Raw genomic sequence first — 52091 nt, forward strand, 5'->3', positions numbered from 1 at the left:
CCGAACGACTATCAGGTCGGCCAGACCGGCAAGATCGTGGCGCCGATGGTCTATGTCGCGGTCGGCATTTCGGGCGCGATCCAGCACCTCGCCGGCATGAAGGACTCGAAGACGATCGTCGCGATCAACAAGGACGAGGATGCCCCCATCTTCCAGGTGGCGGATATCGGCCTGGTCGGCGACCTGTTCACGCTGGTGCCGGAGCTGACCGAAAAGCTCTGATTGGGGTAGGGCATCATGGAAACCGTTCTCCTCCATCGCGAAGGGCCCGTCGCGCGGCTTACGCTCAACCGCCCCGAGGTCGGCAACGCGATCGATCCCGCGCTCGCTGCAGCGCTCGCCAAGGCTGCGCGTATCGTGGCAGCGGACCCGACCGTCCGATGTGTCGTGCTGACGGGCGCCGGGCGGCTCTTTTGCGCGGGCGGCGACCTTGCCGGTATCGCGGCGGCAGGCGACGGCGCCTCGCGCTTCCTGCACGATCTGGCGGACATGCTGCATGATGCGGTGTTTACGCTGGCCACCATGGCGAAGCCCCTTCTCGTCGTCGCGAATGGCCCGGCGGCGGGTGCCGGGCTCAGTCTGGTCCTGCTCGGCGATGTGGCGCTTGCCGCCCGAACGGCGCATTTCACCGCCGCCTATGCAGGCGTTGGGCTGACGCCGGACGGCGGCATGAGCTGGTTGCTGCCGCGTCTGGTCGGGCTGCGGCAGGCCCAGGCCATGCTGCTCACCAACCGTCGCGTTGATGCCGAGGCGGCCGAACGGCTGGGCATTGTTACCCAGACGGTCGACGAGGATGCACTGGACGCCGAGGCACATCGCCTCGCGGCGCGACTGGTGCGGTCGCCATCGGGTGCAATTGGCGCGGCGCGTGGTCTGTTGCTGGAAGGCGCAGTGTCGTCGCTCCGCTCGCATCTCGATCGCGAAGCCGCCACCATCGCAGCGGCGGCCGGAACGGCAGAGGGGCGGGAAGGCATTGCTGCCTTCCTCGACCGACGCACGCCGGACTTCTTGCCGGGCTGAACGCCGCGCAGGTCTGTGCGGCTCAGCCGAGCAGCAATCGTGCGCCGAGCGCCGCGATCAGCGCCGGCACCATCGTTACCGCACCGACCTTCAGGAAGCGCCAGAAGCCGACATCCTCGCCCTCGCGCCGGATCGCCTGCAGCCACAGGATCGTCGCCAGGCTGCCGGTGATCGACAGGTTGGGCCCCAGGTCCACGCCGATCAGCAGCGCATCGACGATCAGCCGCGGCGGATGTGCCTGCGCCACTGCTTCGCTGGCGATCAGGCCCGCAGGCAGGTTGTTCATCAGGTTCGAGGCGACGGCAAGAACGGTCCCGGCCGCCGCCGCGCCCCGCGCCGGGTCGCTCCCGGCGCTGCGCAGCGCCTGCGCGACCATCGCGATCACGCCGGTGCGGTCGAGCGCCTCGACCAGTACGAACAGCCCGGCCACCAGCGGTAGTACGCTCCAGGAGACCGACCGCGCCAGTGCAAGAGGAGAGCGCCGTGCCAGCGCGCAGACGAGCAGCGTGGTCACCAGTCCCGCGAAGCAGGTCGGCAGGCCCAGCGGCTGGTCGAGCGCGGACATGGCGAGCAGCAGCGCAGCCGTCGCCGCGATGCCGGCGAGCGCTGCCTTGCCGCCGCTGGGCAGGGGCTCGCGTGCGACATCGGTAGCGCAGCTGCCCGCCAGCCGGGCACGCTCGGCCCAGCGCAGCATCGCGAAGGTGACCCCAATCGCCGCGAGGGAGGGCAGGGCGAAGGAGCCGAACCATTGCCCGAGCGGCGGCATCTTGCCCCCGTACAGCACGAGATTGGCCGGGTTGGAGATCGGCAGCACGAAGCTCGCCGCATTGGCGATCAGCGCGCAGGCGAACAGCATCGGCAGCGGGTCGGCCTTGGCCTTGCGCGCGGCGGCATAGACGGCGGGGGTCAGCACCACCGCGGTCGCATCGTTCGAGAGGAAGGTCGTGGTGACGATGCCGGTCGCATAGACCAGCCCGAACAGGCGCAGCGTCGAGCCGCGGGCGTGGGCGGCAGCCGCCGCGGCGACCCAGTCGAACAGGCCCTGTTCGCGCGCGGTCTCGCTGAGCAGCATCATGCCGATCAGGAACAGATAGACGTCCAGCCCCTTGGCCACCGCCGTCAGGGCGGCACCGGGCGGCATCAGGCCGAGGAGCAGCAACAGCGCCGCGCCCAGCATCGCCCAGACCGCCTCCGGCCAGCGCAGCGGGCGCGCAATCACCCCCGCGGTAGCGGCGGCGCAGATGCCCCAGGTGGCAAGGATAGCAGGCGTCATGCGTCCCGCGCGGTGCGGGCGCCGGCGCAGGCCGGGCGCAGGATGGCGGCAAAGCCGATCCACAACGCCAGGCTGACCAGCGCGAAGCTGCCGAGGATGTAGAAGGCGGCGCGATAGCCTATCATCTGAGCGAGCCAGCCGCCGATCGCCGGGCTGAGCGAAGCCCCGACACCCTGCACCGTCATCACTGCACCTTGCCCCACATTCACGCGGCCCGTGCCATCGAGCATGCAGGCGACGAGCCCCGGCACCGCGACACTCTGCAGCCCCGCGCCGATGCCGTCCAGCGCCTGCACCGGCCAGACGCCCCAATGCTCGATGAAGCTGCCGGCCAGCAGCCCGCGCAACGGCAGCGCCGCGAAGGAGACCAGCAGCACCAGCCAATAGCCGCGCCCCGCCGCCATCCGCATCGCGAGCAGCGAGGCGAGGATCATCACCGCCTGTGCGACGACCACGGTGGTGGCGGTGAACAGCGCCGCATCGCCCTTGCCCGCGCCGACCACCGCCAGACCATAAAGCGGCAGCATCGCGCCGTTGCCGAGATGGAAGCAGGCGAGCGCGGCGGCGAGGATCAGCAGCGGCTTGGTCTGGAGCAGGGCGGCAAACCCCTCGGCGTGGCTCTCTTCCTTTGCATCCTCCCTGGCCTCCAGCCCGCGCGCGGCGGCGTGGTCGATCGCGCGCTCCGGGATCATCAGCACACAGGTGATCGCCAGCACGCCGAACGCGGCCGCGAGGTAGAAGATCGCCGGCATGCCGAATTTCCAGCCGAGCCAGCCGGAGAGCCCTGCGCCGACCATGTTGCCCGCGTGATTCCACGCCTGGTTGCGCCCGTTCTGCGCATTGAAGCCGGCCTGACGCACCACCCCCAGCGTCATGCCCGCCACCGCCGGGCCGATCGCGGCGCCGGCGATGGCGGTGGCGACCTGGCTCACGGTCACCACCCAGCCGGCCTGCGACAGGAGGATCAGGAACGAGGCGAGCACCGTGCAGATGCCGGTGACGATCACCACCAGCCGTTTCTTCTCGGTATGGTCGATGAACGCGCCCGCCGGCACGGTCATCACCATGCCCGCGACGCCGCCGGCGGTCATCACCGTGCCGATCGGCCCCGCGGTCCAGCCGCGTTGCTGGAGGAACACGCCGAGGAAGGGGCCGATGCCTGCCTGCATGTCCGCCATGAAGAAGTTGAGCGCCTGGAGCGCGCGGGTGGCGCGCCTGCGGTCGCTATCGGGCTGCGCGGTGAAACCTGGAGCCGTTGCCGTTGCCATCCGCGCTGCCTCCCAAAGATCGTGTCGGCCCAACTGCGCAAAGGTTTGAAATATCCGTGACCCCTCTAATTTAGGTTAGCGCTTCCCATCTGCCCGGAGTATTAGCGCGGGCAACGGGTGGGGCATTCGCTGGATTTCCCGCCCGGACCGTCGGCATTGGGGTCCCGGGGAGGTTGCGCCGCGCGGCTCCAGCGCCTACGTCCCGCCACGACTGTTACCGCTACCTTCACGACTGAATCGGAGAGATCTCGCCATGGCGCTGACCGGAGAATTGTTCATCGCATCGAAGCGCGTCGCCCGCGACGGCGGCTTCCGCGCCGTTGCCGCTGCGACCGGCAGCGAGATCGAGCCCAGCTTCAGCACCGCGACGCTGGAAGACGTCGACGCCGCCTGCGCCGCCGCCGAGGCTGCGTTCCTGCCCTATTCGAGCCTGTCGCGCGAGGAGCGCGCCAAGTTCCTCGAAGCCATTGCCGAGGAAATCGAGGCGCTGGGCGACGAGCTGATCGAGCGCGCGATGCAGGAAAGCGGCCTGCCCCAGGCCCGCCTGCAGGGCGAGCGCGGCCGCACCGCCGGCCAGCTGCGCCTGTTCGCCAAGGAACTGCGCCTGGGCGATTATCTCCGCGTCCGCATCGACCATGCGATCCCCGATCGCGCGCCGCTGCCCAAGCCGGACCTGCGCCTGCGCATGGTGCCGCTGGGCCCGGTCGCGGTGTTCGGTGCGTCGAACTTCCCGCTCGCCTTCTCGACCGCGGGCGGCGACACCGCCTCCGCACTCGCCGCCGGTTGCCCGGTGGTGGTGAAGGGCCATCCGGCGCATCCGGGTACGGCCGAGCTGGTGGCGACCGCGATCACCCGCGCGGCGGAGAAGACCGGCATGCCGGAAGGCGTGTTCTCGATGGTCGCCGGTACCGCCAACGAGCTGGGCAGCGCGCTGGTCAGCGATCCGCGCATCAAGGCGGTGGGTTTCACCGGCTCGCGCGGCGGTGGCCTGGCGCTGGTCCGCATCGCGCAGAGCCGCCCGGTGCCGATCCCCGTCTATGCCGAGATGAGCAGCATCAACCCCGTCTTCCTGCTACCGGCGGCGCTGGAAGCCCGCGCCGAGGCGCTGGGCAAGGGCTATGTCGCCTCGGTGACGATGGGCGCGGGCCAGTTCTGCACCAACCCGGGTCTCGTGCTGGCGCTGGAAGGCCCGGCGCTGGAGCGTTTCCTGTCGGCGGCCAGCGAAGCGATGCTCGGCGCGCCGGCGCAGGTGATGCTCACCCCGAACATCCACAAGGCCTATGAGAGCGGCGTGGCCAAGCTGTCGTCGGTCCCGACCGTCGAGCAGATCGCCCAGGGCGTCGAGCCGCAGGGCCCGACCTGTGCGCGCGGCGCGCTGTTCACGATGAAGGGCGCGGACTTCATCGCCGATCCGAGCCATGCCGAGGAAATCTTCGGCGCGACCTCGCTGCTGGTGCGCTGCGCCAGCGTCGACGAGCTGAAGAAGGTCGTCTCGCTGCTCGAAGGGCAGCTGACGACCACGCTGCACATGGACGAGGGCGACGTCGCCGTCGCGCAGGAGCTGCTGCCGTCGCTGGAGCGCCTCGCCGGCCGCATCCTCGCCAATGGCTGGCCGACCGGCGTCGAAGTGACCGACGCAATGGTCCATGGCGGCCCGTTCCCCTCGACCTCGGACGGCCGCAGCACCTCGGTGGGCACGCTGGCGATCGACCGCTATCTGCGCCCGGTGTCGTACCAGGACCTGCCGGAAGCGCTGCTCCCGGCCGATGTGCGGGACGGTGCGGGTGTGCCCGCGCGGGTGGACGGCAAGCCGACCGTCTGAGGATAGCGAGCTGATATTCCCTCACCCTTGCACTGCGGATGCGGCGCCAGGGTGAGGGAAACTGGCCGTATAACCATCGATTGTCAGGCGATGAGATGCGCGCCTATTTTTGAATATGCGCCTACCGATTCTCTGGCCAGTTTTGGTGACAGCGATCCTGCCTACGGCAGCTGTCGCTACTTCTCCCACATTCGTTTCCGTGCCCTTTGTGGGTTGTCGATCCGACGGGCAAATGGGGCCGCAACCTGCACCGATGCGCCATGCCACGCCGCGCGTATCGACCCGCGTCGCGTCGCAACTTGCCTATTATGAGGCGGCGGACGGGATCGGCGTGCTGGCGCCGCGTCGGTGGCATTGCTTTGGAACTTATGGATCAAATGGGTCGGGCCTATTCGTTTCTCCCGCGCGTTTTGATCCGCGCAAATTCTTCTCCGGGCACCCGTTCGGTTCGCGTGCCAGCGCTGTAGAAATAGAGACCAGATACGGTGGTACGTCCGGCCGCTGGGGGGTCGCAGATGCCATCGCGCGCTATTTCCCTGCCTATCGAGGCTTCCTGACCAGCGCGTTCGAAGGCCTTGATCGCGGTCCGCTGCCGTCCGGGCCGTATCCGCGCGATCGGCTGGGCCGGCATGGCGCGAACTTCGTTCGCTACACCACACCGCCGCATGTGAAGGGCGAGGGTACCGCATGGACGTTCGCGCCGTCGGCGGATCCTGTGGAAGGGCTGGCCATGCTTAGCGGTCCTATCTCCGAGCCGGACCTGTTGAACGTTCGCGTCCGTCTGCCCGCGCGCGAACGCGATCTGGCTGCTGTAATTTTCGCTACGGCCGAGGCAGACCAACGGCGGCCGCGATAGTCCGCGGAAGCGTCACCAAAAGCATCCGAATGTCTGCCAAACCGCCATTTCCCTATCAGATCCACACCAACCGCGAACTCGGCCTGATGCTCGCGGGAAAGAAGCCGCTGGCCATGTTTGTCGATGGCGCAGCACGGTTTCCGGAGTGCGTGCTGCGGTATCTGCGCATGTTCGACCGGCATGTAGCGCTGGGGCGCTTTGTTCGCCGCGACCACTTATCCGATGCGTTCGGCGTCTATGCTTCCCACCGCATTCTCTTCGCGTTGCCGCAGGAAGCATGGCGAATCGACGAGATGATCGCATTGAAGGAAAGCGAGCAGTGGACCCGCGAGCACGAACGTCGCGAAGGCGAACTGCTCGGCTACGACGACTGGATGAACGACTATTGGCTCAGCAGCTACTTTGCGCCGCGTTGAATGCAATCAGCAGGGTTTCCGCCTGGGGTGCCGGTGCGAGGTGCAACAGCACTGTTTCTCGCAGTTCGACATCAGGGTGCCGGGCGCAATGACCAGCGAACCATAGCACTTCCGATAACGGTTCCCTGTCGTGCCACGTCGTCAGGATGAAACGCTCGTCCGGAATATCGCCGAAGTTGAAAGCCTCAAGATTCGCCCAGTCGACACTATCGTGCCACGCCTCGGAATCTGTTCCCCATGCGATGAAGTACAGGCATCCGCTTGCCGCCAGCCACGTAGCGATGCCGTTCCTCCATTCGGGAGCGACGCCTTGGTCCGCTACCAGCACGGCTCGGAACGGAACCGCCGGCAGAACTGGCAGCGCGTGTTCGGGTGAGAGGTGGTGATAGGTCACGGGCATCAGAATTCCGGCCAATCTTTCACCTTTGCCCGACGCGCGGCAAATTCGGCTTCCACAGCCTTATTGCTCACCCCTTCGCCGCGCCGAATGGACTGGCGCGCCAGCTCGACCTTCCGTGTCAGGAAGGTCAAATAGCCGTCCCGGGCACCCTCAGAACTTCGCCTCACCATACACCCGCGTGATATCCCCCTTCCAGTCGCCATGGTAGCGATCGAGCAGCACCTGCGCCGGCACCTTGCCGGTCCGCACGATTTCGCGCAGCGGGTCTAGGAAGCCGGACTCGTTGTCGCCCGAGCCGTTCAGCCGGTTCCGCGCCTTGAGCCCCGCGCCGGCGATGTCCAGCACTTCGCCGGCGATGTCCGCCAGCTTGCCGCCGCCGGGTAGCGGCGCATCCAGCGCCAGCTTCGGCACTGCGCTGCGCAGCGCCTCGCGGCCTTCCATCGACCAGCCCTTCACCAGATCCCAGGCGGCATCGAGCGCGCCCGAATCGTAGAGCAGGCCCACCCACAAGGCCGGCAGCGCGCAGATGCGGCCCCAGCGGCCGCCATCGGCGCCGCGCATCTCGAGGAACTGCTTCATCCGCACTTCGGGGAAGGCGGTGGAGAGATGGTCGGCCCAGTCGTCCATCGTCGGCAGCTCGCCCGGCAGGACCGACAGCTCGCCCTTCAGGAAGTCGCGGAAGCTGAGGCCCGCCGCGTCGATATATTTGCCGTCGCGGTAGACGAAGTACATCGGCACATCGAGCGCATAGTCGGCATAGCGCTCGTAGCCGAAGCCGTCCTCGAACACGAAGGGCAGCATGCCGGTGCGCGCCGGATCGGTGTCCGACCAGATATGGCTGCGATAGGAGAGATAGTCGTTGGGCTTGCCCTCGGTGAAGGGCGAGTTGGCGAACAGCGCGGTCGCCAGTGGCTGCAGCGCCAGGCCGACCCGGAACTTCTTCGCCATGTCGGCTTCGCTGGCATAGTCCAGGTTCACCTGGATGGTGCAGGTGCGCAGCATCATGTCGAGCCCGAGGCTCCCCACGCGCGGCATGTGGCGCAGCATGATTTCGTAGCGGCCCTTGGGCATGATCGGCAGCTCGGCGCGGCTCTTGTCCGGCCACATGCCCATGCCGAGGAAGCCGATGCCCAGCCGGTCGCCCACCGCCTTGACCTGCTTGAGGTGGCGGCCGGTTTCGGCGCAGGTGTCGTGCAGGTTCTCCAGCGGCGCGCCCGAGAGCTCGAACTGGCCGGCGGGTTCCAGGCTGATTGCGCCGTCGGGGCCCGATAGCGCGATGATGTTCTCGCCCTCATAGACCGGCTTCCAGCCGAATTCGGTGAGGCCGATCAGCAGCGCATGGATGCCGCCGCGCTCTTCGTAGCTGGGCGCGCGGTGGCTGCCGTCCATCCAGTAGACGAACTTCTCGTGCTCGGTGCCGATGCGCCAGCGCTCCGCCGGCTTCTCGCCCTTGGCGAAATATTCCACCAGCTGGGCGCGATCCTCGATGACCGCCGCGGTCTTGGTCGAAACGGTCTTGGTGCTCATTTTCGCGCCTCTAGCGGTGCCGGCGAAACCACGCCAGCGGATTTTTGTACCGTTCGGTTACCAGTCGCCTGCGGCCCCCATCCACAGGCTCACCGCCGCCGCCGCCGCGGTTTCCGCCCGCAGAATGCGGGGGCCGAGCGCGATGCCGATGGCTTGCGGAACGGCGCGGATCGATTCGCGTTCCTCGGCGTCGAATCCGCCTTCGGGCCCGACCAGGATCGCGGCGGGCCTGGGATGCGCGCGCATCGCTTCCAGCGCGGGCACGCCGCCGGTCTCGTCGGCGAAGAACAGGGCGCGTGTCGAGGGCCAGTCGCGGAGCAGCGCGGGGAGCTTCACCGGCTCGACCAGCTCGGGCAGCGCAGTGCGGCCGCATTGCTCGGCAGCCTCGATCATGTGGGCGCGCAGGCGATCCAGGTTCAGCCGGTCGATCACCGTGCGGCGGGTGAGGACCGGCACGAGGCGCGCGACGCCGAGTTCACAGGCTTTCTCGGCCACCCAGTCGATGCGCCCCTTCTTGATCGGCGCGGCGCAGAGCCACAGATCCGGCACATTCTCGTGCGGGCGGAGCTGCTCGGTGATCTCCAGCGTGAGGTCGCGCTTGCCGACATCGCGGGCGATGCCGAGCCATTCGCCGCTCGTGCCGTCGAACAGCTTCACCGCTTCGCCCGGCTTCAGCCGCATCACCGATCCCAGATAATGCGCCTGGGGGCCATCGATTCGACGAAGCCCGGGTTCGAGCGGGCCTTCGACGAACAGGCGGGGGGCGGATTGCGGCGGCCAGGCGGGGGTTGCGGGCATGGGCGTTGCTGTAGCCGGGCCGTGCCCCTCTCGTCCATCCGGGCGCAGGGTCACTGGCCCTGGTAGCGGATCTTCCAGAGCTTGTAGGGGGAGCCGTCGGGCAGCGCCACGGGCTCCAGCCAGTCTGGCACCTGCCCCTTGGCGAGCTGGGCGTAGAAGCCGACGGGGTTGCGGGCGCGGTAGACGGTCGTTTCGGCCATGTTCGGGCAGAGCAGCAGATAGGCGGCCTGGTGGCGCGCAGCGATCGGGCGGAAGCCGTCGGCGGTGCCGGTAAAGGCGTGGTGGACGTCGAGGATCGCCTGGCCGTTGCGGTGATAGGGGCCGGCCACCGCATTATGGTGCGTCACCACGATCAGCCGCGGGCCGAGATCGACCTGGGTGAACATCGTCGCGGCGGGGATCGCGTTCAGCGTGCGTAGCTGCGAGGTGCGGGTGCAGGCGATGTTCGCCTGGCGCACCTTGTCGCTGCCGGGCTTGGATGCGCTCTTGTTCGCCCAGGGCATCTTCACGCCGCTCGCCGCTACGCCGACGCCGACAAAGGCGAGCACAGCCACGCCGATCCGCAGCCAGAGCGGGCCGCGCTGGACGGCGAGCGGGACTAGGATCCAGATCAGCGCGGTGATGCCCGGTACCGCGAGCAGCTGTGCACCCGGCGCCGCGCGCATCTGCCACAGCAGCATGGCGGCGGCGAAGGCGGTGAACAGCGCGATCGCGACCCAGCCGATCAGCCGCGGGCTGCGCCGCGCGTGCCACACCGCGAGCAGCGCACCGAGCAGGCCCAGCCCGGCGACGATCGCGACCGGCACCGCGGTGTCGGCGGGGTGGCGGTAGATCGGCCGCGCCTCGCGGACGTTCGACAGCCAGACATTGTACAGCTCGTCGGAGACCTGCTCGGGCCGCCCGAGGCATTGCGGAAAGAAATGGACGAAGCCCGCGACGATCAGCCCGCCGGCGACCAGCGCCAGTGCCAGCCGCACCCAGCGCGACGCCGGGTTGGCCAGCGTCAGCGCCACCAGCAGCGCGCCGGCGGCCACCAGCACGCTCAGCCAGACCGGGGTCAGCGCGTCGCACCGCATCGCCTGGTTGGCGTAGGAGGCAAAGGCCGCGAACCCGATCGCCGAGCCGCCACCCAGGGTGAGGCCATAGACCATCAGCCTGGGCCGCTCGGTCGCATCCCATACCCAGCGCAGCGCGAGGATCGCCCCGGCCATCGCGCAGAAGGGCAGCAGCTCCAGCCCGATCGACAGCGAGAAGGCGCTCGCCAGTCCGACCACGGCGCCGCCGCGCGCGCCCTTGGGATCGGCGAGGCCGGCGACGGTCATCGCCAGCGCGGCGAGCTGCCAGCCATGATGGTCGATCCGCAGCGGCGCGTACATCGGCAGCGTCGTCGAGCAGGCGGCGATCAGCAGGATCAGCGCGATCGGCCAGGCCAGTGGCGCGACCAGGCGCCGGACGGTCAGCGCCAGCCCGGTCATGGTGATCGACAGCGGCAGCAGCGGCGCGAGCCCACATGCCCATTTCTCCGCCGTGGCCATGCCGACAAAGGGCTTGAGCAGCAGGATGAGCCCGGCGATCGGGAGGTCGACGATCCGCGACCAGTGGATGTCGAACCCGGCCAGCGCCGGATCCATCCGATACTGGCGCAGATCGTACCAGCCCTGGCCCGCGAGCAGTGCGCGGACCTGCATCAGCCGCATGTTATCGTCGGTGTCGCCGAGGGTCAGCCAGTAGATATTGCCCTGGCGCTGCTGAAGGAACCACACCGCCACGCAGACCCACGCAAACAGGGTCCAGACCAGCCAGTGCCGGTCCAGTTCGTCTCGAAGGCGGACCAGCCGCGTGCTGATGGGCGTCAAAATCGCTTTCCTCGGATGCTGCCGCGCATTAGGGCGAGCCCCGGTCGGAGGGCAAGCGAGATGACGGCAGTATTGCAACGCGTTGAGGCATTGCGCGCCAGTGGCGTGCTGGGCCAGCTGATCCGCTTCGTGATCGTCGGCGGACTGTCGACGGTGGTCTATGCCGGGGTGTACTGGCCGCTGGCCACCTATGTCATCCATCCGGTGGCAGCGTCGGTCGCGGGTTTCTTCGTCGCGGTGATCTTCGGCTATTTTATGCACAGCCGCTGGAGCTTCCAGGGGCACGGGGCCGAGGAGAATGCGGCGCTGAAGATGAAATTCTTCGTCGTGCAGGCCACCGGCATGCTGCTCAACGCGGGCTTCACCTGGCTGCTGACCGGCCCCTGGGTCCATGGACCCACCTGGTGGCCGCTGGTGCCGGCGGTGCTCGTCACGCCCTTCGCGACCTTCGCACTCAACCGTTTGTGGGTTTTCGGCTGAAATGGACCGTATCGTTTACGACCGCATGGCGGCGCATGATTCCACGCACTGGTGGTACCGCGCGCGTCGCGACATCCTCGCCGACTATCTCGCCCGCTATGGCGCGGTGCCGAAGGATGCGAAGATCCTCGAAATCGGCTGCGGCACTGGGCACAATCTGCCGATGCTCGGCGCGTTCGGCGAGGTCGATGCGATCGAGATCGATCCGGCGGCGCGCGAGATCGCCAGCGCACGGCTGGGCAAGCCGGTCGGTTCGTCGCCGCTGCCGGACCTGACGGGGGTGGAGCCCGGCAGCTACGATCTGGTCGCGGTGCTCGACGTGGTCGAGCATATCGAAGACGATGTTGGCGCCCTGCAGGCGATGGCGCGGGTGCTCAAGCCCGGCGGCAAGATCCTGATCACGGTTCCTGCGCACCAGTGGATGTGGAGCGCGCACGACGTGGTGAACCACCACAAGCGCCGCTATTCGAAGCGCACGCTGCTCGCGTCGCTGGAGAAGGCGGGGCTGACGTGGCGCAAGCTGCGCTGGTTCAACTCGCTGCTGTTTCCGGTAGCGGTCGCGGCGCGCTTCGCCGGCAAGCTGATGGGCAAGGACGATAGCGACGATTCGCCGCCGCCCGCGGTGCTCAACAAGGCGTTCGAGACGATCTTCGGGCTGGAGCGGCATTTGCTCGGCCGGCTGCCGATGCCGCCGGGGCTGTCGATCATCGTGCTGGCCGAGCTGAAGGGGTGAGATAGCGCTGCGCCCTTTTCACCCCTCCCGCTTGCGGGAGGGGCAGGGGGAGGGTGTGTAAGGGAAGCAGAGCGCGCGCTTGAAGAAGCGCGGCTGCACCGGTTCCTTCTACCTCAGCGTTCCGCCTGCTCGCCTGACTCACCCTCCCCTAACCCCTCCCGCAAGCGGGAGGGGGATTTGAAGGGCGGGTGGTTGCCCGACTTACTCCGCCGCGTCGTTGTGCCGGGCCTGCGGGGACACGCTGATCGTCCCCGAATCCTGCTGGCGATAGCCGAGCGAGGCATGCGCCTGCACCGGACCCGCGACATCGGCGATCAGGTACAGCGGCCGCCGCTTCGATTCGACATACAGCCGGCCGAGATACTCGCCGATCATCCCCAGCACGAACATCTGCACCGCACCCAGGATCACGACGACCAGCATCGTCGAGGTCCAGCCCTGGATCGCATGGCCCATCGCCCAGGCGATCAGGATGTAGAGGATCAGCAGTACCGAAGCGCCGGTGAGCAGCAGCCCGACATGGCTGGCGAAGCGCAAGGGGGCGGTCGAGAAGCCGGTGATCGCGTCGAGCGCGAAGCGGATCATCTTGCCGAGCGGGTATTTGGTCTCGCCCGCATGGCGCTCGTGCCGATCATAGACGAAGGGCACCTGGCGGAAGCCGATCCACGCGACCATGCCGCGGATGAAGCGCGCCTGCTCGGGCAGCGAGAGCAGCGCATCGAGCGCACGCCGGCTCATCAGCCGGAAGTCGCCGGTGTCGAGCGGGATTGGCGTGTCGGTGATGCGATCGAGCATGCGGTAGAACACCGCCGCCGTCGCCTTCTTGAACAGGCTTTCGCCCTCGCGCTTGCGGCGTACGGCATAGACCACGTCGGCGCCCTGCGCGGCCATGGTTTCGCGCATCTCGGTGAGCAACTCGGGCGGGTCCTGGAGATCGGCGTCGATGATCAGGATCTGCTCGCCGGCGCACAGGTCGAGGCCGGCGGTGAGCGCGAGCTGGTGGCCGTGGTTGCGCGACAGGTTGATCGCGACGAGATGGGGGTCCGCGGCGGACAGGCGCTGCATCACTTCCCAGCTACGGTCGCGCGAGCCATCGTTGACGAAGACGATCTCGTACGACTCGCCCACTGCCGCACGCGCGGCGGCGCTGACGCGGCCGTGGAGCATGTCGAGGCATGCTTCTTCGTTGTAGCAGGGAACGACGACAGAAAGCAGGGGACGTTTCATCACGCGCGCTCTGTAGCGCTGCCGGAACGGCTCGTCGAGCGGGTGCGCATCAGGCGAACAGGCTCTTGACCAGCCAGACATTGGCGCCGGTGATGCCCGCGAACAGCAGCCAGCCGATCGCCTGCAGCCAGATCGGGCTAGCGAAGCGACCCATCAGCGTGCGGTCGGCAGTGAGCAGCAGCAGCGGCGCCATCGCGAAGGGCAGCCCGGCGGAGAGCACCACCTGGGTCAGCACCAGCAGCCGGCCGACCGCGCCATCGCCGAGAACCAGCACGCCGACCAGCGCCGGGATCAGCGCCAGCCCGCGCGTGATCAGCCGGCGGACCCAGCAGGGGATCTTGAGGTCGAGAAAGCCCTCCAGGATCACCTGCCCCGCAATGGTGCCGGTGAAGGTCGCGCTCTGGCCCGAGGCGAGCAGCGCGATACCGAACAGCGGCGCGGCGATGGCGGCGCCGGTGGCGGGGGCGAGCAGCCGATACGCATCCTCGATCTCGCGCACGCCGGTATTGCCATTGGCGTGGAAGGCGGAGGCGGCGACGATCAGGATCGCTGCGTTGACGAAAGTGGCGGCGAGCAGCGCGGCGATGATGTCGAATTGGGCGTAGCGCACCGCCTCCCGCTTGGCCGGTTCGTCGGTGCCGGAGACGCGGGTCTGCACCACCGAGCTGTGCAAATAGAGATTGTGCGGCATCACCGTCGCGCCGAGGATCCCGATGGCGAGGTACAGCGCGTGCGGGTCGGCCAGCCGCGTCGGATCGGGCACCATGCCGGCGAGCACCGCCGCGCCGTCGGGCGGCGAGAGGAACAGCTGGACCACGAAACAGGCCGCGACGGTGCCGACCAGCCCGAGCATGATCGCCTCCAGCTCGCGAAAGCCCTGGCCCTTGAGGCTGAGCACGATCACCACGTCGAGCGCGGTGATCAGCACGCCGATCCACAAGGGGATGCCGAGCAGCAACTGGAAGGCGAGCGCGCTGCCCAGCACTTCGGCGACGTCCGTCGCGATGATCGCCAGTTCGGCGAACACCCACAGGAATCTGGCGACGCCCGGCGAGTAGCGGTCGCGCACCAGCCGGGCGAGGTCGCGGCTCGTCGCGATGCCCAGCCGGGCGCACAGCGACTGGAGCAGCATCGCCGCGGCGCTGGAGGCAAGGATCACGAACAGCAGGCCATAGCCGTAGCGCGAGCCTGCCTCGATGTCGGTCGCCCAGTTGCCGGGATCGATATAGCCGACCGAGACCAGCAGGCCGGGGCCCATGTAGCGCAACAGCTTGGCGAGCGGGGGCAGGGTAGCGGGCACGCTCACCGTGCCGCGTACCTCCGAGGGGCAGAACGGTGCGGTGGCGGCGCGGGGCAGCTGGAACATGGCAAGCTCGCGGACACGGGAAGGGCAACCGCCCTTGTGGCGGCGAGTTCCTGCCGGGGCAACCTGTGGAATGGGAGGCGGTCGCCTATGATGTGTAAGCGAGGCGGCGCCTCGAAGACCACCGTCATCCCCGCGCAGGCGGGGATCCATTGGCGCTGCTGCCGCGGTTCCTGCCCCCAGCGCACAGGCGAATGGATTCCCGCTTTCGCGGGAATGACGACGGTGTTTGCGGCGCGGGACCCTATCGTACCCGCCCGTCCACCGCCTTACACCCGTTCGGCCGAACTCACCGCGTCCGCGGCGCGCAATGCCGCGAGCAGCTTCATCAGGTGCGCGGCGTTGCGTACTTCGAGGTCGATGGTGTTGGTGTGGAAGGTCGTGTCGCGGTTATCGAGCCGCAGCCCGAGAATGTTCGCCTTGTGCTGGCCGATCAGCGTCGCGACCGTGCCCAGCGCGCCGGGTTCGTTCTTCAGCGTCACCGCGATCTCGGCGACGCCGCCATCGGCCTTGTCGCCCCAGGTCAGGTCCACCCAGTCGGCTTCCTCGATATCGGCGAGGCTCGGGCAATCGATGCGGTGGACGACGATCGGCTGGTCCGGCCGGCGCACACCGAGGATGCGGTCGCCGGGTACCGGGCAGCAATCGTCGGCGAAGGTGAACGCCACGCCGGGCGTAAGGCCCTTGATGTCGATCGCATGGTGCTGCGGCGGCAACTGGTCATCCTCACCGCTGGCAGAGCCCGGCATGATCGCTTCCATCACCTGGCCGTCGGTCAGCGTGCGGCGGGCGATCGCTTCCATCAGCGCCTCCGGCTCGGCGAGCTTCAGCCGCTTCAGCGCCGCCGCCAGCGCGCCTTCGCCCGGCGGGGCGGGCAGCCGCGCGACGATGTCCTCATAGAGCTTGCGGCCCAGCCGGATCGTCTCGTCGCGCTCCTTGTGGCGCAGGTGGCGGCGGATCGCCGCGCGCGCCTTGCCGGTGATCGCGAAGTTGATCCAGTTGGGCTGCGGCTCCTGCGCCTTGGAGCGGAGGATCTGCACCTGGTCGCCCTGCTCGATCTCGGTCCGCAGCGGCACCACCTTGCCGTTCACCTTGGCGCCCACTGCCTGGTCGCCGAGATCGGTATGCACCGCATAGGCGAAGTCGATCGGCGTCGCGCCCTTGGGCAGCTGGATCAGCTCGCCCTTGGGGGTGAAGGCGAAGATGCGATCCTGGTACATCGCCATCCGGGTATGCTCGAGCAGCTCTTCCGGACTCTCGGCATGTTCGAGGATCTCGATCAGGTCGCGGATCCAGCTGACCTGGGTGTCGGGGCGCACCGCGCTCTGCTTGTAGGCCCAGTGGGCGGCGAGGCCGAACTCGGCCTGGGCGTGCATGTCGCGGGTGCGGATCTGCACTTCGACGCGCGTGTCGCCGGCATGCATGATCGTCGTGTGGAGCGAACGATAGCCGTTGCGCTTCGGCGTCGAGATATAGTCCTTGAACCGGCCCGGCACCATCGGCCAGCGGCGGTGGATCACGCCCAGCGCGCGGTAGCACTCCTCCTCGGTATCGACGATCGCGCGGAAGGCCATGATGTCCGACAGCTGTTCGAGGCTGACATGGCGCTCGGACATTTTCTTCCAGATCGAATAGGGATGCTTTTCGCGGCCCGTGACCTCGGCATTGATGCCGCCGCGGCCGAGCAGCAGCTTGAGGCCCGAGGCGATCTTGAGCACCCGGTCCTCGCCCTCGACGCGGAAGCTGTCGAGCCGCTTGGTGATCGATTCATAGGCTTCGGGTTCGAGCTGGCGGAAGGCGAGCGTCTGCATCTCCTTCATGAACTCGTACATGCCGATCCGCTCGGCGAGCGGGGCATAGATGTCCATCGTCTCGCGGGCGATGCGGCGGCGCTTCTCCTCCTTCTTGATGAAGTGGAGCGTGCGCATGTTGTGGAGGCGATCGGCGAGCTTCACCAGCAGCACGCGGATGTCGTCGGACATGGCGAGCAGGAACTTGCGGAGGTTCTCGGCGGCGCGCTCGCTTTCAGTCTGCGCCTCGATCTTGGAGAGCTTGGTCACGCCGTCGACCATGCGGGCGACGTTGGGGCCGAACAGCCGCTGAATTTCCTCCGGCGTCGCCACCGTGTCCTCGATCGTGTCGTGGAGGATCGCGGTCGCGATCGTCTCGTCGTCGAGATGCAGGTCGGTGAGGATGCCGGCCACCTCGATCGGGTGACTGAAATAGGGGTCGCCCGAGGCGCGCTTTTGCGAGCCATGGGCATTGACCGAGAAGACATAGGCCCGGTTGAGCAATGCCTCATCGGCTTCGGGGTCGTAGGACAGGACCCGGTCTACAAGTTCATACTGACGCAGCACGCCTGCTAGATGGCGTGAGGGGGCAGGGTTTTGCAACCGAATTGACGGAAGACAAGGCCTTCTCCGGCGCCCTGTGGCAGAAGCGCGACTCCACGCGCGGTTTTACACCCCCCGATTTTGCGATAGGGTGCGGCCATGGGTGAAGCCGTTCGAGCAACGTTGCGGGCGATGGCGCGGGAATGCAGCCTGCCGGCGGCGCTGGAGGCGGTGGGGGAGCGCTGGTCGTTCCTGATCCTGCGCGGCGCGTTCAACGGCATCCACCATTTCGAGGAATTCCAGAGTGAGCTGGGCATCGCCCGCAACATCCTCGCCAACCGGCTGGCGCGGCTGGTCGAGCATGGGATACTGGCCCGCGTCCCTTGCGCCGACGATCGCCGCAAGGTGGAGTATCGCCTCACCGACAAGGGCCATGCGCTGCTGCCGACGATGGTCGCGCTGCGCCAATGGGGCGAGCGGTGGGAAACCGGCGTGCCGGCCTCGCCGATCCTCGTCGACGCCCGCGATCGCAAGCCGATCGCGCCGGTGACGGTGCAGGCGCAGGACGGGCGGGTGCTCGGCAAGGGCGACCTGCTCTGGGCGCTGGCCGAGGACGTGGCGGACGCGCAGGCCGCCGAGTAAGTCTTCGGGCGACGCCCTCCGAAAGCGTAAATGCTTCTATAATGCCGTGGTGCATCAGGGAGATTTGCGCATGGCGTTCGGCATTTCGGCGTTGGCGATTGGCGGTGTGAAGGGCGTCGCGGCGACCAGCGCGATCCACGGTGCTTCCGGTGTCGCCGACGACGGGACCGAGGCCTTTCTCCGCGAGGCGCACAAGACGCCCGCCGAGCGCACCAAGGACGCCGTGCTCAAGCGCCACAACCTGACGCAGGATCAGTTCGACGCGCTGTCACCCGAGGCGCAGGCGGGGATCCGGCAGGAAATCGAGGACGAGATGCGCCGCAAGCTGGGCCGCGCCCAGGGCGGCGCCTTCGCCGACGTGGTGGTCTAGCCGCCGATCGCGAGCAGCGCGGCGCGCACCACGTCCGGGATCGGTTTCGGGCGGCGCGTCTCCAGATCGAGATGGACGCTCACCAACTCCACCTCGGCGTGGAGGTCGCCGGTTTCGGCATGGCAGAGATCGGCGCGCATCGTCATGCTGGTATTGCCGAGCCGCTCGACGCGGACGAACACCTCGACAAGGTCGTCGAAGCGGAACGGGCGCTTATACTCGACCTGCGCACGGACGACGTTGAACTCCGCCTCGATCCACTCCGGGCCCAGCTTGGCGAGATCCGCCCAGCGCCAGAATTCGGTGAGGCCGACATCGGCATATTCGAGATAGCGCGAGTTGAAGACGATCTTCTGCCCGTCGATTTCGGAATAGCGGACGCGGAAGCGGGTGGAAAAGGGGAAACCGGGTCGGGACATGGCCGCGGGCTTTGCCCCGAGCGGGGCAAGGTTCGCAAGTGCGGGGTGCGCATGCGGGCGTGCCGTTTCTGGAGACTTGGCCCTTCCGCACCTTCTTCGTCATCCCCGCGAAGGCGGGGATCCATTCGCCAGTGCGTTCACAGCTGGAGCCGCACCGTCAGCCCCAATGGATTCCCGCGTTCGCGGGAATGACGACGGGTGTTTCGGGGAGGGCGGGGGTGAAGAACCCCCGCCGCCATCACCCAGCGTTCGCCGCCGGGGTGTTGACCCCCATCGACTGGAGATACTTCTTCACGTTGCGCGCGGCCTGGCGGAGGCGCTGCTCGTTTTCCACCATCGCGATGCGGACGAAGCCCTCGCCATTCTCGCCATAACCGACGCCCGGCGCCACCGCGACCTTGGCATGGGTGAGCAGCTGCTTCGAGAACTCCAGGCTGCCGAGATGCGCCAGCGCCGGCGGCAGCGGCGCCCAGGCGAACATCGAGGCGCGCGGGGAGGGGATTTCCCAGCCGGCGCGCGCGAAGCTTTCCACCATCACGTCGCGGCGCTTGTGGTAGAGCTGGCGGTTCTTCTCGACGATGTCCTGCGGGCCGTTGAGCGCCGCGCAGGCGGCCGCCTGGATCGGCGTGAAGGCGCCGTAATCCAGGTAGGATTTCACCCGCGTCATCGCCGCGATCAGCTGCTTGTTGCCCACCGCGAAGCCCATCCGCCAGCCGGCCATCGAATAGGTCTTGCTGAGCGAGGTGAACTCGATCGCCACGTCCTTGGCGCCCTTCACCTGCAGGATCGACGGCGTCGGCTGGCCGTCGAAATACAGCTCCGAATAGGCGAGGTCGGAGAGGATCCACACCTTGTTCTCCCGCGCCCAGGCGACCAGCCGCTCGTAGAAGGCGAGGTCCACCGTCTCCGCGGTCGGGTTGGACGGATAGTTGACGACCAGGATCGACGGGCGCGGCACGGTGAAGTTCATCGCGCGCTCGAGGCTCTCGAAATAGGCGTCGTCGGGCGTGGTCGGCACCGCGCGGATCGTGGCGCCGGCGATGATGAAGCCGAAGGTGTGGATCGGGTAGCTGGGGTTGGGCGCCAGCACCACGTCGCCCGGCGCGGTGATCGCAGTGGCGAGGCTGGCCAGACCCTCCTTCGAGCCCATCGTCACCACCACCTCGGTCTCGGGATCGAGATCGACGCCGAATCGGCGGGCATAATAATTTGCCTGGGCACGGCGCAGGCCCGGGATGCCCTTGGACTGGGAATAGCCGTGCGCGTCGGGCTTGCGCGCCACTTCGCACAATTTGTCGATCACATGGTCGGGCGGCGGCAGGTCGGGGTTGCCCATGCCGAGGTCGATGATGTCCTCTCCGCCCGCGCGCGCCGCCGCCCGCATCGCGTTCACTTCGGCGATGACATAGGGTGGTAAGCGCTTGATGCGGTAGAATTCTTCGGACATTTCCTCGACTTTCAAGGGTTTTGGCATGCGACACAAAATGATGTCGTGGCGGCGTTCTACGCCATAATGACGAAGTCGGGAATGACGCATTGCAGTGCCTGCGCTAAGGCGAGGCAAAGGAGAGGACCGAATGGCCGATACGCTCACGCCCACCCTGCCCCGCCTGGAAGACCTGCAGCACTGGACCTGGGTGCTCGGCCGGGCGCAGCAGATGATGCTGGAGCATGGGCTTGACCTGATGGAGCACGCGCCCGCCGCCCCTCCATTTGGCAGGTTGCTGGATCCCACACCGGCGATGCGGGCGAGCGCCGATTTCTGGGCCGACACGATGCAGCTCTGGCAGCGCTTCCTCGACCCCGCCAATGCCGAGCCGTTTGTCGAGACGCCCGAACAGGCGCGCGACCGGCGCTTTAAGGCGCCGCAATGGCGCGAGGAGCCGGTGTTCGATTTCCTGCGGCAAAGCTATTTCGTCATCGCCGACCATCTGCTCAAGAGCGTCGAGGCGCTCGAGCATGTCGACGACCGGCAGAAGGACCAGATCCGCTTTGCCACCAAGGGGTTCATCGACGCGATCAGCCCGACCAATTTCCCGGCGACCAACCCGCAGGTGATCGAGAAGATCGTCGAGACCAAGGGCGAGAGCCTGCTCAAGGGCCTGCAGAACATGCTGCAGGATATCGCCAAGGGCCAGATGACCCAGACCGCCGCCGGCGCGTTCGAGGTCGGCCGCAATCTGGCGATGACGCCGGGCAAGGTGATCAAGCGCACGCCGCTCTATGAGCTGATCCAATATTCGCCGACCACGGACACGGTGCTGGAAACACCGCTGATCATCTTCCCGCCCTGGATCAACCGCTTCTACATCCTCGATCTTACGCCCGAGAAAAGTTTCATCCGCTGGGCGGTGGAGCAGGGCATCACCGTCTTCGTCGTCTCGTGGCGTTCGGCCGACGCGACGATGAAGGACGTGGTCTGGGACGATTATGTCGAGCGCGGCCAGATCGACGCGATCGACACGGTGCGCGACCTGCTCGGCGTCGAGCGCGTCCACACCATCGGCTATTGCGTGGCCGGCACCACGCTGGCGGCGACGCTGGCGGTGCTTGCTGCGCGGGGGCAGGCGGACAAGGTCGCGAGCGCGACCTTCTTCACCGCACAGGTCGATTTTGCCGAGGCGGGCGACCTGCGGGTGTTCGTCGACGACGACCAGCTGGCGATGATCCGCAGCCTGAGCGCCGACGGGTTCCTCGATGGGCGATACATGGCCGCGACCTTCAACCTGCTGCGCGGCCGCGACCTGATCTGGAACTATGTCACCAACAATTATCTGATGGGCCAGGACTATGCCCCGTTCGACCTGCTCCACTGGAACTCGGACGTCACCAATCTCCCGGCGAGCTGGCACCTCAGCTACCTGACCGATCTTTACCGCGACAACAAGCTGATCTCGCCGGGCGCGCTGCACATCGGCGGCACGCCCGTCGACCTTTCGAAGGTAGCGACCCCCGCCTATATCCAGGCGGGGCGCGAGGATCATATCGCGCCAGCGCAAAGCGTGTGGAAGATCACCGAGCATTTCCGCGGCCCCCACAAGTTCGTGCTTGCCGGATCCGGTCATATCGCGGGGGTCATAAACCCACCATCGGCCAACAAATACCAATACTGGACCAATGCAATTCCTGCCGATTCGCTCGAGTCTTTCGTCAAAACCGCAACGGAACATGCCGGCAGCTGGTGGCCGGACTGGCTCGACTGGCTTACTGCGCTGAACGGTGCAAAAGTTGCGGCGAGCGGCGCGCGCCTGCCGGGGCATGGAAACCTTTGTGCGCTTGCGGAAGCCCCTGGGGAATATGTGCGGTCGCGGTGACAAAAACCTCGATTTAAAAGGCTTTTGTAACTTTTTGTGCACTGCACAATGAAGCCTTGCAAATGTAACGCCAACCCGTTATATGCTGCGGTGCAGCAATAGGCAGGGAAGCTAGTCACATGGCCAGCAAGGGACCCAAGACGACGGCCAAGCCGGCCGCCAAATCGGCGGCTCGTGGCGCACCAGCGCCGGCGATCATGGCCGAAGCTGCTGCGGCTACGCCTGAGCCCGCACCCATCACCGTGCCCGAGACGATCGTCCCGGCCGCGGCGCTGGTGCCGGCCCCGGCGGACGCCGTTGCATCGCAGGAAGAGAAGACCAACGTCGAAGAAACGCTCGCTAGCCCGGTCGAAACGGCAACTGCCGTCGCCGAGGCTGCGATCGAAGCCACCGAGACCGTCGCGCCGGCGGTCACCACCAGCACCGCGAAGGAACCGAGCATCATGGCTACCACGTACGAGAACGCGACGACCCAGGCCCACACCGCTTTCGCCGATTTCAACGAGCGCACCAAGGCTGCCGTCGAGAAGTCGACCAAGCTGGTCGAAGAAGCCAACGAGTTCGCCAAGGGCAACATCGAAGCGCTGGTCGAATCGGGCCGCATCGCCGCCAAGGGCTTCGAGAGCCTGGGCCAGGAAGCGGCCGACTATAGCCGCCGTTCGTTCGAGAGCGCGACGGCTGCGCTGAAGAACCTTTCCGCCGTCAAGTCGCCGACCGAGTTCTTCAAGCTGCAGAGCGACTATCTCCGCGGCGCGTTCGACTCGTACGTCGCCGAAACCTCGAAGCACACCGAAGCGTTCATCAAGCTGGCCGGCGACGCCGCGCAGCCGATCTCGAACCGCTTCGCGGTCGCCGTCGAGAAGGTGAAGACCAACGCCTGATCGGCATCGCCGACGTGCGTGCAGAAACGGGGGCGGCCGCACTGCGGCTGCCCCTTTTTCATTTTTGGGCCGGACAAAATGCGCCGAGTCGGCTGCGACGCCTTGCCCTTGGGGGCGGTGCGACATATTTTGCGCGGCCTATGGCCGAGCTTCGTACAATGCAGATTCGAATGGCCGAGGATGGCGACCAGGACGATCGTGGGAACGACAACGCGGTCGGCATCGCCACCCGCACGCGCACCCGCACCAAGAAGCCGACGCCATACCGCGTGCTGATGCTCAACGACGATTACACGCCGATGGAATTCGTCGTGCTGGTGTTGCAGCGCTTCTTCCGGATGAATATCGAGGAAGCGACCCAGGTCATGCTGCACGTCCACCAGCGTGGGGTCGGCGTGTGCGGGGTGTTCAGCTACGAAGTCGCCGAGACCAAGGTGTCGCAGGTGATCGATTTCGCCCGGCAGAACCAGCATCCGCTGCAGTGCACGCTGGAGAAGGCGTAGGCGTTGTGGCCGCGCCGTCGTACTCGGCGGTGTACAATGCCCAAAGCACAACCCCCGTCATCCCCGCGAAGGCGGGGATCCATTCGCGCTGAATCTTCGGTTCTTTCCTCGCCCGTCCTGGCAAATGGATTCCCGCCTTCGCGGGAATGACGACGGATCGGGGGCGGGACGGTCGCACCCGCGCTCCGCACCCGCTCACCGTGCCGGCGGCAGCCAGCGCAGGTCGAGGCCCTCGTAGCGATTGACGTAATTGGCCGCGCCGGCCAGCGCGCTGCGATCGAGCAGCGTCACTCGGCCGCCCTCGCGCGCGATCATGCCTTCCTCTTCCAGCTGCCGCAGCATGCGGTTGACATGCACCGCGGTCAGGCCGGTCGCGTCGCCGATCTCCTCCTGGGTCAGCCCCAGCGGAAAGGCGCGGTCGATCGACTTGTCGGTGGCGCGCAGCCGGTTGCGCAGGTCGAGCAGCAGGGCGGCGACGCGCGCCTTGGCGCTGGTCCGCCCGAGCGCCGCCAGCCGGTCGGTCAGCGCCACTCGTTCGATCTGGCTGTAGACCAGGATCATCGCCGAAAGGCGGGGATGCTGCTGCATGATGTCCGACAGCGCGGCGCGATCGAACGGGCACACCACGGTATCGGAAAGCGCACACAGCGTCTCGGGCGCCTCTTGATAGATGGCGGACGAGATGCCCAGCATGTCACCGGGGAACAGAAAGCGCAGGATCTGCCGGCTGCCATCGTCGAGCAGCACATAGCTCATCATCAATCCCTTGCGGAGAATGAACAATTCTCCGCAAGGCTCGTTCTCACGCTGCAGGATCGCGCCGCGCCGGATATGGCGCTGGCGCAGCTCGAGCGCATCCAGCGCCTCGCGCTCGCTTGGCGTGAGGGTGATCAACTCGCTCAAAACATCGGCAAAACAACTGGCTGACACGCTTTACACTTTCCCCCGGTTCCCCCTGCAAAGCAGCGCAATGAAATCAGTGCATTAAAATCGATCAAGCCGGACCTGCAGCCCACCGCTTGCGCGCGCGCGCAGAGCGGCTAGAAGCTCGCCATGGACCGTATCCTCATCCGCGGCGGCAACCGCCTCGCCGGCAAGATCACGATTTCGGGCGCAAAGAACGCCGCCCTGACGCTGATGCCGTGTGCCCTCCTCACCGATGAGCCGCTCACGCTCAGAAACCTGCCACGCCTCGCGGACGTCGACAGCTTCGGACATCTACTGAATGAACTCGGCGCGTCGACCTCGGTAGAGGGCACGCGCCCCAACGAGTTCGGCCGGGTGCTGTCGGTACGCGCCAGCCGCCTGACCTCGACGGTCGCACCTTATGACATCGTCCGCAAGATGCGTGCCTCGATCCTGGTGCTGGGGCCGCTGCTCGCCCGTGAGGGCGAGGCGACGGTGTCGCTGCCCGGCGGCTGCGCGATCGGCAACCGTCCTATCGACCTGCACCTCAAGGCGCTCGAGGCGATGGGCGCGGAGATCGAGCTCAGTGCGGGCTATGTGAAGGCAACCGCGCCCGGCGGCCGGATCGCCGGCGGGCGCTTCCGCTTCCCGGTCGTCTCGGTCGGTGCGACGGAGAACGCGCTGATGGCCGCCTCTACCGCGCGCGGCACCACCGTGCTCGAGAATGCGGCGCGCGAGCCCGAGATCGTCGACCTGTGCAACCTGCTGGTCGCGATGGGCGCCGTGATCCGCGGCATCGGCACCGAGACGCTGGAGATCGATGGCCGCGATCGGCTGCACGGCGCCACCTATGCGGTGATGCCCGATCGTATCGAGGCGGGCAGCTATGCCTGCGCGGCGGCGATCACCGGCGGCGATGTCGAGCTGGTCGGCGCGGCCGCCGGCGACATGCGCGCGACGCTCGATGCGCTGGTCGAGGCCGGCATCACCGTGGAAGAGACGGCCGACGGCGTGCGCGTCGCCGCCGAGAACGGCATTCACCCGCTGACGCTCAACACCGCGCCCTTCCCGGGCTTCGCGACGGACATGCAGGCGCAGTTCATGGCGATGCTGTGCAGGGCGGAGGGAGCCAGCACGCTCACCGAGACGATCTTCGAGAACCGCTACATGCACGTGCCCGAGCTGGCCCGCATGGGCGCGGACATCGAGGTGCATGGCCGCACCGCGATCGTGCGCGGGGTGAAGAAGCTCACCGGCGCGCCGGTGATGGCGACCGACCTGCGTGCCTCGATGAGCCTGATCCTCGCCGGCCTGGCCGCCGAGGGCGAGACGCAGGTCAACCGGGTGTACCATCTCGACCGCGGCTATGAGCGGCTGGAAGAGAAGCTGCAGGCGGTCGGCGCGGATATCGAGCGCGTCGGCGACGGGTGAGCTTTAACCGCTCTCCCCATCGGCGAGAGGGGAGCTCCCGGCCCACCTGACCTCCGTCATTCCCGCGAAGGCGGGAATCCATTGCCCTCGGCGCTGGGGGAAAGAACCGCGAGTTCAGCGCCAATGGATCCCCGCCTTCGCGGGGATGACGAACGTGGTGGTCCAATGGTGCCGCTTTCCTTGTGCGCGAGGATCAGCGGGCCGACATCGAGTACGGCCGCGCCGCCACCGGCACCACTGCCCGGTTGGGCGACGCCTGCATCGCAAAGCGCAGCTCGCCGCCGCGCATCACTTCGTCATGGGTGATGTACGCGCGGTCCAGCTTGCGCCCGTTCAGCGTCACGCTGCCGACATAGCGGTTCGCCTCCGACAGCCCCGGCGCGTTGACCGTGAAGCGCTTGCCATTGGGCAGCGCCAGTGTCGCCCGCTCCAGGAATGGCCGGCCGAGCACATATTGGTTCGAGCCCGGCGCGACGGGGTAGAAGCCCAGCATCGTGAACACCAGCCACGCCGACATCTGGCCGAGATCGTCATTGCCCGCGAGACCGTCCGGCGTCGGCTTGTACTGGCTGTCGACGATCTGCTTGAGCCGTTCCTGCGTCCGCCAGGGCTGGCCAGCGTAGCTATAGAGATAGGCGACATGGTGGCTCGGCTCGTTGCCATGGATATACTGGCCGATCAGCCCGGCAATGTCCTCGGCATGGCTGTAGTCGATCTTCGAATTGTCGAAATCGAACATTGCGTCGAGCTTGCGCACCACCGCGGCGTCGCCGCCCATCCGGCGGAACAGTCCGGCCTGGTCCTGGGGAACGAACCACGAATATTGCCAGGCATTGCCCTCGGTATAGTCCGAGCCATAGTTGATCGCGGTGGGGTCGAAGGGCGTGCGGTACGCGCCGTCGCTTTTGCGGGCGCGCAGGAAGCCGGTCTTTTCATCGAAACTGTTGCGCCAGTTGCCCGCCCGCTTCTCGAACGTTGCCGCGAGATCGTCGCGGCCGAGCGCGCGCGCCATGCGGGCAATGGTCCAGTCGTCATAGGCATATTCGACGGTCTTGGAGGCGGCTTCGGGCTCCTTGTCGATCGGCACGTAGCCAAGCTTCTGGTACCAGTCGAGCCCGCCATAGGGACCGTAGGTGGCGCTGGCGACCATCGCGTCGAGCGCCGCCTTGCCGTCGAAGCCGCGCAGGCCCTTGAGGTACGCGTCGGCGATCACCGGCACCGCGTGATAGCCGATCATCGTCCAGGTCTCGCGGCCCTGGAACTGCCAGACCGGCAGGATGCCGAAGGGGCTCGCCTGCTGGCTGGCGATCAGCGAGCGGATGATGTCGCGATTGCGCGCCTCGGGCTGGACGAGCAGCAGCAGCGGATGCTCGGCGCGGAAGGTATCCCAGAGCGAGAAGGTCGAGTGGAAGGTGAAGCCGTCGGCCTGATGCACCTGGTCGTCGGGCCCGCGATAGCGGCCATCGGCGTCGGAGAAGACACTGGGCGCCATCAGCGTGTGGTACAAGGCCGAGTAGAAGTTGCGCAGCGCCGTGACGCTGCCCTGCGCCTCGATCGCGCCGAGCGCCTGCTTCCAGGCGGCGGTGGTGCGCGCATGGACCGCGTCGAAGTCGCCGGCCTCGGTGGCGAGATTGGCGAGCGCGGCATCCTCGTCGACGCTCGACAGCGCCACCCGCAGCTCCAGCGGCCGATCGAGGACTCCGAAGTCGAGCCGGGCGACGATCGCGCGGCCTTGCAGCTGCGCAACACCCGGATCGCCACGGCCGGGGCCCTGAAAGCCGCGATACGGCACCTTGCCCTCGGTATCGACGAAGGCGTGCGCCTTGAGTGGCGCTGAGGGGCGGATGGCGAAGAACAGCTTGCGTGCCGGCGCCCAGCCGCGCGTCTCGCGCGCGCCGGTGATCGTGCCGTCGGGCCGTACCCGGACCGAGGACCAGAGGATTTTGCCGGGATAGTTGTACAGCGAACTGCGCAGGTCGAGCACGAGGTGTGCCGCCTTGCCGGTGGGGAAGGTATAGCGCTCGACCGCGACGCGCGTGCCGGCGGTCATCTCGGCGCGGACGCCCTGGTCCCGCAGGGTGACCGCATAATAGCCTGGCCGGGCGACTTCGTCGGCATGGGCGAAGCGCGAGCGATAGCCTGAGCCCGGCGTCTTCGGATCGCCGGGGTCCAGCGGCACCGCATCGCCTGCGACCGGAGCGATCAGGAAGTCGCCCAGATCGGAATGGCCGGCACCCGAGAAGTGCGTCAGCGAGAAGCCCTGGATGGTCGGGTCGTCATAGCGATAGCCGGCGGCATGGCCGTAGCATTGGCGGATCTCGCAGCCGGTATCGGTATCGGGGCTGAGCTGCACCATGCCGAAGGGCGCGACCGCGCCCGGGAAGGTATGGCCCTCGCCGCCGGTGCCGACCAGCGGATCCGCGTGGTCATAGCCGGTCTGGGCAGCCAGCGGCGCCGAAAGCGTCGCGGTGGCGGCGAGTGCGAGCGCGGCGCGCTGGAAGATCCCCTGCATTCCCGCAGTTTACGTGCGGCCGTCGCGAAGCGGAAGGGGCGCTTTCGCTACTCCGCCGCCAGCGGCAGCATCGGCGCTTCGCGGCCGGGGGCGGCAACCACGCGATTGCGGCCGGCCTGCTTCGCCTGGTAGAGCGCCGCATCCGCGACGCCGAGCAGATCGGCGACCGATCGCGTGCTTTCCGGAATCGCCGCCACGCCGAACGACGCCGATATCTTGGCGTCGTGCGTGGCCGACAGCGCCTCGATCCGCTCGCGGAGCACCTCGGCCTTGGCGCTCGCTTCGGTGATCCCGCATTCCGGCAGGATCACCAGCAGCTCCTCGCCGCCATAGCGACAGGCGACGTCCGAGGTGCGCAGCGCGCTCATGATGGCGGCGGCGGCTTCGCGCAGCACTGAATCGCCGACCGCATGGCCGAACTCGTCGTTGAGCTTCTTGAAGTGATCGAGGTCGATCATGATCACCGAGAGGTGCGTGCCGGTGCGTTCGGTAAGGCTGGCATAGCGGCTCAGCGCGTCTTCCATGTAGCGGCGGTTGTAGAGGCCGGTCAGCGGATCGCGCAGCGCCTGGGTGCGCAGCTTCTCGCGCAGCGCGATGTTGGATACCGCCAGGGACATGGCGTCGGCGATCACCGCCGCCAGCGGCTGGATTCGCTTGAGCTCGGCCACCGCCTCCGGACGGTCGGTAGCGATCTTCAACAGGCCCTGGATCTCGCCATGGGCGGTCATCGGCAGTTCGAGCACCGAGATGCCGGAAAGATGGTGTTCGCAGCGCAGCGCGCCGCGCGTATCGGTGTTCAGGTGCCATTTCCCGCGTTTCAGCGCCCAGCATTGCGCCGGCGTCAGCATCGGGCGCAGGGCGTCGTCCGCCGGCCACTGCCACGCGCCCGAAAGCTCGAGCCGGTCGCGCGAATTGTTGAAGACGTACAGCGCCGCGCCGAAGCCGTCGAGCAGCGAGGCGATCGTCGCTTCCAGGACGGCGTTGGCGTCGGGATAGCCGCTGGCGCTCTGCAGCATCTCGGTCATGCGGAACAGATGGTTGATCTGCTTGCGCTCGGCATGGGCGCGATCCGCCTCCTCGCGTCGTAACCGCAGCGCTGCCTGGACGCGCGGCGCACCGGTGCTCAAAATCACCAGCGCCAGGATACAGCCGCCGATCCCGACGACGCGCAGGACCAATCGGACATCCCCTGCGGGCAGCAAGGCATGCAGCAGATTCGCGAGCAGGATGGGGAGTAGCGCGGCGATGACCAGCCGCGAACGCCGCAGCATCTGCTGTTCCAAAAGGTCAGGGGTCCCGGAAGGGAGGAAAATCTTCACGCGTTATCATCCGAATGCAACCGCCCCGCCGGGCGGTCCTGCCTCATTATAGATGCGTAACGGTGAAGGCGGCCTTCCGCCCGGGCCGCGGGCCTAGCTGTGCATCGACCCCATATCGATGAAGCGCTGGTGCCAGGCGAACGCTTCGCCCGGCAGCATCGGCGTCTGCTTGCCGTAGCTGCCGGCGAGCGCGCGCTCGTAATAGTCGCGCAGCATCGGCTTGTAGCTGGGATGGGCGCAGCGCTCGATCACCTGCTCCGCGCGTTTGCGGGGCGCGAGCCCGCGCAGATCGGCTAGCCCCTGCTCGGTCACCACGATCTGCACGTCTTGGGCGATGTGATCGACATGGGAGACGTGCGGCACGATCGACGAGATCGCCCCGCCCTTGGCGGTCGAAGGCGACATGAAGATCGAGATATAGGCGTTGCGCGCGAAATCGCCCGACCCGCCGATGCCGTTCTGGATGCGCGAACCCATGATGTGGGTGGAATTGACGTTGCCGTACAGATCGGCCTCGATCATCCCGTTCATCGCCAGGCAGCCGAGGCGGCGGACAACTTCGGGGTGGTTGCTGATCTCCTGCGAGCGCAGCAGGATGCGGTCGCGGAACTGGTCGAGATCGTTGTTGAGCCGCTCGGCGGCGCCGGGGCTCAGCGAGAAGGCGGTGCAGCTCGCCATGCGCAGCTTGCCCGCCGCCAGCAGGTCGAGCATCCCGTCCTGCAGCACCTCGGTATAGGCGGTGAGGTTCTCGAATGGCGCGGTCAGCAGCCCGGCGAGCACCGCATTGGCGATGTTGCCCACGCCCGATTGCAGCGGCAGCAGCGACGGGGGCAGCCGGCCCTTGCCGACTTCGTGGCGGAAGAACTCGATCAGGTGCTGCGCGATCGCGAGCGCGCTGGCATCGGGCGCGGCGAAGGGCAGGTTGCGATCGGGCGCGTTGGTCTCGACCACCGCGATCACCTTGTGCGGATCGCAGCGCAGGGTCGGCTGGCCGATGCGCTGGTCGGGCGCGGTGAGCGGAATGGGCACGCGGTTTGGCGGCAGCGCGGTGCCGTAATAGATGTCGTGCATCCCCTCCAGCGCCGGGTTCTGCCAGCTGTTGACCTCGAGGATCACGCGCTTGGCGACGTCGAGCCAGGTCTTGTTGTTGCCGACCGAGGAGGAAGGGATCAGCGATCCGTCCTCGCGGATGCCGGCAACCTCGATCACCGCGACGTCGAGCTGCCCGAGAAACCCCTCCCAGGCGAGCGGCGCGACCTGGCTGAGATGGAGGTCGACATAGTCCATCTCGCCGGCGTTGATCTTCTCGCGGGCGATCGGGTCCGAATTATAGGGCAGCCGGGCGGAAATGCCGTCGACACGGGCGAGTGCGCCGTCGAGCTCGGGCCCGGTAGAGGCCCCCGTCCAGACCTTGAGCCGCATCGGCTTGCCGGCGGCGTGCTCTGCCTCGATCTGCGCGGCGAGCGCGGTCGGCACCGCCTTGGGATAGCCGGAGCCGGTGAAGCCGCTCATCCCCACCGTCATGCCATCGGCGATGAACGAGGCGGCGTGTTCGGCGGTAGTGATCTTGGCGGCTAGTCCCGGGTGGGCGATTCGGCTCATGAATCCTCTCGTGGCTGCATCGTTGGCGGCGATGCAGCCGTAACGAGTGGGATGCAATTGTTGCAATTACCTACTTGGGCTGGGCAGTTGCACCCGGCGCACGCGGGGCGGCGGGGGCAGGTCCGTCGCTCGCCCTGCTGGCCGAACATGACCAATCGAAGACTGCCAAGTGGTTGATCTGGTTGAATCGATCGGAACTCCCCCCTTTTGCCGGGGGTTTAGGCGGCCAAGCAGGAGAGACTTTTCCCATGGCTACCCTCGCGCGCGATTTCGCGCCACGCATGCGCTCGCAGTTTCTGACCGACAGCTTCCAACGCGGCCTCGCCCATTGGAACCGGGAGCGGCTCGAGCCCGGCTTCCCGTCCGACGACTGGCAGCGGCGCTTCGAGCGCGACGTCCGCATGGAACGGCTCCAGGGCGCGTTCCTCGAGGAACTGCGCGCCGAAGTGGTCGACGAGGCGGCCGCGGCGCCGACCGATGTCGAGGGCTTCATCGCCTGGTTCGAAGGGCTGAAGGCCAGCGGCCCGGGACAGGGCGATCCGCTGTTCCCCTGGCTCGCTGAGCAGGCCGACCGCGACCAGCTCCGATGGTTCTTCGAGCAGGAAGCCGCCGGCGAGGCGGGGTTCGACGACCTCGTCGCGATGACGCAGGTCAAGCTGCCGACACGGCCCAAGCTCGAGCTTGCCCGCAATTACTGGGACGAGATGGGGCATGGCACCGAAAAGGGCATGCACGGCCCGATGCTCGACGCGCTGGTCGAGACGCTGGCGGTGACCCCGGTGATCGAGAACACCGTGTGGGAAAGCCTGTGCCTTGCCAATGCGATGACCGCGATGGCGAGCAGCCGCCGCTATGCCTGGCATTCGGTGGGCGCGCTGGGCGTGATCGAGCTGACTGCACCGGGCCGCTCGGCGATGACGGCCGAGGGACTGAAGCGGGTCGGGCTCAGTCCCAAGGAAGCGCGCTATTTCACGCTGCACGCGGTGCTCGACATCAAGCACAGCGAGGACTGGAACCGCGAGGCGATTCGTCCGGCGGTGGAGGAAGACCCGCGCCGCGCGACCGCAATGGCCGAAGGCGCGCTGATCCGGCTGCGCTGCGGCGCGCGCTGCTTCGAGGCCTATCGCGAGCGGCTCTGGGGCTGACGCGCGTCTGGCGGGTTGCTAGGCAGGCACCATGCTTCGCCTAGCCCTTGTCGCCGCGCTGATGCTCGCGCCCTCCGAAACCCCCGTCCCGCTGCATGCCGGCGGGCGTGTCACCGCCGATGGCCGCTTCGGCTGGCCGGGCGTCTATTTCGAGGGGCGGTTCGAGGGCACTGAGGTCACGGTCTCGGTCGAGGCCGAGACTGATCACCTCGCCATCCTGATCGACGGCGTGGAGCGCGCGGTGCTCAAGAAGCCGGGCCGCGTCGAGCGCCACTTCGCTGGCCTGGCGAAGGGCGCGCATGTCCTCCGCGTCGAGAAGCTGACCGAGACGCAGACCGGCTACAGCCGCATGATCGGCATCACGACGAACGGCACGCCGCTCGAACCGCGTCCGCGCCCGCGCGCGGTGGAGTTCATCGGCGATTCGCACAGCGTCGGCTATGGCGACACCGCGGCGGTGCGCACCTGCACGCCCGAGGCGGTGCACGACACGACCAACACCCAGCTCGCCTTCGGCCCGCTGCTCGCGAAGAAATGGGATGCCGAGTACCGCGTGATCGCCTTTTCGGGGCGCGGCGTGGTGCGCAACTATGCCGGCGGCAATCCCGGCGAGACGCTGCCGGTGCTCTACCCGCGCGCGATCCCCGGCGAGGCGGCACCCGCCGCCGCGGATGGCTGGAAGCCCCAGCTGATCGTCATCAATCTCGGCACCAACGACTTCTCGACTCCTGTCCATGCCGGCGAGGCATGGAAGGACGCGGCGGCGCTGCAGGCAGACTATCGCGCGACCTATATCGCCTTCGTGCGCAAGCTGCAGGCGGCGAACCCCGGTGCGCGCTTCCTGCTGATGGGCGCAGCCAATTTCATCGCCGATGTGCGCGCGGTGGCCGAAGCGACCCACGTCCAGGCGGTGGAAGTGCCGACGCTGGAACTGACCGCGTGCAATTTCCACCCGTCGCTGAAGGACCAACGGCGGATGGCGGAGGTGGTCGAAGGCGCGGTGGGTACGCTGAAGTAGGAAGCGTTCCCCTCCCGCTTGCGGGAGGGGTTAGGGGAGGGGCTGGAACCTGACCGCGCTTCTTCCACGTCAGTCCCTCCCCCGACCCCTCCCGCAAGCGGGAGGGGAGCGAGAAGTCACACCGCCTTCAGCGCGTTCTCGAAGTCGGCGATCAGATCGTCCGCATCCTCGACGCCGATCGAGATCCGCACCAGATTGTCGGTAATCGCCAGTGCCTGCTTGCGGGCTTCGGGCACCGACAGGTGCGTCATCCCGGCAGGATGCGAGGCGAGCGTCTCGGTGCCGCCCAGGCTCACCGCCAGCTTGGCGATCTTGAGCGCGTCGAGAAAGGCGAACGCCTCCTTCTCGCCGCCCTTCAGGTAGAGCGAGAAGGTCGAACCCGCGCCGGTGCAGTGGCGGCGATAGATATCGGCCTGGCGTTTGTCCTCGCCGCGTTCGAGAAAGCCGAGATAGCCGACCTTCTCCACCTTGGGGTGGCTCGCCAGGAATTCGCACACCTTGGCGGCATTCTCGCCCGCGCGGCTCATCCGCAACTCGAGCGTTTCCAGCGAGCGGAGCAGCATCCAGGCGGTGTTCGGATCGCAGATCGTGCCGATCGTGTTGCGCATCAGCCGGATGGTGTTGATGTGCGCCTTGGATCCCAGCACGCCGCCCGCGACCAGATCCGAATGGCCGCCGGCATATTTGGTCAGCGAGTAGACGACGATGTCCGCCCCCTGCTTCAGCGGCTGCGCCCAGAGCGGGCCGAGGAAGGTGTTGTCGATCGCGATCGGCGGCTTGGTGTCCCCCTTGAAGATCGCGTCGCGGCTGGCGGCGACGGCTTCCACATCGACCAGCGCGTTGGTCGGGTTGGCCGGGCTTTCCAGATAGATCAGCGCGACATTGCCGGTCGCCGCCTTGCTCAGCACCGCGTCGATTTCCTCACGCGTCGCGCCCGCCGGGAAGTCGAGCCAATGGATGCCGAAGCGGCCGAGGATGCGCGCGATCAGCGTTTCGGTCGCCGCATAGAGCGGGCCCGAATGGACGATCGTGTCCCCGGGCTTGACCATCGACAGGAACAAGGTGGCGATCGCCGACATGCCCGAGGAGAAGGCGAGCGCGTCCTCGGCCTCTTCCCAGATCGCCAGCCGGTCTTCGAGGATTTCCTGGTTGGGCCCGTTGAAGCGCGAATAGACCAGGCCCTCGGCCCCGCCCGGGCGCTTGCCGGTCACGCCCTCGAAATGGCGCTTGCCCGCCGCGGCATTGGGGAAGACGAAGGTGGAGGTGAGGAAGATCGGCGGCTTGAGCGAGCCTTCGGAGAGCATCGGATCATAGCCGTGCCCCATCATCATCGTCGCCGGCTTCAGCTTGCGGCCGCCGATCGTCTCGACATCGCCCTCCGCGCGGGGACGGGGCGTGCCGCCGGTCAGGTCGGCTTCGGTGGCGTCGGTCATACAGGCTCTCCGGTATCTATTCTGATGGTTGCACTTGTAACCATATCAGGCGGGCAATCTACCCGCTGGTGTAATCATCCTGTGCGACATCCGTTTCGTCGGCGTGACTGCGGGGGGTGCCCTATCCATTCGCATAAGCTGACACGAGCGGAAAGATCGATCAGTGTTGGCGGACTAATCCATTTCATCGATCGGTCTGGCCGTGCGAGGCTTTGCGCAGACCACAGCCCGAACCCGAAGGAGATGCCCGAATGAACGCCGAATCGCAGTGCCCGATGCATGGTGGCAAGATGGAGGGTAACGCCGTCCTGTTCGACATGACGAACCGGACCTGGTGGCCCAACCAGCTCGACCTGACCGTGCTCCACCAGAACCCGCCCGCCGGCGACCCGATGGGCGCGGACTTCGACTATGCCGCGGAATTCCAGAAGCTCGATCTCGCCGCCGTGAAGGCCGATATCGTTGCGCTGATGACCGATTCGCAGGACTGGTGGCCGGCCGACTTCGGCCATTACGGCCCGCTGTTCATCCGCATGGCCTGGCACAGCGCCGGCACCTACCGGGTAGGGGACGGCCGCGGCGGCGCAGGCTCGGGCACGCAGCGCTTCGCGCCGCTCAATTCCTGGCCGGACAACGCCAATCTCGACAAGGCGCGCATGCTGCTCTGGCCGATCAAGCAGAAATACGGCCGGGCGCTTTCCTGGGCCGATCTGCTGATCCTCACGGGCAATTGCGCGCTCGAATCGATGGGCTTCAAGACCGCCGGTTTCGGCGGCGGCCGCGCCGATGTGTGGGAGCCCGAACGCGACATCAACTGGGGCCCCGAGCGCGAATGGCTGCAGACCAGCGACAAGCCGGGCGGCCGCTATTCGGGCGAGCGCAACCTCGCCAACCCACTGGCCGCGGTGCAGATGGGCCTCATCTACGTCAATCCGGAAGGGCCGGACGGCAACCCCGATCCGCTGCTCGCCGCGCACGACATCCGCGAGACCTTCGCCCGCATGGCGATGAACGACGAGGAGACGGTCGCGCTGATCGCCGGCGGCCACACCTTCGGCAAGACCCACGGCGCCGCCGACCCCAGCCAGTATATCGGCCCGGAGCCGGAAGGTGCCGGCATCGAGATGCAGGCGCTCGGCTGGGCTAACAGCTTCGGCAAGGGCAATGCCGGCGACACGATCACCAGCGGCCTGGAGGTCACCTGGACCGAGACGCCGACCCAGTGGGGCATGGGCTTCTTCAAGAACCTGTTCGAATACGAATACGAGCTCACCAAGAGCCCGGCCGGCGCGCACCAGTGGGTGGCGAAGGACGCCGGCGAGGTGATCCCCGACGCGCATGATCCGTCGAAGAAGCATCGCCCGACGATGCTGACCACCGATCTCTCGCTGCGCTTCGATCCCGTCTACGGCCCGATCTCGCGGCACTTCTACGAGAATCCGGACGCCTTCGCCCATGCCTTTGCCGAGGCCTGGTACAAGCTGACCCACCGCGACAGCGGCCCGCACGCCAAGCTGCTCGGGCCGGAAGTGCCGGCCGAGCCGCGCATCTGGCAGGATCCGGTGCCGGCAGTCGACCACCCGCTGATCGACGATGCCGATGTCGCTGCGCTCAAGGCCGAGATCCTCGGCTCGGGGCTGTCGATCGCCCGGCTGGTGAAGACCGCCTGGGCTTCGGCCAGCACCTATCGCGGATCGGACAAGCGCGGCGGCGCCAATGGCGCGCGCATCCGGCTTGCCCCGCAAAAGGACTGGGCGGTGAACGAGCCGGCCGAGCTCGCACAGGCGCTCGGCGTGCTGGAAAGCATCCAGGGCAAGTTCAACGCGGCCCAGAGCGGCGGCAAGCAGGTATCGCTCGCCGATCTGATCGTGCTCGGCGGCACGGCGGCGGTGGAAGCCGCGGCGAAGAAGGCCGGGCATGACCTGCACCTGCCGTTCGCGCCGGGGCGCACCGATGCCAGCCAGGCGCAGACCGACGCGCACAGCTTCGAACCGCTCGAACCCAAGGTCGACGGCTTCCGCAACTATGCCGGACAGACGAGCGGCTGGTCGGAAGAGGAACTGCTGGTCGATCGCGCCGCGCTGCTGACGCTCACCGCGCCGGAGATGACCGTACTGGTCGGCGGCCTGCGCGTGCTCGGCGCCAACCACGGCGAGTCGAAGCACGGGGTGTTCACCGACCGCCCCGAAACTCTCAGCAACGACTTCTTCCGCAACCTGCTGGCCACCAGCTTCACTGCGAAGTGGGAAGCGCAGGGCGACGGCAGCTTCGTTGCCAAGGATCGCAAGACCGGCGAGACCAAGTGGACCGGCACCCGCGTCGACCTGATCTTCGGGTCCAATTCGCAGCTGCGCGCACTGGCCGAAGCCTATGCGACCGACGATGCCGAGGCGGCGTTCGTCGCAGCGTTCGGCAAGGCCTGGACCAAGGTGATGAACGCCGACCGCGTCGACCTTTGATCGGATGAAGGGCGAACTGGCGCAGCTCCACCGCTTCCTCCTCCTGGCGGGCAGGGTGCGCTGAAGTCCCCCTCACCCTTCCGCGCCTTCGGCGCTCCCTCCCTCTCCCCTTGTGGGAGAGGGAAGGGGCCCGCCGCTGCAGGCGGTGGGAAGGGTGAGGGGGACGAGGGGCCAAATGCGATAGCCCTGCCCCCAGGAGAGAACGCTTCAACGAAAAGGGGCCGTCCGGCAGTGCCGGTCGGCCCCTTGCTTTGCCTCAGTGGACCTTAATAGGTGCCCTTGAAGCTCGAATTCAGATTGCCGGTCGTGCTCCAGTCCTGCGAACCGTCGCGCGTGGCGTTCTGATCGGTGGTCGTGGCGCTGGACTTGTTCTTGTCCTCGCCGAACAGTGCGCCCGACTGCTCTTCGTCGCGCCAATGGTTCTTGGCTTCCTCGGCGGTCTTGCGCAGCGTCACCTTGTCGTCGACCGTCTGGATCCAGCGCGAAGGGATCGAGTGGTGGCGACCCTCGGCATCGGTGTCGGTCTTGGTCAGGATGATGCGGTCGCCGCGCACCTTGTCGACGGTGCCGACATGGCTGCCGTCCGAACCGAGCACTTCCATGTGCTCGGTCACGCGGCGAAGCGCGTCGCGCTGGCCGGTCCGCTCGGTGCGGAAGCTGTCGAACTCGTTGTGGAAGCGCTGGGCGTTCTCGCGACGATATTCGTCATAGTCGCGATCGAATTCCTGGATCCGGCTGCGGCGCCACTCGCCATAGTGGCTGTCCGAATGGCCTTCGTTCCGTGCCTGCTGCTCGTCGTAGCGCTGGTCCTGGCGGCGGCGGCGTTCCGCTTCCTCGTCGCCGAACCACGACCGGACCTCGTCGCCGGCGCGGTCGAAGAAGCCGCGGTCGCGGTCATAGCCGCGCAGGTCCTCGCCGCCGCGGGCGCGATCATAGCCATAGGCACTGCGACCCTGGTCCTGGCGGCCATAGCGCGAACGGTCCTGGTCCTGCTGGCCATAGCTGCGCGCGAAGGAATCGCGGCTGCCCCAGTCGCTGTTGCCATAGTTGCGCTGGCCATAGTCGCGATCGCGATCCTGGCCCGAGTACCCGCCATCGTTGTCGTAGCTGCGCGAGCCGCGGTCGCTCCAGTCACGGTCGCCGTCGTTCCAGCCGCTGCGCTCCTGGTTGCGCTGGCCGTAACCCTGCGCGCCATAGCTGGAGCGATCCTGGTTGCGCCAGTCCGAGCTTCCGCGGTTCCAGTCGTCGCCGCGATTGCGGTCGCGTCCGCGGCCGAGTTCGCCGGCGGCGGCATAGTCGCGCGCGCTGCTATAGGTGTAATCGCGGCCGGAGCCGTAATCCCGGCCATAGTCGCCCTGGCTGCTGCTGTCGTTGTAACCGGCGGGGCCATAGGGGCCGTAGCGATTGTTGCGGTCGTCCATCGTATCTCTCCTGCTGAGATGTCGGCGGCTGCGGCATGCTTGCCGTCACGCAGCGTTCAAGCGAGCGGAGGGGCGGATGGGTTCCGCGAATTTTAACCTGTGTCACAGGCACTTCGTCGTCCGCGATACGAATCCGGCGGGAAGATGCGACAAGCCGGTTGCATCGCACGTTTCGGCTCGCTAAGGGGAGCGCCTCCCGGGCCAGCCCGGGACCAAGGCGGCGGGGCTGTAGCTCAGATGGGAGAGCGCTGCAATCGCACTGCAGAGGTCAGGGGTTCGATTCCCCTCAGCTCCACCAGCCGCCATTGAATTCATTGGTTTTTTTAGCAAATTTGGTAGTTGGACATAATCTCGGCCATAATATTGGTCGCGGATTTGCACGATCGCGGGCGTCTCTCAGCGCACTCGCGCCAACAGCGCCATACGTCGGCTTGCCACTGGGATGACGACTCAGGTCCGAAGCGAGGAAGCTATGTACAGTTTTCTCAAACGACAGATATGCGGCCCATAGCTGGGGACGCACAAAACCAGATGACAGAGGTGGTTCGGTTTGTCTGCACAGGCTCGCGGCTTTGATAAGTGGATGGCCGTTGGTCGATCATGCCGCTGCGAGAAGCGGCTGGCCGAAGTATACCTGGTCTGGCGTTCGCCCCCCCCAAGCGCGGAATGCGGTCGTAGGGCATTGTAGAAACCGATGTAGCGGCCGATGCCTGAACGGGCTTCGGGGACTGAGGCATAGGCGTTGAGGTATACTCCTCGTATCTCACCGAGCGCCAGAGGCGCTCCACGAATACTATGGCGCGCCAGCGCCCCTCTCCGTCCATGCTGATGGCGATTTGCTCGCGGTGCAGGACGGCGGGGAACGCGGAACTGGTGAACTGCGAACCCTGGCCGCTGTTTCGTGATGGAGCTCGCCTTTCACCTCAGGGACATCTCCACTTTTCCAAGGCCAGTTAATGGCGCTGCTGCGTCGGCATCCCAACTTCTATTTCACGAGGACCCGCATGCGATGCACCACGACGTTGCCCTCTGCGAGTTTCGGGAGCTCCGAGAACCAAGCCTTCACGTAGGGCATCGCGTTGTGTGCCTCGAAATCTGCCTTGGTGGCGAAGACCTCGTAGAACACAAAATGCCCAGGCCGTTCGCGATCCTCCTGGAGAAAGTAGACGAGGTTCTTTGGATCGCTGCGCACCAAAGCGACGAGCGGTAGCGTCGCTTCGCGCAGCGCTGCCTCCTTGCCCGGTTTCGCCTGTACCTCGGCGATGATCGAATAGGCCCCGGTCGGGATCGAGGCATAGTCGACGCCGCTGTGCTGAGCGGCCGCCGGCGTGGCGAATGCCAACGCACTTGCCAGCGCGGCGGCACCAAATCGGAACATCCACATAGTAGTTCTCTCCTTACCGTCCCGCCACTGCCCGCTGGCGCTTGGCGAGCGCATCGGCAAAGCGCTTCTTCACCGGACCCAGTGCTTTCACGAACTCAAGCTGCTCCCCTTCCGGTCCCTTGCAGTAGATCAGCTCCCAGCCGTCCGACGGCGCCTGCGTCACGCGGTTCGTGTTGCTGCTCTGCGGCGCAGCCTTGCGCTCCGACTCGCTGCGAACCCGGATGGTGCGATTGGCGCGCACCTGGTTCATCCCGCGCCGAGCGCTCTCCGCCTCAAGGTCCGCGATGAACTGATTGAAGTCGACATCATCGCGCACATAGAAACAGATGTGCATCATTCTCGGAAAGGCGGGGCTCATGTGCTGCACCGGCTCTGCGAAGCTGTTCGGACTGCCCATTGGTTCGTCGGCATTGCGATATTGGAGAAGCTCGATCACGACATTGTCGAATTGAACGAAGCGCACGTCCAGGCGCTGGGTGCCGCCGCGCAGATCGGGCACGCCGATCGTCGCGGGCGCGACATGCTTTTCGGCGGCGACGATCTCCTGGTCGGCAAGCAGCGTGTTCTGCACCGCATCGCCCTGGAAATCGCCGTGCCGGAAGACCTCGGTTCCCCCGAGCACCTGGGTATAGAATTCGAAGGCGCGCTCCATGTTCTGCACGGTCAGCCCGAAATGCTGGACGCCCTGCAGGCGCAGCCCAAGTCCCGGACCGCCGGCCTGTCCCGTGCGTGGCGCCGCCTGCGCCACCGTCTCGCCGGCCGCACCTGCCAGCATTACCGCGCCGGCAGTGCGTAGCATGTCGCGCCGTGCCGGATTATCGATCCCGCGTTCATCTTCGGTCATCGTCGGTCTCCCTTGCTCATGCTCACCACGCGTCCGGCGCGCGACAACCCGTCGAGGAATTGAAGATCTTGGTCCGGCGGACAACGGCAGACACCGCGATAGACCTGTGCAGCGCTGCACCATTCCGCAGGGAACCGAAACACGCGGCGAGAGTGCAACTGGCTCTGGTGAAATCGGCGGTTGAAAGCATGCGGTGGACGTCGCACGCGAATGGCGTCCCGCCACCGCTGCGAGGGTAGAAGAATGCGCCTCTATTGCTGCCCCGGGGCTGCCAGCCTGGCGCCCCAGATCGCCTTCCGGGAGGCAGGCATTGCGGCCGAGTTAGTTGCGGTAGACGCCATTTCGGGCATTGCCCGCGACGGACGCGACCTCGGCTTCCTCACACCGCTGCCGGACATGCCGCTGCTTGAACGCAGCGATGGCGTGACGCTGCAGGGCACAATCCCGCTGTTGCATTTCGCTGCACAGCAAGCCGGCACGACACTTCTTCCAGCGCTGAGCAACTGGGAATGGTTCCGGCTGATCGAGCGGATGGAGTTCATCAGCTACTCTCTTCAGCCCAGCGTGCTTGGGCTCCGCCGCGTCGCTTCTACGGCTGAACTGAAAATCCTGCTCGGACGGCTGGGGCGAAGCCTGGCGTTGCTCGACACCTACCTAGCGCTCCACCCGTTCGTCGGGCCCTCCGACTATTCTATCGCCGATATCCACGCCTGGACCGTGATCGCCGCACTCGAATCCGGCATCCCCCGCTTCGACAACCTCGACCGCTGGCGAAGGCAGGTGGCCGCGAGACCGGCAGTATGCGCCGCGCTCGCGGCGGAACGGGCGCTGTTCGCCCGATGAATCTCGAGTCATGCAGATTAACTTCGTTTAACGGGATCGTTTGCACGAAGTGACGTAGAGCAGCAACGCGCCGAATTGGCTCGGCCGCCCAAGCTGTACTGGAACTTACGATGGAATGGAGTGACATACGTGTCTTCCTTCAAGTCGCGCGCGAAGGAACCATGGTTGCGGCGACGAGCGCGTTGCGAATGGATCATTCAACGATCAGCCGCCGCATTGCCCGCCTGGAGCGCGAGACCGACCTGCAGTTGTTCGAACGTGCAGGCCGCCGGCTGACGCTGACCGCCGAGGGCGAACGACTCGCCGCTGCCGCGGAGAAGCTGGAGTCGATCATCTTCCGTGAGGTCCTGAGCCTGGCGAGCGAACGTCGCCGCATCGCCGGTGCAGTGCGATTGGGCACCACCGAAGAGTTCGGGGCACATTTCCTTGCGCACCGGCTTGCGGCGATCACGGCGCTGCACCCGGGATTGGAGATCGAACTGGTCGCCCTGCCCCGCGCCTTCTCGCTCGCTGCGCGGGAGGTAGATCTGGTGATCTCGCTAGACCGCCCGTCGACGGGCGACATTCGTTTCAAGAAGCTGATCGACGTAGAGTTCGGCGTGTATGGAGCGCCTGCCTATTTCGCCAACCGCACGCGGCCGGCTTCCCTGGACTCCTTGCGCGAGGAGACTTGGTGCGGCTTCATCAAGGAACTGCTCTTCACCGACGCGCTGGACCTCCTGCCCGGTGATCTTGAGTCCATGAAGGTGAAGTACCGGACGACCAACCTGACTGTCCAGCTCGGTGCGGCACTGAGCGGCTATGCGCTGGCGGCGCTGCCCTGCTTTGTCGCGCGCGAACATCCGATGCTGGAGAGGGTGCTTCCGCAGGAAGTCCGCTTCGAGCGAAGCTATTGGATCGCGGTGCACGAGGATCTGGCCAATCTGCCCAAGGTTCGTGCGTTGATGTCGGCGATCGAGAGTCTGGTCGCGCGGGATCGGACGCTATTCCGGCCCGCGCCACCGATGTCGGGAGAGACGTACGGCGAGCCGGCAGCCGCCTAGAGCGGCTCTCCCAACAGCAAATCACGGGCCTCGGTTCAGCGCCTGAAAACGATCATCTTCTCGGCGCTCATCTCCTCCATCGTGAACGGGATGCCGCCAACGCCATAGCCCGAAGCGCGACGGCCGGCGAACGGCATCCAGTCGGTGCGAAAGGCAGTGTGATCGTTGATCATCACGGCAGAAGCATCGAGCCGCTCGGCTGCATCGAGCGCGACGTCGAGGTCGCGCGTGAAGATGCTCGACTGGAAGGCCACGGGAAGCGCATTGGCGCGCGCAATCGCGTCGTCGAGGGTATCGAAGCCATAGACGCAGGTCACTGGACCGAACACCTCCTCGCGCGAGACCTTCGTATCGGGCGAAGGCTCGACCAGGATCGTGGGCTGCAGCGTCGTGTCACGTAGCCGCCCGCCGCCAATAAGCCGCGCCCCGCCTTCCACTGCCTCAGCGATCCAATTCGCCACTCGATCTGCCTCGCGGGGATGGATGAGAGGGCCCACCTCGGTCTCGGGCAGCGTCGGGTCACCGGTACGCAGTTCGGAAACCCGATCGGCGAACCGCTCAATGAATTCATGCTTCAGCGCTTCGTGCACGTAGATGCGCTGCACGGATACGCAGACCTGACCGGCATGATAATAGCCGCCCTTTGCGACGGGTTCGATCAGCGCTTCAAGATCGGCGCTACGATCTATGATCAGCGGAGCGACTCCGCCGTGCTCCAACGCACAGCGCGTGCCCGGCGGCAGGCTGGCCCGAAGCTGCCAACCCACCCGCGCCGAACCGATGAAGCTCAGGAAGGCAACGCGTGTATCGGTCGCCAGCTGCTGCGAAAGGCCGCTACCGGCAGGGAGGAACAGTTGCGCCCAGCCATCGGGCAGCCCCGCTTCCGCCGCGAGCTGCAGCAGCCTGCGCGCGCAGAGCGGCGTCGCGGTTGCCGGCTTGATGATCACGGGACAACCGGTTGCGATCGCTGGCGCGACCTGATGGACGGCCAGGTTGAACGGATGGTTGAACGCCGAAATCGCGGCGACGACGCCGATCGGCTCCTGTATCGTCCAGGCGCGCCGGTCGCTGCTGCCGGGAGTGAGCTCCATCGGGATCTCGGTGCCGCCGCGCACGCGCAGCATATCGGCGGCGTTGCGGATGCCGTCGATCGCGCGGTCGGTTTCCACCAGCGCATCGGTCAGAGGCTTGCCACCCTCACGCGCGATCAATCCTCCGAACGCCTGCCGCTCCGCCTCTACCAGTCCGGCAAGCCTGCGAAGAATGGCGATCCGTTCGAAGGGCTTCAGCCACAGCCGGCGATCCGCATGCAGGGCCGCGGCGCGCGCGAGCTTTGCCTCCAGCGCGTTCGCATCATCACTCGGTAATTGCTCGATCAGTTGCCGGTCGAAGGCCTGCACTACGTCGATCATGTCGTCCTCCTTCGATCATGCTACCGGAAATTGTGGGACTAGGCCCTGCAGGCCCTGCTCGTAGATGCCCTCGAACAGCTGCGAGATTTCCGCTTCGCTGACCCCTTCGGGTGAGAAACCGCCCAGCCAATCGACCCGGCACCGCTCTGGCCCGATCGGGACCGCGCGGAGGGTGGAAAGATACGCCGTCTGCGGGAATGGCGCTTCCAGGATGTGATAGCTGTAGCTGCGCCCTGCCTCGTCATAGGTCATCAGGCGTTCGACGATGGTCGCACCATCGGCGGTGGTAAGATGGCGTACCCGGCCACCCTCGCTGAGCACGGAGCGGGTGATGAAGGGCAGCCAGTCGGGCAATGCGTCGAAGCCGCCGATACGGCGCCATGCCACATCGGCAGGAACGGCCAGTTCGATGCTCGCGGAAGCGCTCGCCATGTCCTTGCTCCTCAGCGATCGATCGGAAGCGGCGCGCTTGCGGCTACCAGGCCCTCGTCGCGTAGCGATTGCCAGAAGCCGCCGGGCACGCTGGCCGCGAGTGCGGCGTGGTCCTCGCGGATCCGCTCCGGCTTGCTGGCGCCCGGGATCACGGCGGCAACGGCCGGGTGCGCCAGCACGAAGCCGAGAGCCGCTGCCTTGATCGGCACGTCGAACTGCGCGCACAGCGCCTTGATCCGCTCCACCTTCGTCGCGATGGCGGGCGGGATCGCGCCATATTCGAAATGGCTGCCCCCGGCGAGCACGCCCGAGCTGTAGGGCCCGCCCACGACGATGTCGAACCCGCGCGCCGCAGCGGTCGGCATCAGCCGCTGAAGGGCGCGCTCATGGTCGAGCAGCGAATAGCGGCCGGCGAGCAGCGTCGCATCGGGGCGCACCTCCGCAAGGTCGAGCAGGATCTCGACCGGCTCCACCTTGTTGACCCCCAGTCCCCAACCGCGGATCACGCCCTCGTCGCGCAGTTGGTCGAGGGCCACGAACGCCCCCGTGCGCGCTGTCTCGAACATGCCGATCCAGCGATCGCCATGGAAGTCCTGCGCGACGTCGTGCACCCAGACGAAGTCGATCCGGTCGACCTGCAGCCGCTTCAGGCTGTCCTCGATCGAGCGCCGGGTGCCGTCCGCCGAATAGTCGAGCACGATCTTGTTGGGGCGACCATAGCGGAAGATGTCTCCCTTCTCGCCCTGATCACGCGCGCCGGGATCTTCAACCTCGTCGAGAATGAGTCTGCCGACCTTGGTGGTGAGCACATATTCTCCGCGCGGCCGGTCACGCAGGGCCTTGCCGAGGCGAATTTCGGACAGTCCCGCGCCGTAGAAAGGCGCTGTGTCGAACAGGCGGGTGCCCGCCGCCCAGGCGGCATCCACCGTCGCCAATGCCTCGTCTTCGGGAATGTCGCGGAACATGTTGCCCAGGGGCGCAGTGCCGAAGCCGAGCGGACCGCTTCTCAAACTTTCTCTGACACGCATGCGTTTCGTTCCTCTCTGGGGCTGGTCACGCCGCGGAGCGATGTCCGCGAGCCGCCAGCAAGGTGACTCCGTAAATGGCAAGGCCCGCCAAGGTGAGGCCGAAGCCCGCCCAAACCGCAGCCAGCAAGCCCGCTCCGGCGCCGATCGCAAGGCCGCCGGCCCAGGCACCCAGCGCATTGGCGACGTTGAGGGCAGCGAGGTTCATCGCACCCATCAGCGAGGGCGCCTCGGGGGCGAAGCGGGTGAGCCGCACCTGCAGCGTGGGGATCGCGGTCATCATCGTCGCGCCCACGCCGAACATCGCCGGGAAGAGCACCCAGGGATCCGTGCCGCCGACCGCCAGGACGATCAGCACCAGGAGCGCGGCGCCATAGCCGATGGCGATGCCCCGTACCGGATCGCCATCCGCGATCCGGCCACCCAGCAGATTGCCGGCCGTCATGCCCAATCCGAACAGCGCCAGTGCCAACGGGATCCACCCGCGCTCGAGCCCAGCGACATCGGTCACGAGCGGACCGATGAAGGTGTAAACCGCGAAGATGCTTGCGACGCCGATCGCCCCGACCAGCATCACGCCCCACACGCTAGGCTTGCGCAACGCGCGAAGCTCTCGCAGCACCGGCGCGCCGTTCAGCGCTTCGGCCCGCGGCACCCAGCGGAGCAGCGACAGGAGCGCGAGTGCCGCTACTCCCGATACTGCCAGATAGGTCTCGCGCCATCCCAGCGTCTGCCCGAGAAAGGTGGCGAGCGGCGAGCCGACGATCGTCGCGACGGTCAGCCCGGTCATGACCATGGCAAATGCCTTGCCCGCATGACCGGGTCCGACGATGTACGAGGCGACAACCGCCCCCGCACCGAAATAGGCGCCTTGGGGCATGCCGCTGACGAACCGCGCAGCCATCAGTAGCGGAAGGCTAGGCGCCAGGGCAGAGGCGATGTTGCCCAGGATGAACAACCCCACCAGCGCGAGCAGCAGCGTGCGCCGGTTGAGCCGCGCGGCTGCCAGGGTGACCAGCGGCGCGCCGACGATGACGCCCAGCGCATAGGCCGTGATCGCGTTGGTCGCGGCTGGGATGCCGATATTGAGATCCGCCGAGAAAAGCTGGAGAATGCCCATGCTGGCGAATTCGGAGGTGCCAATGCAGAAACTGCCGAGCGCCAGCGCAAAGAGGGTGAGGCTACGGTTGCGGCGCTCCGATGCCTTCTGACAATGCGTGCGCACGGCATCGCATTGCGGCTGATAGATCCGCTCCATCGGGTTGAGGCGGCGAAGATCGGTCGCGACGCCGCCATTGGCCTGAGCCGAATTAGCCATGGCTCAAGCCGCCGCCAGGGCAGGAAAGTCGGTATAGCCCGCCGCACCGCCGCCATAATAGGTCTCCGGCGCCGCTTCGGCCAACGGAGCGTCGCGCCGCAGCCGCTCGACCAGATCGGGGTTGGCGATGAAGGGGCGGCCGAACGCGACCATATCGGCATGGCCGCTGTCGATCGCTGCGATCGCCAGCTCGCGCGTGTAGCTGTTGTTGGCGATATATGCGCCACCGAACGCGGCGTGCAGCGCCTTGAAGTCGAACGCCGCCGCCGCATTTGCACCGCGCGTCTGCCCCTCGACGCAATGGAGATAGGCGAGCCCCAGCTGGCCGAGCTGTTCCGCCAGATAGCCATAGGTCCCCTGCGGATCGCTATCGAGCGGCGTGTCGCCGGTGGCGCGGGTGATCGGCGACAGGCGCAGGCCTACCCGATCCGCACCCCATATGGCGGCCACCGCCTGCACGACCTCGATCGGCAGGCGCGCGCGATTTTCCCGCGATCCTCCATAGCGGTCGGTGCGATGGTTGGTGCTGTCGCGGAGAAATTGCTCGAGGAGGTAGCAGTTGGCGGCGTGAACCTCGACACCGTCGAAGCCGGCATCGCGCGCACGGATTGCCGCCCGGCGATAGTCTTCTACAATGCCGGGGATTTCGTCGGTCTCCAGCGCGCGCGGCATGGAGGGGCGCTCGGGCCCGCGCTCGGTGAACACCGTGTCTCCCGCCTGGATGGCGCTGGGAGCGACCGGTGCCGCCCCACCAGCCTGCAAACTGGTGTGCGACATACGGCCGACGTGCCAGAGCTGCAACACGATACGGCCGCCCGCTTCATGCACCGCCTCTGTCACCGATCGCCATGCCTCGACATGCGCATCCGTATAGATGCCCGGAGTCAGGGCATAGCCACGCCCCTGTCGCGAGATGTTGGTCGCTTCGCTGACGATCAGCCCCGCGCTTGCACGCTGGCGGTAATAGTCGATCGCAAGCGGCGTGTGCACGCCGTCCATGCCGGCGCGCGAACGGGTGAGCGGCGCCATCGCGATGCGATTGGCGACGGGAATGGCACCGATCCGCCCCGGCGCGAACAGCCCGGCCGCTTGCTGGTCTATCATGGTCGGAAACTCCTTGTCAGCGAAGCGAGGACGGTGGCTCAGAACTTCACCACCGCGCGCCCGACGATCTCGCCATCGCGCAGCCGGTCGATATATTCGTTGATCTGATCGAAGCGGATCGTGGTGATGGTGTGCTTGATCTTGTCCTCGGCGGCGAGCGCCAGGACCTCGGACAAGTCGGCATTGTTGCCCCAGAACGATCCGTGGAAGGTTTGCTCGCCACTCACGCGCGGGAACAGCGGCACGTCGATGCGATCGCCGACGAAGCCGACGTCGGCATAATGGCCCGCGATGCCGAGCAAGCCGAACCCCATCTGCATCATTTCGGTCGCGCCTGCGCAATCGATGATAGCATCGAGCTTGGCCTGGCCGGTAGCCCGTTCCAGTTCGCCCGCAATACCCTTCTCGGACTTATCCTTGATCGCGATCAGATGGTCGGCGCCATAATCCTTCGCCACCGCCAATTTTTCCGCATTGCGACCGAAAGCGACCACCGTCGCGCCCGCTCCCAGCAGCTTGGCATATTGCACGGCGTAGACGCCGATCCCGCCGATCCCGAATACCCCGATCACCCGGTCCGGCCCAAGGCCGCCGGCGTCCCGGATCTTCTTGATGCCGCGATAGGGCGTGAGACCTGCGTCGGTGAGCGGGGCGATCTGCTCGAACGCCAATCGCTTCGGCACCTTGATCACGTAGCGCGCCGGGACCGGAATATATTCCGCGAAACCGCCATAGGTACCGAATCCTGGCCAGCGAACGTTCGGGCAGATATGGGTGTTGCCTACCTGGCAGTGGCGGCAGATGCCGTCACCCCAGCCGGGGGACACGACCACATGGTCGCCCTCCTCCAGCCCGGCCACCTTCGGCACCAGGCTGCCGATCTTATGGAGCGTGCCGGTGATTTCGTGCCCCGGGATCACGGGTGGCGGAATGTCGGCATAGGATTGGAAGAAGCCGTCGACGAGCAGCACGTCCGATCGGCACATGCCGCACGCTTCCACCTTCACCAGCACCTCGTCGGACTGGATGTCCGGGATCGGTATATCTTCTAGCACCAGCGGCTTGCGGTATTCCAGAATGCGCGCGGCCTTCATGAAGGTTTCCTTTCCTCTGGTTGGGGCGTCGAAACGGCAGCGACGGCGGCCTCGGCAACCTGGAGATCCTGTTCGATCGTTCCCGCGCTGGCGCCGACGGCGCCAGCGATATGCCCGTTGATCCAAACCGGTACGCCGCCGCCGAAGATGACGACTTGGCCGGCATTGCTTTCCTGAATGCCGAAAAGCGGGCCGCCGGGCGCAGCGAGCGTCGCGAGGTTTGCGGTCGGCTGGGCAAAGAAGCAGGCGGTCTTCGCTTTGTCGATCGCAAGCTCGATGCTACCGATCAGCGCCTCGTCTTGCCGCGCGAACGCGACCAAGTGCGCGCCGCGATCGACGACGGCGATGTTGTACGGCAGGCCGGTCTGAACAGCCGCAGCTTCGGCCGCGTCGAGCATCCGCTTTGCATCGTCAAGAGTCAGGGTCCAATGGGTTTCGGGCATGATGTCCTCACGGTCCGAATGTCTCGCCGAAGCTATCGCCGAACAACGCTAGATATCGCATCGGCCTTGTGCAGATCGCCCGGGGATCGCGCATGCGCTGGCCGTACTCGCGCCGGGTGAAGCGCGCGGCGTCAGGGGGCGATCCTCAATCGCTCTGTCGCGGGATTGCTCGGCAAGCAGATCGCATACCCGCTCGAGCTGCCTGCCAGGCAGCCGTCAGCGGCCCGCTTTACTTAGATTTACCCTAGCTGACTATGGGTTCCGTGGAGCCGGCAATAAGATTTGCGCGCATGCGGCGCGGAAACGCCGATGCTCGGCGGCTGTGGCACCCCAGAACCGGGGTCGGCCGCCCGACTTTAACGCTTTTACGCGACAGATCCCGACGAAAACTGGAGAATGCAATGACAAAGCATGTTCTGTTCATCGTGACCAATGCCGCCGAGATCGGCCCCAACCACCGCAAGACCGGCTTCTTTTTTGCCGAAGTCGCGCATCCGTTCGACGTGCTCGACAAGGCGGGGGTCGCTGTGGAGTTTGCGTCTCCCGCGGGCGGCTGGACACCCTTCGACGCCTATGACGAGAGCGATCCGGCACAAAAGGCTTTCTTCGAAAGCAAGGCGTTCCGTCGGCTAAATCGAAGCCGCAAGCTGTCCGAGATCGATGCCGCCGACTATGACGCCATCCTCGTGCCCGGCGGACTGGGGCCGATGGTCGACATCCAGCGCAACGCCGACGTGCAGCGGGCCGTCGTGCGGGCCTGGACCACCGGCAAGATCGTGACGGCGGTCTGCCATGGGCCTTGCTCGCTCCTCGGCGTCGACATCGGTGACGGCAAGCCGTTCGTCGAGGGCAAGCAGGTGACGGGCTTCTCTAGGACGGAGGAGCTGGACTATGCGGCGGCCGACGTGCCCTACGAACTCGAAGATGCGCTTCGCGCCGAGGGTGCCCAGTATTCGTCCGCCGGAAATTGGGAAGCGCATGTCGTCGTCGACGGGCGCCTCATCACTGGGCAGAATCCTGCTTCGGCGGCTCCGCTGGCCAAGGAACTGCTTGCCGCTCTGGAGAAGACGACGGCCCCGGCTTGATACCGCGCACCTGATATGCCGATCGCCGCCCCTTCGCAGCCGGAGGGGCTGCCGCTTTCGGCCCGGTGTCGCCCAGGAATTCGCTCATTGCGGCGCTGGCTGTTTGCGGTTCCTTCGAAGCCGGGATAGGTGTCCTTATCCGCCAATACCGGGTCGACGAGGAATCGGACGTCGCCATAGTCGATGCGCAAGGTGGCGCTACGCACCTGGGTCAGGCTGGCGCTTCGCCCAGGGCGGCGGTGGCAGCACCGGTCGATCCGGTCGCGGCGAACAGGGCGGAGGCAAGTATCGTGGCACCGCCCGACGTGATCGCCTAACGACGGTTGACCAACTTTGACGTACCTGGTGCATCGATCATCTACCTCTCCGTTAGCATAGAATTGGATCGGCCGCCTGCCCGGTCGGGGATCGAGGTACTTCGCGGTACCATGTGCGCAGGCAGCGACCACGGCGATTAGTATCGCTGCTGCATCAGTGCGGCATATCCGAGAATTGCGGCAGATCGAGCGGCTTCTGCCAATCCAGCCGGCGTTTCACAAACATCTCCAGCACGGGCCGAATGCCGCTCGGATCGTCAAGCGAGCCGATTTGGATGAACGTCAGTTCTGGGAAGCCTTCCAAGTCGCTCGTAAAGAGTCGCGCACCGCATTCGGTGCAGAAATTTCGGGTGAGCCTCTTCCCGGAGTCAGCGACATATAGGAAGCCCTTCGTCTGGTCGGCGCCCGCCGTGACCCTGAAGGTGGTCGTGGGGACGCCGAACCAGGTCGCAGCTTCACCGCCGGACGCCTTCTTGCAGTCAAGGCAGTGGCAGATCGCGACGAAGGTGGGATCGAAATCGAACTCGAACGTGACCGTGCCGCAGGCACAACGGCCTTTCCGGTGCGTTGCCATGGCAGCATCTCCCTTTGGCTAAATGGATTTCCGAACCCTCGAGCTGGCTTGTACTTTAGGACGGCGCAGCGGTACGCCGTCCTCGGCGCGGAAGGACTAGTTGGCGTCGGTGGCCGCAGCCTCGATGAAGGCAGCTACCTCCTTCGGGTGGGACAGCATGACTGCGTGGCTGCTGTTGATCTCGGTCAGTTTGGCCTTGGCGCGGGTCGCCATGAAGCGCTGGGTGGTCGGCGAGACCATATGGTCCTGCGTCGTCAGCATCCAGCGGACCGGCTTGTCGTGCCACGCCGCCGTCGTCAGCTTGGTCTGCACCGCGGCCAGGCCCCAGGGGACTTGCGACGCCGCCATGAAGCCGGTGATCGAAATGTCGACATCCGCGGCGAAGGCCGTCGGGAACTTGACCGGGTCGACGATGATGAACCCGTC

General features: G+C 66.5%; 48 protein-coding genes, 1 tRNA gene and 1 pseudogene. 20 read left to right on the forward strand and 30 right to left on the reverse strand.

Annotated features, from left to right (window positions below; translation table 11 throughout):
* Both SAZ01S_RS16930 and SAZ01S_RS16935 read left to right on the forward strand, forming a co-directional pair.
* Positions 1–222: electron transfer flavoprotein subunit alpha/FixB family protein (locus SAZ01S_RS16930; RefSeq protein WP_218018069.1), on the forward strand; the 222-nt coding region annotated here is incomplete at its 5' end.
* Between the two features lie 15 nt (positions 223–237).
* Positions 238–1020, forward strand: coding sequence for an enoyl-CoA hydratase/isomerase family protein (locus SAZ01S_RS16935; RefSeq protein ID WP_084583464.1), 783 nt, complete (start codon positions 238–240; stop codon positions 1018–1020).
* Between the two features lie 22 nt (positions 1021–1042).
* Here the strand turns inward: SAZ01S_RS16935 and SAZ01S_RS16940 are convergent, their stop codons facing one another.
* Complete coding sequence (locus SAZ01S_RS16940; protein WP_084583503.1) at positions 1043–2293, reverse strand: arsenic transporter; 1251 nt, start codon at positions 2291–2293, stop codon at positions 1043–1045.
* Entirely contained in the window at positions 2290–3561 is a 1272-nt protein-coding gene (locus tag SAZ01S_RS16945) for an MFS transporter (protein ID WP_139810121.1), read from the reverse strand. The genes SAZ01S_RS16940 and SAZ01S_RS16945 overlap by 4 nt, the downstream gene beginning before the upstream one ends.
* A gap of 253 nt (positions 3562–3814) precedes the next feature.
* On the opposite strand from SAZ01S_RS16945, the gene SAZ01S_RS16950 reads away from it, so the two are divergent.
* The 3 genes from SAZ01S_RS16950 to SAZ01S_RS16955 all read left to right on the forward strand — a co-directional run bounded on the left by SAZ01S_RS16950 (position 3815) and on the right by SAZ01S_RS16955 (position 6655).
* On the forward strand, positions 3815–5383 hold the full coding sequence (locus tag SAZ01S_RS16950) for an aldehyde dehydrogenase (NADP(+)) (RefSeq protein WP_084583466.1): 1569 nt from the start codon (positions 3815–3817) through the stop codon (positions 5381–5383).
* 253 nt (positions 5384–5636) lie between these two features.
* The gene (locus SAZ01S_RS23765; RefSeq protein ID WP_139810122.1) at positions 5637–6239 is read left to right on the forward strand and encodes a hypothetical protein; all 603 of its coding nucleotides are present in this window, start codon (positions 5637–5639) and stop codon (positions 6237–6239) included.
* A gap of 29 nt (positions 6240–6268) precedes the next feature.
* Positions 6269–6655 carry a hypothetical protein gene (locus tag SAZ01S_RS16955; protein ID WP_084583467.1) on the forward strand — a complete coding sequence of 129 codons (387 nt, stop codon included), beginning with the start codon at positions 6269–6271 and terminating at the stop codon, positions 6653–6655.
* Here the strand turns inward: SAZ01S_RS16955 and SAZ01S_RS16960 are convergent.
* Genes SAZ01S_RS16960 through SAZ01S_RS16975 form a run of 5 tightly spaced genes read right to left on the reverse strand, consistent with a single transcriptional unit; the run spans position 6630 to position 11236 of the window.
* The gene (locus SAZ01S_RS16960; RefSeq protein ID WP_245824971.1) at positions 6630–7055 is read right to left on the reverse strand and encodes a DUF7684 family protein; all 426 of its coding nucleotides are present in this window, start codon (positions 7053–7055) and stop codon (positions 6630–6632) included. The two genes, SAZ01S_RS16955 and SAZ01S_RS16960, sit on opposite strands and share 26 nt — an antisense overlap.
* Complete coding sequence (locus tag SAZ01S_RS24600) at positions 7055–7186, reverse strand: hypothetical protein (protein WP_281252165.1); 132 nt, start codon at positions 7184–7186, stop codon at positions 7055–7057. Before SAZ01S_RS24600 ends, SAZ01S_RS16960 begins: the two co-directional genes overlap by 1 nt.
* A gap of 19 nt (positions 7187–7205) precedes the next feature.
* The gene (locus tag SAZ01S_RS16965; RefSeq protein WP_084583468.1) at positions 7206–8582 is read right to left on the reverse strand and encodes a glutamate--cysteine ligase; all 1377 of its coding nucleotides are present in this window, start codon (positions 8580–8582) and stop codon (positions 7206–7208) included.
* A gap of 57 nt (positions 8583–8639) precedes the next feature.
* Positions 8640–9380, reverse strand: a complete 741-nt coding sequence (locus SAZ01S_RS16970) for a 16S rRNA (uracil(1498)-N(3))-methyltransferase (RefSeq protein WP_084583469.1) — start codon at positions 9378–9380, stop codon at positions 8640–8642.
* A 50-nt stretch (positions 9381–9430) separates the two neighbouring features.
* Positions 9431–11236, reverse strand: a complete 1806-nt coding sequence (locus SAZ01S_RS16975) for a hypothetical protein (protein ID WP_084583470.1) — start codon at positions 11234–11236, stop codon at positions 9431–9433.
* A 60-nt stretch (positions 11237–11296) separates the two neighbouring features.
* Between SAZ01S_RS16975 and SAZ01S_RS16980 the strand changes: the two genes are divergently transcribed.
* Positions 11297–11716, forward strand: a complete 420-nt coding sequence (locus SAZ01S_RS16980) for a GtrA family protein (protein ID WP_174596144.1) — start codon at positions 11297–11299, stop codon at positions 11714–11716.
* A 1-nt stretch (position 11717) separates the two neighbouring features.
* The gene (locus tag SAZ01S_RS16985) at positions 11718–12449 is read left to right on the forward strand and encodes a class I SAM-dependent methyltransferase (protein ID WP_084583472.1); all 732 of its coding nucleotides are present in this window, start codon (positions 11718–11720) and stop codon (positions 12447–12449) included.
* 201 nt (positions 12450–12650) lie between these two features.
* Here the strand turns inward: SAZ01S_RS16985 and SAZ01S_RS16990 are convergent, their stop codons facing one another.
* The 3 genes from SAZ01S_RS16990 to SAZ01S_RS17000 form a co-directional block, all read right to left on the reverse strand.
* Positions 12651–13676: a glycosyltransferase family 2 protein gene (locus SAZ01S_RS16990; protein ID WP_084583473.1), complete on the reverse strand. Its 1026-nt coding sequence runs from the start codon at positions 13674–13676 to the stop codon at positions 12651–12653.
* Positions 13677–13725: 49 nt separating this feature from the next.
* On the reverse strand, positions 13726–15042 hold the full coding sequence (locus SAZ01S_RS16995; RefSeq protein WP_084583474.1) for an Nramp family divalent metal transporter: 1317 nt from the start codon (positions 15040–15042) through the stop codon (positions 13726–13728).
* 266 nt (positions 15043–15308) lie between these two features.
* A complete protein-coding gene (locus SAZ01S_RS17000; protein WP_084583475.1) occupies positions 15309–17396 on the reverse strand; it encodes a RelA/SpoT family protein in 2088 nt (695 codons plus the stop codon).
* A 135-nt stretch (positions 17397–17531) separates the two neighbouring features.
* Here SAZ01S_RS17000 and SAZ01S_RS17005 point away from each other — a divergent pair, with 135 nt between their 5' ends.
* Both SAZ01S_RS17005 and SAZ01S_RS17010 read left to right on the forward strand, forming a co-directional pair.
* On the forward strand, positions 17532–18014 hold the full coding sequence (locus SAZ01S_RS17005) for a winged helix-turn-helix transcriptional regulator (protein ID WP_084583476.1): 483 nt from the start codon (positions 17532–17534) through the stop codon (positions 18012–18014).
* Between the two features lie 70 nt (positions 18015–18084).
* A complete protein-coding gene (locus tag SAZ01S_RS17010; protein ID WP_084583477.1) occupies positions 18085–18384 on the forward strand; it encodes a hypothetical protein in 300 nt (99 codons plus the stop codon).
* Here the strand turns inward: SAZ01S_RS17010 and SAZ01S_RS17015 are convergent.
* A complete protein-coding gene (locus SAZ01S_RS17015; RefSeq protein WP_084583478.1) occupies positions 18381–18803 on the reverse strand; it encodes an acyl-CoA thioesterase in 423 nt (140 codons plus the stop codon). The two genes, SAZ01S_RS17010 and SAZ01S_RS17015, sit on opposite strands and share 4 nt — an antisense overlap.
* Positions 18804–19041: 238 nt before the next feature.
* Positions 19042–20250 (reverse strand): LL-diaminopimelate aminotransferase, encoded by a 1209-nt coding sequence (locus tag SAZ01S_RS17020; protein ID WP_084583479.1) that lies wholly within the window; start codon positions 20248–20250, stop codon positions 19042–19044.
* Between the two features lie 130 nt (positions 20251–20380).
* On the opposite strand from SAZ01S_RS17020, the gene phaC reads away from it, so the two are divergent.
* From phaC to clpS, 3 genes are all read left to right on the forward strand, one after another.
* Positions 20381–22117 (forward strand): class I poly(R)-hydroxyalkanoic acid synthase, encoded by a 1737-nt coding sequence (gene phaC, locus SAZ01S_RS17025; protein ID WP_084583480.1) that lies wholly within the window; start codon positions 20381–20383, stop codon positions 22115–22117.
* Between the two features lie 119 nt (positions 22118–22236).
* Positions 22237–22998: a phasin family protein gene (locus SAZ01S_RS17030; RefSeq protein WP_084583481.1), complete on the forward strand. Its 762-nt coding sequence runs from the start codon at positions 22237–22239 to the stop codon at positions 22996–22998.
* A gap of 158 nt (positions 22999–23156) precedes the next feature.
* The gene (gene clpS / locus SAZ01S_RS17035) at positions 23157–23501 is read left to right on the forward strand and encodes an ATP-dependent Clp protease adapter ClpS (RefSeq protein ID WP_084583482.1); all 345 of its coding nucleotides are present in this window, start codon (positions 23157–23159) and stop codon (positions 23499–23501) included.
* Between the two features lie 195 nt (positions 23502–23696).
* Here clpS and SAZ01S_RS17040 read toward each other — a convergent pair whose 3' ends face one another.
* Positions 23697–24404 carry a Crp/Fnr family transcriptional regulator gene (locus SAZ01S_RS17040; RefSeq protein ID WP_084583483.1) on the reverse strand — a complete coding sequence of 236 codons (708 nt, stop codon included), beginning with the start codon at positions 24402–24404 and terminating at the stop codon, positions 23697–23699.
* A gap of 150 nt (positions 24405–24554) precedes the next feature.
* On the opposite strand from SAZ01S_RS17040, the gene murA reads away from it, so the two are divergent.
* Positions 24555–25838 (forward strand): UDP-N-acetylglucosamine 1-carboxyvinyltransferase, encoded by a 1284-nt coding sequence (gene murA / locus SAZ01S_RS17045; RefSeq protein ID WP_084583484.1) that lies wholly within the window; start codon positions 24555–24557, stop codon positions 25836–25838.
* A 193-nt stretch (positions 25839–26031) separates the two neighbouring features.
* Here murA and SAZ01S_RS17050 read toward each other — a convergent pair whose 3' ends face one another.
* The 3 genes from SAZ01S_RS17050 to scpC all read right to left on the reverse strand — a co-directional run bounded on the left by SAZ01S_RS17050 (position 26032) and on the right by scpC (position 31271).
* Entirely contained in the window at positions 26032–28350 is a 2319-nt protein-coding gene (locus tag SAZ01S_RS17050; protein WP_084583485.1) for a GH92 family glycosyl hydrolase, read from the reverse strand.
* Between the two features lie 47 nt (positions 28351–28397).
* On the reverse strand, positions 28398–29621 hold the full coding sequence (locus SAZ01S_RS17055; RefSeq protein WP_084583505.1) for a GGDEF domain-containing protein: 1224 nt from the start codon (positions 29619–29621) through the stop codon (positions 28398–28400).
* A 141-nt stretch (positions 29622–29762) separates the two neighbouring features.
* Positions 29763–31271, reverse strand: coding sequence for a succinyl-CoA:acetate CoA-transferase ScpC (gene scpC, locus SAZ01S_RS17060; RefSeq protein ID WP_084583486.1), 1509 nt, complete (start codon positions 31269–31271; stop codon positions 29763–29765).
* 248 nt (positions 31272–31519) lie between these two features.
* On the opposite strand from scpC, the gene SAZ01S_RS17065 reads away from it, so the two are divergent.
* Positions 31520–32416 carry an iron-containing redox enzyme family protein gene (locus tag SAZ01S_RS17065; RefSeq protein ID WP_084583487.1) on the forward strand — a complete coding sequence of 299 codons (897 nt, stop codon included), beginning with the start codon at positions 31520–31522 and terminating at the stop codon, positions 32414–32416.
* 31 nt (positions 32417–32447) lie between these two features.
* A complete protein-coding gene (locus SAZ01S_RS17070; RefSeq protein WP_084583488.1) occupies positions 32448–33434 on the forward strand; it encodes an SGNH/GDSL hydrolase family protein in 987 nt (328 codons plus the stop codon).
* A gap of 116 nt (positions 33435–33550) precedes the next feature.
* Here SAZ01S_RS17070 and SAZ01S_RS17075 read toward each other — a convergent pair whose 3' ends face one another.
* Positions 33551–34867 (reverse strand): cystathionine gamma-synthase family protein, encoded by a 1317-nt coding sequence (locus SAZ01S_RS17075; protein ID WP_084583489.1) that lies wholly within the window; start codon positions 34865–34867, stop codon positions 33551–33553.
* A 251-nt stretch (positions 34868–35118) separates the two neighbouring features.
* On the opposite strand from SAZ01S_RS17075, the gene katG reads away from it, so the two are divergent.
* The gene (gene katG / locus SAZ01S_RS17080; RefSeq protein ID WP_084583490.1) at positions 35119–37326 is read left to right on the forward strand and encodes a catalase/peroxidase HPI; all 2208 of its coding nucleotides are present in this window, start codon (positions 35119–35121) and stop codon (positions 37324–37326) included.
* Between the two features lie 266 nt (positions 37327–37592).
* Here katG and SAZ01S_RS24240 read toward each other — a convergent pair whose 3' ends face one another.
* On the reverse strand, positions 37593–38747 hold the full coding sequence (locus tag SAZ01S_RS24240; protein WP_174596145.1) for a DUF2171 domain-containing protein: 1155 nt from the start codon (positions 38745–38747) through the stop codon (positions 37593–37595).
* A 222-nt stretch (positions 38748–38969) separates the two neighbouring features.
* On the opposite strand from SAZ01S_RS24240, the gene SAZ01S_RS17090 reads away from it, so the two are divergent.
* Positions 38970–39045: transfer RNA gene (locus SAZ01S_RS17090), tRNA-Ala, on the forward strand.
* 300 nt (positions 39046–39345) lie between these two features.
* Here SAZ01S_RS17090 and SAZ01S_RS24470 read toward each other — a convergent pair.
* From SAZ01S_RS24470 to SAZ01S_RS17105, 3 genes and pseudogenes are all read right to left on the reverse strand, one after another.
* A pseudogene (locus SAZ01S_RS24470) lies at positions 39346–39646 on the reverse strand (integrase core domain-containing protein); the annotation flags it as partial.
* Positions 39647–39732: 86 nt separating this feature from the next.
* Entirely contained in the window at positions 39733–40131 is a 399-nt protein-coding gene (locus SAZ01S_RS17100) for a putative quinol monooxygenase (RefSeq protein ID WP_084583491.1), read from the reverse strand.
* Positions 40132–40144: 13 nt separating this feature from the next.
* On the reverse strand, positions 40145–40975 hold the full coding sequence (locus SAZ01S_RS17105; protein WP_084583492.1) for a VOC family protein: 831 nt from the start codon (positions 40973–40975) through the stop codon (positions 40145–40147).
* 243 nt (positions 40976–41218) lie between these two features.
* Between SAZ01S_RS17105 and SAZ01S_RS17110 the strand changes: the two genes are divergently transcribed.
* Together SAZ01S_RS17110 and SAZ01S_RS17115 are read left to right on the forward strand one after the other, a co-directional pair.
* A complete protein-coding gene (locus tag SAZ01S_RS17110) occupies positions 41219–41818 on the forward strand; it encodes a glutathione S-transferase family protein (RefSeq protein WP_084583493.1) in 600 nt (199 codons plus the stop codon).
* A gap of 110 nt (positions 41819–41928) precedes the next feature.
* Positions 41929–42861 carry a LysR family transcriptional regulator gene (locus SAZ01S_RS17115; protein WP_084583494.1) on the forward strand — a complete coding sequence of 311 codons (933 nt, stop codon included), beginning with the start codon at positions 41929–41931 and terminating at the stop codon, positions 42859–42861.
* A 35-nt stretch (positions 42862–42896) separates the two neighbouring features.
* Here the strand turns inward: SAZ01S_RS17115 and SAZ01S_RS17120 are convergent, their stop codons facing one another.
* From SAZ01S_RS17120 to SAZ01S_RS17150, 7 genes are read right to left on the reverse strand one after another with little or no spacing between them, the layout of a single operon-like run.
* Positions 42897–44273 (reverse strand): aldehyde dehydrogenase family protein, encoded by a 1377-nt coding sequence (locus tag SAZ01S_RS17120; protein ID WP_084583495.1) that lies wholly within the window; start codon positions 44271–44273, stop codon positions 42897–42899.
* A 15-nt stretch (positions 44274–44288) separates the two neighbouring features.
* Positions 44289–44705, reverse strand: a complete 417-nt coding sequence (locus SAZ01S_RS17125) for an SRPBCC family protein (RefSeq protein WP_084583496.1) — start codon at positions 44703–44705, stop codon at positions 44289–44291.
* Positions 44706–44716: 11 nt separating this feature from the next.
* Positions 44717–45733, reverse strand: coding sequence for an aldo/keto reductase (locus SAZ01S_RS17130; RefSeq protein ID WP_084583497.1), 1017 nt, complete (start codon positions 45731–45733; stop codon positions 44717–44719).
* A 25-nt stretch (positions 45734–45758) separates the two neighbouring features.
* Entirely contained in the window at positions 45759–47048 is a 1290-nt protein-coding gene (locus SAZ01S_RS17135) for an MFS transporter (protein WP_218018108.1), read from the reverse strand.
* A 3-nt stretch (positions 47049–47051) separates the two neighbouring features.
* A complete protein-coding gene (locus tag SAZ01S_RS17140; protein ID WP_084583498.1) occupies positions 47052–48152 on the reverse strand; it encodes an alkene reductase in 1101 nt (366 codons plus the stop codon).
* Between the two features lie 38 nt (positions 48153–48190).
* On the reverse strand, positions 48191–49246 hold the full coding sequence (locus SAZ01S_RS17145; protein WP_084583499.1) for an NAD(P)-dependent alcohol dehydrogenase: 1056 nt from the start codon (positions 49244–49246) through the stop codon (positions 48191–48193).
* Entirely contained in the window at positions 49243–49689 is a 447-nt protein-coding gene (locus tag SAZ01S_RS17150; RefSeq protein WP_084583500.1) for a GlcG/HbpS family heme-binding protein, read from the reverse strand. Before SAZ01S_RS17150 ends, SAZ01S_RS17145 begins: the two co-directional genes overlap by 4 nt.
* A gap of 401 nt (positions 49690–50090) precedes the next feature.
* On the opposite strand from SAZ01S_RS17150, the gene SAZ01S_RS17155 reads away from it, so the two are divergent.
* A complete protein-coding gene (locus SAZ01S_RS17155; protein WP_084583501.1) occupies positions 50091–50774 on the forward strand; it encodes a type 1 glutamine amidotransferase domain-containing protein in 684 nt (227 codons plus the stop codon).
* Positions 50775–51245: 471 nt separating this feature from the next.
* On the opposite strand, the gene SAZ01S_RS17165 is transcribed toward SAZ01S_RS17155, so the two are convergent.
* Positions 51246–51665: a GFA family protein gene (locus tag SAZ01S_RS17165; protein ID WP_084583502.1), complete on the reverse strand. Its 420-nt coding sequence runs from the start codon at positions 51663–51665 to the stop codon at positions 51246–51248.
* A gap of 96 nt (positions 51666–51761) precedes the next feature.
* On the reverse strand, positions 51762–52091 hold a 330-nt coding region (locus tag SAZ01S_RS17170; RefSeq protein WP_139810123.1), incomplete at its 5' end, for an alpha/beta fold hydrolase.

The sequence above is a fragment of the Sphingomonas azotifigens NBRC 15497 genome (assembly GCF_002091475.1).
GTDB lineage: Bacteria > Pseudomonadota > Alphaproteobacteria > Sphingomonadales > Sphingomonadaceae > Sphingomonas > Sphingomonas azotifigens.

Excerpts from the sequence above, each read along its gene's own strand:
- SAZ01S_RS17055 (WP_084583505.1), bottom strand. The coding sequence starts at position 29,621 with ATGCTGCGGCGTTCGCGGCTGGTCATCGCCGCGCTACTCCCCATCCTG.
- SAZ01S_RS16950 (WP_084583466.1), top strand. The coding sequence starts at position 3,815 with ATGGCGCTGACCGGAGAATTGTTCATCGCATCGAAGCGCGTCGCCCGC.
- SAZ01S_RS16990 (WP_084583473.1), bottom strand. The coding sequence starts at position 13,676 with ATGAAACGTCCCCTGCTTTCTGTCGTCGTTCCCTGCTACAACGAAGAA.
- SAZ01S_RS17120 (WP_084583495.1), bottom strand. The coding sequence starts at position 44,273 with ATGATCGACGTAGTGCAGGCCTTCGACCGGCAACTGATCGAGCAATTA.
- SAZ01S_RS17005 (WP_084583476.1), top strand. The coding sequence starts at position 17,532 with ATGGGTGAAGCCGTTCGAGCAACGTTGCGGGCGATGGCGCGGGAATGC.
- SAZ01S_RS16945 (WP_139810121.1), bottom strand. The coding sequence starts at position 3,561 with ATGGCAACGGCAACGGCTCCAGGTTTCACCGCGCAGCCCGATAGCGAC.
- clpS (WP_084583482.1), top strand. The coding sequence starts at position 23,157 with ATGCAGATTCGAATGGCCGAGGATGGCGACCAGGACGATCGTGGGAAC.
- SAZ01S_RS17150 (WP_084583500.1), bottom strand. The coding sequence starts at position 49,689 with ATGCCCGAAACCCATTGGACCCTGACTCTTGACGATGCAAAGCGGATG.
- SAZ01S_RS17155 (WP_084583501.1), top strand. The coding sequence starts at position 50,091 with ATGACAAAGCATGTTCTGTTCATCGTGACCAATGCCGCCGAGATCGGC.
- SAZ01S_RS17065 (WP_084583487.1), top strand. The coding sequence starts at position 31,520 with ATGGCTACCCTCGCGCGCGATTTCGCGCCACGCATGCGCTCGCAGTTT.
- SAZ01S_RS17125 (WP_084583496.1), bottom strand. The coding sequence starts at position 44,705 with ATGGCGAGCGCTTCCGCGAGCATCGAACTGGCCGTTCCTGCCGATGTG.
- SAZ01S_RS17105 (WP_084583492.1), bottom strand. The coding sequence starts at position 40,975 with ATGACCGAAGATGAACGCGGGATCGATAATCCGGCACGGCGCGACATG.
- SAZ01S_RS17110 (WP_084583493.1), top strand. The coding sequence starts at position 41,219 with ATGCGCCTCTATTGCTGCCCCGGGGCTGCCAGCCTGGCGCCCCAGATC.
- SAZ01S_RS17030 (WP_084583481.1), top strand. The coding sequence starts at position 22,237 with ATGGCCAGCAAGGGACCCAAGACGACGGCCAAGCCGGCCGCCAAATCG.
- scpC (WP_084583486.1), bottom strand. The coding sequence starts at position 31,271 with ATGAGCCGAATCGCCCACCCGGGACTAGCCGCCAAGATCACTACCGCC.
- SAZ01S_RS23765 (WP_139810122.1), top strand. The coding sequence starts at position 5,637 with ATGCGCCATGCCACGCCGCGCGTATCGACCCGCGTCGCGTCGCAACTT.
- katG (WP_084583490.1), top strand. The coding sequence starts at position 35,119 with ATGAACGCCGAATCGCAGTGCCCGATGCATGGTGGCAAGATGGAGGGT.
- SAZ01S_RS17165 (WP_084583502.1), bottom strand. The coding sequence starts at position 51,665 with ATGGCAACGCACCGGAAAGGCCGTTGTGCCTGCGGCACGGTCACGTTC.
- SAZ01S_RS16980 (WP_174596144.1), top strand. The coding sequence starts at position 11,297 with ATGACGGCAGTATTGCAACGCGTTGAGGCATTGCGCGCCAGTGGCGTG.
- SAZ01S_RS17140 (WP_084583498.1), bottom strand. The coding sequence starts at position 48,152 with ATGATAGACCAGCAAGCGGCCGGGCTGTTCGCGCCGGGGCGGATCGGT.
- SAZ01S_RS16960 (WP_245824971.1), bottom strand. The coding sequence starts at position 7,055 with ATGCCCGTGACCTATCACCACCTCTCACCCGAACACGCGCTGCCAGTT.
- phaC (WP_084583480.1), top strand. The coding sequence starts at position 20,381 with ATGGCCGATACGCTCACGCCCACCCTGCCCCGCCTGGAAGACCTGCAG.
- SAZ01S_RS17145 (WP_084583499.1), bottom strand. The coding sequence starts at position 49,246 with ATGAAGGCCGCGCGCATTCTGGAATACCGCAAGCCGCTGGTGCTAGAA.
- SAZ01S_RS17135 (WP_218018108.1), bottom strand. The coding sequence starts at position 47,048 with ATGGCTAATTCGGCTCAGGCCAATGGCGGCGTCGCGACCGATCTTCGC.
- SAZ01S_RS16955 (WP_084583467.1), top strand. The coding sequence starts at position 6,269 with ATGTCTGCCAAACCGCCATTTCCCTATCAGATCCACACCAACCGCGAA.
- SAZ01S_RS17075 (WP_084583489.1), bottom strand. The coding sequence starts at position 34,867 with ATGACCGACGCCACCGAAGCCGACCTGACCGGCGGCACGCCCCGTCCC.
- SAZ01S_RS17020 (WP_084583479.1), bottom strand. The coding sequence starts at position 20,250 with ATGTCCGAAGAATTCTACCGCATCAAGCGCTTACCACCCTATGTCATC.
- SAZ01S_RS17010 (WP_084583477.1), top strand. The coding sequence starts at position 18,085 with ATGGCGTTCGGCATTTCGGCGTTGGCGATTGGCGGTGTGAAGGGCGTC.
- SAZ01S_RS17050 (WP_084583485.1), bottom strand. The coding sequence starts at position 28,350 with ATGCAGGGGATCTTCCAGCGCGCCGCGCTCGCACTCGCCGCCACCGCG.
- SAZ01S_RS17015 (WP_084583478.1), bottom strand. The coding sequence starts at position 18,803 with ATGTCCCGACCCGGTTTCCCCTTTTCCACCCGCTTCCGCGTCCGCTAT.
- murA (WP_084583484.1), top strand. The coding sequence starts at position 24,555 with ATGGACCGTATCCTCATCCGCGGCGGCAACCGCCTCGCCGGCAAGATC.
- SAZ01S_RS17115 (WP_084583494.1), top strand. The coding sequence starts at position 41,929 with ATGGAATGGAGTGACATACGTGTCTTCCTTCAAGTCGCGCGCGAAGGA.
- SAZ01S_RS17070 (WP_084583488.1), top strand. The coding sequence starts at position 32,448 with ATGCTTCGCCTAGCCCTTGTCGCCGCGCTGATGCTCGCGCCCTCCGAA.
- SAZ01S_RS16935 (WP_084583464.1), top strand. The coding sequence starts at position 238 with ATGGAAACCGTTCTCCTCCATCGCGAAGGGCCCGTCGCGCGGCTTACG.
- SAZ01S_RS16965 (WP_084583468.1), bottom strand. The coding sequence starts at position 8,582 with ATGAGCACCAAGACCGTTTCGACCAAGACCGCGGCGGTCATCGAGGAT.
- SAZ01S_RS16995 (WP_084583474.1), bottom strand. The coding sequence starts at position 15,042 with ATGTTCCAGCTGCCCCGCGCCGCCACCGCACCGTTCTGCCCCTCGGAG.
- SAZ01S_RS16970 (WP_084583469.1), bottom strand. The coding sequence starts at position 9,380 with ATGCCCGCAACCCCCGCCTGGCCGCCGCAATCCGCCCCCCGCCTGTTC.
- SAZ01S_RS17130 (WP_084583497.1), bottom strand. The coding sequence starts at position 45,733 with ATGCGTGTCAGAGAAAGTTTGAGAAGCGGTCCGCTCGGCTTCGGCACT.
- SAZ01S_RS17100 (WP_084583491.1), bottom strand. The coding sequence starts at position 40,131 with ATGTGGATGTTCCGATTTGGTGCCGCCGCGCTGGCAAGTGCGTTGGCA.
- SAZ01S_RS24240 (WP_174596145.1), bottom strand. The coding sequence starts at position 38,747 with ATGGACGACCGCAACAATCGCTACGGCCCCTATGGCCCCGCCGGTTAC.
- SAZ01S_RS16940 (WP_084583503.1), bottom strand. The coding sequence starts at position 2,293 with ATGACGCCTGCTATCCTTGCCACCTGGGGCATCTGCGCCGCCGCTACC.
- SAZ01S_RS16985 (WP_084583472.1), top strand. The coding sequence starts at position 11,718 with ATGGACCGTATCGTTTACGACCGCATGGCGGCGCATGATTCCACGCAC.